This is a genomic window from Kitasatospora sp. NPDC127035 (genome assembly GCF_042726075.1).
In the GTDB taxonomy this organism is placed as follows: domain Bacteria; phylum Actinomycetota; class Actinomycetes; order Streptomycetales; family Streptomycetaceae; genus Kitasatospora.
On the sequence record NZ_JBHXDN010000079.1, the window covers coordinates 1 to 43471 of the forward strand.

Annotated in this window: 36 protein-coding genes and 1 pseudogene; 11 read left to right on the plus strand and 26 right to left on the minus strand. The window is 73.8% G+C overall.

Going from position 1 to position 43471, the window contains the following annotated elements; genetic code table 11:
* Positions 1-597: pseudogene (locus ACFWIC_RS35015) on the minus strand (electron transfer flavoprotein subunit alpha/FixB family protein); the annotation flags it as partial.
* A gap of 65 nt (positions 598-662) precedes the next feature.
* Positions 663-1448, minus strand: coding sequence for an electron transfer flavoprotein subunit beta/FixA family protein (locus ACFWIC_RS35020; RefSeq protein WP_380364369.1), 786 nt, complete (start codon positions 1446-1448; stop codon positions 663-665).
* A gap of 439 nt (positions 1449-1887) precedes the next feature.
* Here ACFWIC_RS35020 and ACFWIC_RS35025 point away from each other — a divergent pair, with 439 nt between their 5' ends.
* Positions 1888-3345 carry a hypothetical protein gene (locus ACFWIC_RS35025; RefSeq protein WP_380520975.1) on the plus strand — a complete coding sequence of 486 codons (1458 nt, stop codon included), beginning with the start codon at positions 1888-1890 and terminating at the stop codon, positions 3343-3345.
* Between the two features lie 2 nt (positions 3346-3347).
* Positions 3348-3980: a hypothetical protein gene (locus tag ACFWIC_RS35030; RefSeq protein WP_355405124.1), complete on the plus strand. Its 633-nt coding sequence runs from the start codon at positions 3348-3350 to the stop codon at positions 3978-3980.
* 29 nt (positions 3981-4009) lie between these two features.
* On the opposite strand, the gene ACFWIC_RS35035 is transcribed toward ACFWIC_RS35030, so the two are convergent.
* Positions 4010-6175 (minus strand): ATP-binding protein, encoded by a 2166-nt coding sequence (locus ACFWIC_RS35035; protein ID WP_380520976.1) that lies wholly within the window; start codon positions 6173-6175, stop codon positions 4010-4012.
* 294 nt (positions 6176-6469) lie between these two features.
* Between ACFWIC_RS35035 and ACFWIC_RS35040 the strand changes: the two genes are divergently transcribed.
* Complete coding sequence (locus tag ACFWIC_RS35040; RefSeq protein ID WP_380362531.1) at positions 6470-9631, plus strand: tetratricopeptide repeat protein; 3162 nt, start codon at positions 6470-6472, stop codon at positions 9629-9631.
* 401 nt (positions 9632-10032) lie between these two features.
* On the opposite strand, the gene ACFWIC_RS35045 is transcribed toward ACFWIC_RS35040, so the two are convergent.
* The 3 genes from ACFWIC_RS35045 to ACFWIC_RS35055 all read right to left on the minus strand — a co-directional run bounded on the left by ACFWIC_RS35045 (position 10033) and on the right by ACFWIC_RS35055 (position 13509).
* Positions 10033-10830, minus strand: a complete 798-nt coding sequence (locus tag ACFWIC_RS35045) for a family 1 encapsulin nanocompartment shell protein (protein WP_329947801.1) — start codon at positions 10828-10830, stop codon at positions 10033-10035.
* Positions 10827-11939: a Dyp-type peroxidase gene (locus ACFWIC_RS35050; RefSeq protein WP_329947802.1), complete on the minus strand. Its 1113-nt coding sequence runs from the start codon at positions 11937-11939 to the stop codon at positions 10827-10829. Before ACFWIC_RS35050 ends, ACFWIC_RS35045 begins: the two co-directional genes overlap by 4 nt.
* Before the next feature lie 211 nt (positions 11940-12150).
* Positions 12151-13509: an MFS transporter gene (locus ACFWIC_RS35055; protein WP_380362527.1), complete on the minus strand. Its 1359-nt coding sequence runs from the start codon at positions 13507-13509 to the stop codon at positions 12151-12153.
* A gap of 255 nt (positions 13510-13764) precedes the next feature.
* Here ACFWIC_RS35055 and ACFWIC_RS35060 point away from each other — a divergent pair, with 255 nt between their 5' ends.
* On the plus strand, positions 13765-14169 hold the full coding sequence (locus ACFWIC_RS35060; protein ID WP_329947804.1) for a helix-turn-helix domain-containing protein: 405 nt from the start codon (positions 13765-13767) through the stop codon (positions 14167-14169).
* 109 nt (positions 14170-14278) lie between these two features.
* Here the strand turns inward: ACFWIC_RS35060 and ACFWIC_RS35065 are convergent, their stop codons facing one another.
* From ACFWIC_RS35065 to ACFWIC_RS35080, 4 genes are all read right to left on the minus strand, one after another.
* Positions 14279-14932 carry an FMN reductase gene (locus ACFWIC_RS35065; RefSeq protein ID WP_380520979.1) on the minus strand — a complete coding sequence of 218 codons (654 nt, stop codon included), beginning with the start codon at positions 14930-14932 and terminating at the stop codon, positions 14279-14281.
* Entirely contained in the window at positions 14929-16056 is a 1128-nt protein-coding gene (locus ACFWIC_RS35070) for an LLM class flavin-dependent oxidoreductase (RefSeq protein ID WP_329879654.1), read from the minus strand. The genes ACFWIC_RS35065 and ACFWIC_RS35070 overlap by 4 nt, the downstream gene beginning before the upstream one ends.
* A gap of 185 nt (positions 16057-16241) precedes the next feature.
* Positions 16242-17450 (minus strand): MFS transporter, encoded by a 1209-nt coding sequence (locus ACFWIC_RS35075; protein ID WP_380520980.1) that lies wholly within the window; start codon positions 17448-17450, stop codon positions 16242-16244.
* Positions 17451-17557: 107 nt separating this feature from the next.
* Entirely contained in the window at positions 17558-18154 is a 597-nt protein-coding gene (locus tag ACFWIC_RS35080; protein ID WP_329947807.1) for a helix-turn-helix domain-containing protein, read from the minus strand.
* A gap of 140 nt (positions 18155-18294) precedes the next feature.
* On the opposite strand from ACFWIC_RS35080, the gene ACFWIC_RS35085 reads away from it, so the two are divergent.
* Positions 18295-19056 (plus strand): PP2C family protein-serine/threonine phosphatase, encoded by a 762-nt coding sequence (locus ACFWIC_RS35085; protein ID WP_380520982.1) that lies wholly within the window; start codon positions 18295-18297, stop codon positions 19054-19056.
* A gap of 196 nt (positions 19057-19252) precedes the next feature.
* On the opposite strand, the gene ACFWIC_RS35090 is transcribed toward ACFWIC_RS35085, so the two are convergent.
* The 4 genes from ACFWIC_RS35090 to ACFWIC_RS35105 all read right to left on the minus strand — a co-directional run bounded on the left by ACFWIC_RS35090 (position 19253) and on the right by ACFWIC_RS35105 (position 23908).
* On the minus strand, positions 19253-21838 hold the full coding sequence (locus ACFWIC_RS35090; RefSeq protein ID WP_380520984.1) for a collagenase: 2586 nt from the start codon (positions 21836-21838) through the stop codon (positions 19253-19255).
* A gap of 364 nt (positions 21839-22202) precedes the next feature.
* On the minus strand, positions 22203-22718 hold the full coding sequence (locus tag ACFWIC_RS35095) for an RNHCP domain-containing protein (RefSeq protein WP_380520986.1): 516 nt from the start codon (positions 22716-22718) through the stop codon (positions 22203-22205).
* Between the two features lie 343 nt (positions 22719-23061).
* Positions 23062-23634, minus strand: a complete 573-nt coding sequence (locus tag ACFWIC_RS35100) for a DoxX family protein (protein WP_329947810.1) — start codon at positions 23632-23634, stop codon at positions 23062-23064.
* 136 nt (positions 23635-23770) lie between these two features.
* Positions 23771-23908 (minus strand): hypothetical protein, encoded by a 138-nt coding sequence (locus ACFWIC_RS35105; protein ID WP_329947811.1) that lies wholly within the window; start codon positions 23906-23908, stop codon positions 23771-23773.
* 47 nt (positions 23909-23955) lie between these two features.
* Between ACFWIC_RS35105 and ACFWIC_RS35110 the strand changes: the two genes are divergently transcribed.
* Together ACFWIC_RS35110 and ACFWIC_RS35115 are read left to right on the plus strand one after the other, a co-directional pair.
* The gene (locus ACFWIC_RS35110; RefSeq protein WP_329947812.1) at positions 23956-24552 is read left to right on the plus strand and encodes a TIGR03086 family metal-binding protein; all 597 of its coding nucleotides are present in this window, start codon (positions 23956-23958) and stop codon (positions 24550-24552) included.
* Between the two features lie 186 nt (positions 24553-24738).
* On the plus strand, positions 24739-25380 hold the full coding sequence (locus tag ACFWIC_RS35115; protein ID WP_380520988.1) for a hemerythrin domain-containing protein: 642 nt from the start codon (positions 24739-24741) through the stop codon (positions 25378-25380).
* Here the strand turns inward: ACFWIC_RS35115 and ACFWIC_RS35120 are convergent.
* The 12 genes from ACFWIC_RS35120 to ACFWIC_RS35175 all read right to left on the minus strand — a co-directional run bounded on the left by ACFWIC_RS35120 (position 25364) and on the right by ACFWIC_RS35175 (position 38791).
* Positions 25364-26089 (minus strand): VOC family protein, encoded by a 726-nt coding sequence (locus tag ACFWIC_RS35120; protein ID WP_329947814.1) that lies wholly within the window; start codon positions 26087-26089, stop codon positions 25364-25366. The two genes, ACFWIC_RS35115 and ACFWIC_RS35120, sit on opposite strands and share 17 nt — an antisense overlap.
* Positions 26090-26432: 343 nt before the next feature.
* Positions 26433-27200, minus strand: a complete 768-nt coding sequence (locus ACFWIC_RS35125; protein WP_380520990.1) for a hypothetical protein — start codon at positions 27198-27200, stop codon at positions 26433-26435.
* On the minus strand, positions 27197-28678 hold the full coding sequence (locus tag ACFWIC_RS35130; protein ID WP_380520992.1) for an ABC transporter ATP-binding protein: 1482 nt from the start codon (positions 28676-28678) through the stop codon (positions 27197-27199). Before ACFWIC_RS35130 ends, ACFWIC_RS35125 begins: the two co-directional genes overlap by 4 nt.
* On the minus strand, positions 28675-29469 hold the full coding sequence (locus ACFWIC_RS35135) for an ABC transporter permease subunit (protein WP_329879643.1): 795 nt from the start codon (positions 29467-29469) through the stop codon (positions 28675-28677). The genes ACFWIC_RS35130 and ACFWIC_RS35135 overlap by 4 nt, the downstream gene beginning before the upstream one ends.
* A gap of 106 nt (positions 29470-29575) precedes the next feature.
* A complete protein-coding gene (locus ACFWIC_RS35140) occupies positions 29576-30523 on the minus strand; it encodes an ABC transporter permease (protein WP_355405153.1) in 948 nt (315 codons plus the stop codon).
* Entirely contained in the window at positions 30520-32073 is a 1554-nt protein-coding gene (locus ACFWIC_RS35145; RefSeq protein WP_380358287.1) for an ABC transporter substrate-binding protein, read from the minus strand. Before ACFWIC_RS35145 ends, ACFWIC_RS35140 begins: the two co-directional genes overlap by 4 nt.
* A 75-nt stretch (positions 32074-32148) precedes the next feature.
* The gene (locus tag ACFWIC_RS35150) at positions 32149-32997 is read right to left on the minus strand and encodes a class I SAM-dependent methyltransferase (RefSeq protein ID WP_355405157.1); all 849 of its coding nucleotides are present in this window, start codon (positions 32995-32997) and stop codon (positions 32149-32151) included.
* Complete coding sequence (locus ACFWIC_RS35155) at positions 32994-34220, minus strand: MFS transporter (RefSeq protein ID WP_380358263.1); 1227 nt, start codon at positions 34218-34220, stop codon at positions 32994-32996. Before ACFWIC_RS35155 ends, ACFWIC_RS35150 begins: the two co-directional genes overlap by 4 nt.
* On the minus strand, positions 34217-35371 hold the full coding sequence (locus ACFWIC_RS35160; protein WP_380520995.1) for a dipeptide epimerase: 1155 nt from the start codon (positions 35369-35371) through the stop codon (positions 34217-34219). Before ACFWIC_RS35160 ends, ACFWIC_RS35155 begins: the two co-directional genes overlap by 4 nt.
* A complete protein-coding gene (locus ACFWIC_RS35165; RefSeq protein WP_380521002.1) occupies positions 35368-36570 on the minus strand; it encodes a PLP-dependent cysteine synthase family protein in 1203 nt (400 codons plus the stop codon). The genes ACFWIC_RS35160 and ACFWIC_RS35165 overlap by 4 nt, the downstream gene beginning before the upstream one ends.
* A gap of 5 nt (positions 36571-36575) precedes the next feature.
* Entirely contained in the window at positions 36576-37367 is a 792-nt protein-coding gene (locus ACFWIC_RS35170) for a Rossmann-like domain-containing protein (protein WP_380521003.1), read from the minus strand.
* A gap of 104 nt (positions 37368-37471) precedes the next feature.
* Complete coding sequence (locus tag ACFWIC_RS35175; RefSeq protein WP_380520997.1) at positions 37472-38791, minus strand: ATP-grasp domain-containing protein; 1320 nt, start codon at positions 38789-38791, stop codon at positions 37472-37474.
* Between the two features lie 188 nt (positions 38792-38979).
* Between ACFWIC_RS35175 and ACFWIC_RS35180 the strand changes: the two genes are divergently transcribed.
* The 4 genes from ACFWIC_RS35180 (at position 38980) to ACFWIC_RS35195 (ending at position 43308) form a co-directional block, all read left to right on the plus strand.
* A complete protein-coding gene (locus ACFWIC_RS35180) occupies positions 38980-39567 on the plus strand; it encodes a GNAT family N-acetyltransferase (RefSeq protein ID WP_355405163.1) in 588 nt (195 codons plus the stop codon).
* A gap of 79 nt (positions 39568-39646) precedes the next feature.
* Positions 39647-40888 carry a hypothetical protein gene (locus ACFWIC_RS35185; protein WP_380520999.1) on the plus strand — a complete coding sequence of 414 codons (1242 nt, stop codon included), beginning with the start codon at positions 39647-39649 and terminating at the stop codon, positions 40886-40888.
* A gap of 82 nt (positions 40889-40970) precedes the next feature.
* Positions 40971-41639 (plus strand): TetR/AcrR family transcriptional regulator, encoded by a 669-nt coding sequence (locus ACFWIC_RS35190; RefSeq protein WP_329879652.1) that lies wholly within the window; start codon positions 40971-40973, stop codon positions 41637-41639.
* 148 nt (positions 41640-41787) lie between these two features.
* Positions 41788-43308 carry an MFS transporter gene (locus ACFWIC_RS35195; RefSeq protein WP_329879653.1) on the plus strand — a complete coding sequence of 507 codons (1521 nt, stop codon included), beginning with the start codon at positions 41788-41790 and terminating at the stop codon, positions 43306-43308.
* Positions 43309-43471: the final 163 nt, after the last annotated feature.

The window sequence follows — 43471 nt, forward strand, 5'->3', positions numbered from 1 at the left end:
CTCGGTCAGCTCGGGGCGGCCGGTGGAGACGCGCGGGGTGCGCGAGACGACCTTGGCGGCGTTGCCGGTGAACGCGACGGTGACGTCCTCGACGGCGCCTTCGGCCGCGGCGGCCTCCGGCGCGACGGCGTTCGGCTTGACCGCGATCACCGGCACCCCGGTCGAGACGCGCGAGTCGACGGTGAACGAGGCGGCGAACACCGACTGGGTCACGATCGGGCCGTCCTCGCCCGCGCGGAGGTCCACCGCGTCGGTGATGATGCCGGAGCCGAGGCGCAGGGCGACGCGGGCGGCGACCTCCTTGCCCTCGCCGGAGGAGGTGACCAGCACCGCGGCGGCCTCGCTCGCCTTCGCGATCTGGGTCAGCGCGTCCACCTTCGGGACGACCAGCTGGTCGGTGAACTCGGCGCCGTCGGCCACGTAGACCTTCGCCGCGCCGTACTCGGCCGCCTTCCCGGCGATCGCGGCGGCGGCCGGACCGGCCCCGAGGACGACGGCCGACGGCTCGCCGATCCGGCGGGCCAGGGTCAGCAGTTCGAGGGCCGGCTTGCGGACCACACCGTCGGCGTGGTCCACCAGGACGAGAATCTCAGCCATTGCTCAATGTCTCCGTACGTGGAAGTGGTGGGGTGAGGTGGGACGGGAGTGGGGCCTGGCGCCGATCAGATGAACTTCTGGTCGGCGAGGAAGCCCGCGAGCGCCTTGCCGCCCTCGCCCTCGTCCTTGACGACCGTGCCCGCGGTACGCGCCGGACGCGCCGCCACCGACTCCACCGCCGTCCACGAACCCGCCAGACCGACCTCGTCCGCCCCGATCCCCAGATCGTCCAGGTCCAGCGACTGCACCGGCTTCTTCTTCGCCGCCATGATCCCCTTGAACGAGGGGTAGCGCGCCTCACCCGACTGGTCCGTCACCGACACCACCGCCGGCAGCGAAGCCTCCACCAGCTCCGTCGCCGCGTCACCGTCCCGACGGCCCTTCACCACACCACCCTCGACCGACACCTCCGACAGCAGCGTCACCTGCGGCACACCCAGACGCTCAGCCAACAGCGCCGGCAGCACACCCATCGACCCGTCCGTCGACGCCATACCACCGATCACCAGGTCGAACCCGGTCTTCTCCAACGCCTTCGCCAGCACCGCCGACGTCCCGATCACGTCCGAACCGTGGATGCCGTCGTCGTTCACGTGCACGGCCTTGTCCGCACCCATCGACAACGCCTTGCGCAGCGCGTCCTTCGCATCGTCCGGACCCACCGTCAACACCGTCACCTCGGCGTCACCGCTCGCCTCCGCGATCCGCAACGCCTGCTCCACGCCGTACTCGTCCAGCTCCGACAGAAGGCCGTCCACGCCCTCCCGGTCGGTGGTGTGATCGTCCGAGAAACGACGGTCACCCGTCGCGTCCGGCACGTGCTTCACACAGACAACGATCCTCAAGCTCATGAGCGGTTCTCCTGGTACGGGTGCACTTGGTACGGGTGCACTGGTCCACGGCCTCAGGTCATGCCGAGGGTACTGAGTGCCAAGTCCGGCGCACCGCGCCCTGCGTGCGGCGCGCGCCACCTGGACCGGCATGCCCTGTCGGCTCTCTTCGACTGGCGTCAGAGGCTCTCCCGAGAGAATACGGCACTCAGTACCCCTCGTAAAGGAACTCAGTACCCTTCGGCCCTCCGGCGGGTCCGGCAGAGGGGCCGCGAACGGCGCCCGCGAGCCGGCGAGCCGCGGGAACGGGCCGGGCGGTGGACCGGGGAAAGGCTGCGCGCAAGGTTTGCGCAAGCACCTGCCAGGACCCGTCATGGAATCCGCCAGACCGCCCGGGCAGACCCTCGTCGGGGCCGCCGAGACCCGGGGCCCCGGACCGGGATCAAGGAGGGGGACCGACATGACCTTGGTGCACGGGGAAGTCCGCCACGGGGAACGGCGGAACGGACAGCAGGGCGGGGAGCGGCCGGGCAACCGGCGGTCGTGGGCCACGCTGACCGACTGCAAGGAGGTGCTGGTGGTCGTGCACTCCATGGTGTACGGCCAGCGGCTGCACGACATCTACCCGCTGCTCGGCGCGGACCTGCGGGTCCACGTCCAGTTCACGGTGGCGCCGCACGCCTTCAACGGGGGTGCGGCGGCACACGTCCGGCGGCTCGGTGGCACGGTGCTGCCGTGGGCGGAGGCCGTCCGGCGGGAGTTCGACCTGGTGCTGGCGGCCGGCTCGCAGGGGCTGGAGCAGTTGCGCGGCCCGCTCGTCCGGCTGCCGCACGGGGCCGGGCACATCAAGCTGTCACCCGGGCAGGCAGGGGTGGCAGGGGTGGCAGGCGCGACCGGCCCGGCGGAGGCGACGGGCGCGGGCTCGGCCGGCGAGCGCGCGGTAGGAGGAGACCCGACGGGCGGGGGCTCGGCGGGGGCGGAACCGGTGGGCGCCGAGTCCGGGCGGTCCGCTCGAACGGTCGCCGGGCTCGGGCCCGAGTACGTCACCTGGAACGGGCAGCTGGTGCCCACCGCGTACGCGCTCGCCCACCAGGACGACCTCACCGAACTCGGCCGCGGCTGCCCGGAGGCGCTGCCGATCGCCGAGGTGGTCGGCGACGGCTGCTACGACCGGATCGCCGCCGCGCTCCCCGCCCGCGAACGGTACCGGGCGGCGCTCGGGCTGCGGCCCGACGAGCGGCTGGTGGTGGTCTGCTCCACCTGGGGCAGCGGCTCGCTGTTCACCAGGCTGGACGCGGTCCTGCCTCGGCTGGCCGCCGAACTGCCCCGGCACGGCTACCGGACCGCGCTGCTGGTCCACCCCAACGTCGCCGCCCAACACAGCCCCTGGGCCGTGCGCTCCTGGGCGACGGCGACCTCGCGCGGGGCGGTCACCGTGCTCTCGCCCGAGGAGGACTGGCGGCCGCTGCTCGTCTCGGCCGACTTCATCATCGGCGACCACGGCTCCGTCACCCTGTACGGCACGATGACCCGGGCGCCGATCCTGCTCGCCGAGTACCCGCACCGGGACGTCAATCCGCGGTCGCCCGGCGCGCTGCTCGCCCGCACGGCGCCGTCACTCACCCCCGCCCACCCGCTGACCGCCCAGCTCGCGTACGCGGCGGAGCAGTACCGGCCCGAGGAGTACGCCGCCATCGCCGCGCGGATCAGCTCCGAGCCGGGCCGGTTCGACCGGCGGATGCGGCGGCTGCTCTACCGCGTCCTCGGTCTGGGCGAACCCGCCCACGCGCCGGAACCACCGGCGCTGCCCCTTCCCCTGCCCCTGTCGCTCGTGTCGTCCTCGGGGGGCGCGGGGTTCGCCGGGCCCGGCGAACCCGGCGGATCTGCCGGACACGGCGGACACGGCGGGTGGGGGTGACCGTGGCCGCACTGCACACGGTGCGGCTCGCCCCGGCCGACGGCCTCGCGCCGTCGGCCGGGGCGCCCGCCTCGCTCTTCGAGGCCCGCGTCCACTCCCCCGCCGGCTTCTGCCACGGTCTGCTCACCAGCTGCCTGCGGAACGATCCGGACGGCGACCCGCTCGCCCGCACCTTCGTCGACGAGCACCTGGCGCTCGACCTCACCGACCCCGACGCCGGCCGGTGGCGCCACCATGCCGACGTCCTCCACCTCCGCGCGCCCGATCCCCGACAGGCACTCGCCCGGCTCGCCGCCGTCCTGCGGGCGCACCCCGGTTGCGCGGTCGCCTCGGCCGAGTGCGGCGGCGGCTCGTTCCTCGTCCTCGCCCGGACGGGAGGGCGGCTGGCCCTCCGGCTCCGGCCCGGCACCGGCGGTCCGCCGTCCTCCTGGCCGCGGTCGGCCGTCGGTTCGCTCGCCCACGCCTGGTTGGCCGCCGGGCGGGCACTGGCCGAGATCACCACGTTGGCCGCCTCGGCGTCCTCCCCGCACGGGTCGCTCGGCGGCAGGTTCGGCCGCGGACGGCGACCCGGCACACCCTCCCCGCCGACCGCCCCGCCGACCGGGCGCCCACCCGGACGGCCCGACGGCCGGTGAGCCGAACCGACCTGCGCCCGGCGGCACCACTACTCCGGGCCCGCCTCCCCGTCGTCCGGCGGGGAGGCGGCGGCCCCCAGGGCGTCGAGGCCGGCGGCCAGGCGGGCGGCGTCGGGGGCGGCCAGCGCCCGGTAGTGGGACAGCGACTCCCGGTACCGGGCCGCCGCCTCGGTGAGGCGCCCGCGGTCACGGGCCAGGTCGCCGGTGAGTTCGAGGACACGGGCCTCCCAGTGCCGGGCCTGACCGGTACGGAACTCGGCCAGCGCCTCCGCGTAGCAGCGCTCCGCCTCCCCGTCCGCACCGAGCGCCGCGTGCGCCTGACCGAGGAAGGCGAGCGCCCGGGCGGCCTCGTACGCGGCGGGCACGGCGGCCAGCTCACGGTGGGCGCCGGTGATCACCGGGACGGCCTCGGCGGCCCGCCCGGCGGCGAGCAGGACGTCACCCAGCGCCAGACGGGCGAGGGCGGTGCCACGGGCGTAGCCCCGGGCCTCACGCAGGGTGACCGCCCCGCGGAGGCACTCGGCCGCCTCGGTGAGCCGGCCCGCCGTCCGGTGGGTCTGGCTCAGGCCGTAGAGCGCGTCGGCCTCGACGAGCGGGTCGCCGACCGTCCGGGCCAGCGCGAACGCCTCCTCGAACCAGGCGGCCGCCTCCTCCCCCTCCCCGGCGTTGCGCAGGCCGGTGCCGCCGGAGGTGAGCATCCGCAGCTCCCCCGCCCGGTCGCCGGCCGCGCGGGCGGCGGCCCGGCCGATCCGGTGCGCCTCGATCCAGAGCCGGGCCGGACGCCGCCGGAGGAACAACGGCCACATGGCGTCGACGAGTTGCCAGGCGACGGCGGTCCGGTCGGTGGCGGCGGCCCAGCGCAGTGCGTCCGCAAGCCGGTCGGCCTCGGCGTCCAGCCAGCCGAGGGCCTCCGCCTCTTCGGTGAACTCTCTTGCGCGGGGCACCGGTTGCCGCGTGTAGTCACGGCCCAGGGTGCGGTGGCTCGGGCTGAGCAGCGCCTCGGCGGCGGTCGCGGAGGCCAGGTACCAGTCGAGGACACGGTCGACGGCGGCCCGGCCCTCCGGCGCGTCACGGACCTCGACGGCGAGCGCCCGGGCGTGCAACTTCACCAGATCGTGAAAACGGAATCCGCCCTCCATCTCCTCCAGGAGGTGGACGTCGATCAGGCCGTCGAGCAGCCGGTCCGCCACGCCGGGTGCCAAGTCGCCCACGGCGCAGGCGACATCGAGCGTGAAGACGGGGAAGGGCAACAGACCGAGAAGCCGGTAGAAGCGCGCCGCGTCCGCGTCCAGCACCTCGAAGGACGCGTCCAGCACATGGTGCACGGCCTCTCCCTCCACGTCGAACGCGGCGAGCCGGTCGGATTCGTGGCCGAGCGCCTCGGCGGTGGCGGCGAGCGACTGGACCGGGCGGGCCGCGATCCGGGCGGCGGCCAGACAGACCGCGAGCGGCAGGCCCGCGCAGCGCTCCACCACCTCGGCGGCGGCGGCGCGTTCGCGGGCCACCCGGTCCTCGCCGACCCGCTGGGTGAGCAGCTGCGCCGCCGCGTCGTCCGAGAGCAGGTCGACCTTGCGGAACACGGCCCCGTCTATGCCGAGGCCGGTGAGGCGGCGCCGGCTGGTGACCACGACGACGGCGTGCTCCGAACCGGGCAGCAGCGGGCGGACCTGCGCCGCCGTGGAGGCGTTGTCGAGCAGCACGGCGATCCGGCGCTCGGCGGCCAGCGAGCGCCACAGCGCGGCCCCCTCCGCCAGGCTGCCGGGCACCGGCGTGATCCCGAAGGCCCGCAGGAAGGCGCCCAGCGCCTCGGCCGGGTCGGCCGGCCCGCCCGGGGCATGACCGCGCAGGTCGGCGTAGAGCTGGCCGTCGGGGAACCTGCCGGACAGGCCGCGCAGCCACTGGGTGGCGAGCACCGTCTTGCCCACCCCGGCCGGACCGGTCACCACCACCGTGACGTCGGCGGCGTCGGTCGCGTCGCCCAACGACCGGTCCAGCGCCGCGAGATCGTCCTCACGTCCGACCAAGCGTCTCGGCACCGGGGGGAGTTGGCGTGGCACGGGAAGCGCCGGGGCCGGGGCGGGCCCGCCGTGGATGTGCACGCTCCGGATCGACCCGGCCTGGACCACCGAACCGCCCACCCGGGTGCCGGAGACCGAGTAACTCCCGCCCGTCGACTGCTGATCCGCCTCACTCACCGGCCGCTCCCGCCGGCCGGCCGTGCACCCGGCTGCGCATCCGGCTCCGTGAACGTCACAGGCTCCACTGGTCCCCCTACCCGCAGAACGACGTATCCGAGTGGCAGGACCCCGACGGTGATCAGAGGTGATCAAATACCGTGCAGCCGATACCACATGACGCATGGTCATATGGAGAATATGCCAATAACCTCGATCCCTGAAGAAGGCAGACGGTATAGCAACGGCGCCCGAAAGCGTGGGATGCTCACCTCCGACACGGCAAGCTGGTAGCCAACCGGCGGGGGGCGTCGAATGGAGTTCCATCTTCTGGGCTCGGTTGAACTTTCGGTGAACGGCGAGTTGTTGGCGATTCGCTCGGACAAGCGTCGCCGCCTGCTCGCCGCCCTGGCCCTGGAGGTGGGGCGACCGCTCTCGCACGAGTGGCTGGCCAACAGGATCTGGGACGAGGAACCGCCGCCCAGCGCGCTGGCCAGCATCTACAGTCACGTCTCCCGCATTCGGAGCGAGTTGCGAAAGGCCGCCGACGCGGAAGGCCTCAGCGCGCCCCGGGACGTCCCCACCATCGACACCCGATCGCACACGTATGCGCTTCGCACCGACCCCCAATTGATCGACTGGCATCGCTATGTCGACCTTTCGCGGCGAGCCCGCCAACTCGCCGACAACGGGGACGACGTCCAGGCGCGGACCGTCCTGAGCCGGGCCGAGGAACTGTGGCGCGGCGAACCGCTCGCCGGACTCCCCGGCGGCTGGGCCCAGTCCACCCGCGCCACCATGGCCGACCAGCGCCTCGCCACCACCCTCCTGCGGGTCGAGATCGACCTCCGGCTCGGCCGCCACAGCGAACTCATCCCCGAACTCACCGCGCTCCGCGAGGAGCGCCCCACCGACGAACGCGTCGCCGCCCACCTGCTGGTCGCCCTCCACGGCGCCGGCCGCCAGGCCGAGGCGCTCGCCGTCTACCCCGCCGTCGTCCGCCGCCTCCGCGCCGACCTCGGCACCGCCCCCGGCGCCGCCCTCACCCGCCTCCACGAGCGGATGCTGCGGGGCGCCCCGCTCTCGGGACCGGACGGGCGGGCGGAGCCGCCGCCCGAGGACCGGACGGATGGACGCACCGACCGGCGGACGACGGCTCGGCCGCACCCTGCGCGCACGGCGCCCGCCCAGCGGCCAGTCCCGGTCGGCCCACCGGCTCGACACATGATCGGCCGCCACGACGATCTCCGACGACTGCTCGGCGAGCCCGAGGACGGGAACGAGCAGGGCGGCGTGGTGACCGTGTCCGCGATCCTCGGCATGGCCGGCGTCGGCAAGACCACGCTCGCCCTGCATGCGGCACACCTGATGCGGTCGCGCTTCCCCGGTGGCTACGTTCACCTCAACCTAGGTGCCCACGCGGGCAACCAGCACCCGCTCACCACCGAGGCCACAGCCACCGCACTGCTCCGGCGACTCGGTGTTCCGGCCGCGACCATCCCGCTCGACACCGAGGAGCTCTTCGGGCTCTGCGCCGAGGTCCTGGCCTCGCGCCGGGCCGTCGTGGTGCTCGACGACGCCTCCAGCGCAGCCCAGATCCGTCCCCTGCTACCGACCGCCCCTGCCTCCCTGGTCTTCGTCACCAGCCGCCACCGGCTCGCCGAGCTACCCGGCTCCAGACCGATCTTCCTGGACATCCTGCCCGTCGATGACGCGGTCGCCCTGTTCACCTCGGTGGTCGGTCGCGAACGGGCGGGCGACCGCAGCCGGATCGTCGAAATCGTCGACCGCTGCGGCCTTCTGCCGCTGGCCATCGAACTAGCCGCGAGCCGGTTCAAGGCGCGCCCCTCGTGGACCCTGGATCATCTGGCCCAGCGGCTGTCCCGCAAGACCGGCCGGCTCGCGGAGATCCGGCACGGCTCCGAGAGCATCGCCCGCGCCTTCGAGGTCTCCTACCGCTCCCTGCCCCGCGAGCAGCGGGAGGCGTTCCGGCTACTGGGCCTCTACCCGGGGCCGGACATCGGCCTGCACGCGGCGGCGGCGCTGCTGGGGCGGTCGGTCGACGAGACGGACCAGATTCTGGAGGCCCTGCACCACTGCCACCTACTTGGCGAGGACGTGCCGGAGCGCTTCCAACTCCATGACCTCCTCCGCGAGTACGCGATTCTGCTGGCTCGCGAGGAGGGGGGCCCGGAAGAGGTCGATGGAGCCATCCGCCGGCTGCTCGGTTTCATGCTCGGGGCGGCCGACCAAGCCGACCGGCTGTTGTATCCGCGGCGGTCACGTCTCGCATTGCCACCGCTCCGTCAATTACCCGGACTGGAAACACTCCTGTACGACATTGACCTCAACTCAACCGAATCCGCGCGGGACTGGCTTGACACCGAGCAAGCGGGACTGATCGCGCTCGCAGCCCATGCACAGAACACCGAGCACCCCGAGGCCGCCGCCTGGCTGGCTCACGTACTGGCCGGCCACCTTGACGCCCAGGCCTACTGGAGTGAGGCCCACGACCTGCATCAAGCCTCGGTCACGTACTGGCGTTCGGCAGCGAACGACCGCTGCGAGGCACGGGCGCTGATCAACCTCGGCGCGACCCTCGCGAACGCCTCGCGCTACCCGGCGGCGTTCGAGGCCCTGGAGCGCGGGCTCGCCCTGGCTCGGGCCGAGGAGGACACAGATGCCATCGCAGAGGCACTGAGCCTGCTCGGCGAGCTGCTCTGGCACCAGAGCTCCCTGCCCCAGGCTCTTGCCATGCAAGAGGAGGCGCTGCGAATCCGAAGAGAGAGCGGCGACCGCTGGAACACCGCCCGGTGCCTCGCCAGCGTCGGAATCGTGCAGAGCTCACTAGGAAATCAGGAAATGGCCCTCACGGCCTATCGGAGCGCCCTTCCGCTGGCTCGGCAATTCAATGACAGAACTTTCGAACTGATAATTCTCAACAATATCGGCGACCTTCACCTGAGCGCCGGCGACCTTCCGGCGGCCCGCATCGCATTCGAACGCATACTCGAACGCGGGGTGGACTTCATGTCCCATTTCGACCTGGCAGTCGTGAAGATCAACCTGGCATCCTCGCTCAGGATCCCGGAGGAACTCGATCGAGCCCTGACTCTCTACCGGTCAGCCCTGTCCGTGTTCCGCTCAGTCGGCGGCATCCGACACGAGGCGGACACGCTCAACAGCCTCGGTGACACACTTCGATCGGCCGACCGTCCGGCGGAAGCTCACGATCAGTACACCATCGCCCTCGCGCTGGCCCGATCCATCGGAACGACCCGCGAAGAAGTGGCCGCCCTACGGGGGCTCGGCTGCTCCGAGGTCATGCTCGGACAGAGCGTCGCCGCGATCGGCCACCTCACTGCGGCGATCTCGATCGCCCGGCAGATCGGCGCCGCCGACCAGGCCGACCTGGCCGAAGAGGCGCTTACCAAGATCCATCCACGAAGCGCAGATGGAGTGCCGCGTTCCGATTGACTGCTCGTCGACTCTATGCACTTCTGATCGAATTTGATCGTAGAGATACTAAGCAGTCGCTACATGGATCCAACGATTGCACGGTACCGAACACATGCCAATGTGTCAGACACCGCTTTGTGTTGCCCCTGACGACTCTGCTACACATGGCTCGGAGCGCAGCAGATCTTCGCGCCCCGAACCATCGCTACACGCAGAGAGACACAGGAAATGAGCGACCTTCACGCCCCGATAGTCGAATGCCCTCGGATCCGAGCCACCGAGCCGGCCAATAATTCCGCGGAACCGGCGGCACCGGGGTTCTTCTGGCGGATGCCCATCTGGTACTGAGGCGCCGCGCCATCTCCGAGGGCGTGATCGGGGCTCCGATCACGCCCTCGGAGATGACCCCGCCCGACTTCTCAGCCGCCCAGGGCTACGGCGGCCTCCGCGGTGAGGAGGCGGAAGGTCAGGGACTCCTGGAGGTAGAGGTCCACGGTGTCAGGGGTGTGGGAGAGGTACCCGACGGAGACGTCCTGGCCGAGGACCAGTTCGAAGTCTCCGCCACGGGCGGAGAGCAGGAAGGCGCCCTCGACGGCCGGGGCCCAGATGATCTCGCCGTCGAGCAGGCGGGCGATGTGTGCGGCCACCGGGTAGCCGTGGTCCGAGGTCTCGCTCACGGCGGTGTAGGCCCCGGCGCCGAGGAGCAGGGCGTACGGGCCGCCGACGCCGGCGAGGCGGAGGACGGTGAGGGCCTGGCTGACGGCGGTGGGATAGTCCCGGACGTCGGCCGGGAGCGGCACCGCCGGGTTGGACGCGCCGGCGCGGATGCCCTCGATCCCCGCGGCCCGGTAGCCCTCGAAGACGGTGCGGTCCTCGGCCAGGGCGAGCGCCCGGGCGGCGTCCTTGACGGGCTGCCAGTCGGAGTCGCGGGAGCCGCGCTCGACGTCGTCGACGGCCTCGCGCGAGACGGTGAACGGGACGCGCAGTTCGACGACCGGCCGGGCCTCCCTGGCGTGGGCCACGACACCGTCCGCGGGCGGGTCGATGGAGGTCAGGTGGCCGGTTCCGACGGCGGCGAGCGCGAGGCCCTCGGGGCCGCTCAGGTCGACCACCCGGCGGCCGGCGACGTGCAGCTTGAAGGTCTGCCGGGCCTCCTCCTCGATCTCCTCCCAGGCGGCGGCCGAGACGGGGGCGAGGTCGCGGTGCAGGTTGTTCATCGTGACGGGGTCTCTTTCAGGCTGCCGATGGCGAGCGAGCCATCGAAGGAGGCGAGGGACGGGGCGCGGGGCGGCGCTGCGGGGACGGGCGGGGCGTCGGCGGTGTCCGCGGCGGGTGCGGGCGGCGGGTCGTCGAGGAAGTCCGCGGTCGGCACGTGGAAGAGGGTCCCGGTGACGGCGGTGGAGACGTCCAGCAGCCGGTCGTACGCGCCCGGCGGGCGGCCGACGAACATGTTCCGCAGCATCTCCTCCGTCACCTCCGGGTCGCGCGCGTAGCCGATGAAGTAGGTGCCGAACTCGCCACCGTCCTCGAACGATCCGAAGGCCATGTTGAACCGCATGATCTGCCGTTCCTCGCCGTCCGGGCCGGTGATCGTGGTCAGGGAGACATGCGAGTCGGCGGGTTGGGAGTCGTCGTCGAGTTCGATGTCGGTGAGCTTGGTACGGCCGACCGCCCGCTCCTGTGCCTCGACCGGCAGCCTGTTCCAGGCGTCCAGGTCGTGCAGGTACTTCTGCACGACGACGTAGCTACCGCCCGCGAACTCCGGGTCCTCGGGGCCGACCCGGACGGCGGCGTCCGCGGCCCGGCCCTCGGGGTTCTCGGTGCCGTCGACGAAGCCGAGCAGGTCACGGTCGTCGAAGTAGCGGAAGCCGTGGACGGCGTCCACGACGGTGGCCGCCCCGGCGAGCCGCCGGGTGAGCTGGCCGGCCAGTTCGAAGCAGAGGTCCATGCGGGCGGCCCGCAGGTGGAACAGCAGGTCGCCCGGGGTGGCCGGGGCGCGGTGACGGGCTCCGGCCACCTCCCGGAAGGGGTGCAGCGCCGCCGGACGGGGGCCGGCGAAGAGGCGGTCCCAGGCGTCGGAACCGATGCCGGTGACGCAGGTCAGGCCCGCGTCGGGGGCGCGGAAGCCGACGGAGCGGCGCAGTCCGGCGAGGTCGGGGAGCAGCGCGCGGACGGTCTGCTCGCCACCGGGGTCGACGGTGAGCACCAGGAAGATCGCGGCGCTGGTGAGCGGGGCGAGGACGGGTTGCGCGTCGGGCGGGTCGGCGGGCGGCGCCGGGTCGGCGGCCGGGAGTCGGGCGGCGGACGGGGGCGGCACGGAGGGCATGGCGGACTCCGGTCTCCGGGGTCTGATCGTCCGTACGATTACACCCCAGAGCGGACATTACGGCGCGGTCGCCGCCCCGAACGCGCGAAGGCCCGTACCGGACGGAGGATCCGTCCGGTACGGGCCGGCAGGTGACACGGTCCCCGGGGCAGGTCCTGGGGCGGGGCCGGCGCGGGGCCGGGCGCGACGGTGCGGCGCAGTGGCGCGGGGGTCAGCCGCGGGTGCGGCGGCGCAGGCCGGTCGCGGTGACCAGGGCGCCGAGCACGACCGCCGCCACCGGCACCACCAGCGCGGCACGGAAGCCGTCCAGCCCGGCCTGCGCGGTGCCGTCCGTGCCGGTCGCCGCCAGGTTGACGGTGGTCACCACCGAGAGGCCGAGTGCCGCGCCGAACTGGAAGGAGGTGTTGAGCAGCCCGCCGGCCAGCCCCTGCTCCTCCTCGGCCACGCCGTCGGTGGCGGCGATGGTCAGCGGCCCGTAGGCGAGCGCGAACGCCAGTCCGGTGAGGATCATGGTCGGGAACATCATCGGGTACGTCCAGTCCAGCCCGACCGGCAGGAACAGTGCGTACGAGACGGCCGCCAGGCAGAAGCCGCCGAGGATCACCCGGGCGTTGCCGAACCGCTCGACCAGCCGGGGCGTGAGCGTCGGGGCCAGTACCGCGTCCACGCCGACGGCGAGCAGCGCGAGCCCGGTCTGGAGGGAGCTCCAGCCGCGCAGGTCCTGGAGGTACAGGGTGACGACGAACTGGAAGCCGAAGAACGAGCCGGCGAAGAGCAGCGCGCCCAGGTTGGCCCGCAGGAGCGGCCCGGAGCGCAGCAGGCCGAGACGGACCAGCGGTGCGGCGGAGCGCCGTTCGATCGCCGCGAAGGCGGCCAGCAGGGCCAGTCCGCCGGCCAGCGAGGCCACCGTCCAGAGTGCCTCGGCGCCGGGCTCGCCGAGCCTGACCACCGCGTAGACCAGCAGCAGCATCGCGCCGGTGGCGGTCGCGGCGCCGGCCAGGTCGAAGCGTTCGCCGGCGCGACGGGTGGGCGCCTCGTCGCGCGGGATCAGCGGCAGCGCGGCGATCAGCAGGGCGCCGGCCAGCAGGACGGGAGCGAAGAAGACCCAGCGCCAGCTGACGGCGGTGAGCAGCCCGCCGGCCACCAGACCGAGCGAGAAGCCGGCCGCCGCCGTGCCCGCGTAGACGAGCAGGGCGCGGTTGCGGCGGGGCCCCTCGGCGAAGGCGGTGGTGATGACGGCCAGTCCTGCGGGGGTCATGAAGGCCGCGGAGAGGCCGGTGACGAAGCGGGCCAGGATGAGCATCCAGCCCTCGGTGGCGAGACCGCCGAGGCCGGAGAAGAGGACGAAGACGGTGAGCCAGAGCAGGAACATCCGGCGCCGGCCCAGCAGGTCGGCGGTCCGGCCGCCGAGCAGCATGAACCCGCCGTAACCGAGCACGTAGGCGCTCAGCACCCAGCTGAGTGAACCGGTGCTCATCCCCAGGTCGGCGCGGATCGACGGGAGCGCCACGTTGAGCATCGCGACGTCGATGCCCTCCAGGAAGATCGCGCCGCAGAGCACGAGGAGCACGGCTGCCTCCCGCCCGCCGAAGCGGGACGGGGGCCCGGAGGCGGCGTCGACCCGGCCGCCGGACGGGCCCGGGCTTCCGACAGGGCCCGGGCTTCCGGTTTCGGGCACGGCTGATGACACGGACACGGAGGTCTCCTGGGAGTGCGCGGGGAGGCGAGGGCGACAGAACGAGCCGGTTCCTCTTCGGCCGGTCGGTTCCCTCTTGTAACCACTGGCCATCCTGAGGCAGCATCAGGAGCTGTGGAAGAAGGCACTTTGAAGTTACCGACGCACTGCGCGGGTACCGAGGACGGCTACGACGTGCTCCAGTGGGACACCCGGGAGGACTGCGAGGTCCGGCAGATTCTCGACCGGATCGCCGACAAGTGGTCGCTGCTGGTCATCGCCCTGCTCGACCGCCGCTCGCTGCGCTTCACCGAGCTGCGGCGCGAGATCGACGGGGTCAGCCAGCGGATGCTCACCGTCACGCTGCGGCAGTTGGAGCGTGACGGCCTGGTCGAACGGACGGTCCACCCGGTGGTGCCGCCCCGGGTGGACTACGCGCTGACGCCGCTGGGGCGGACGCTGCACGCCACCATCCAGTCGCTGGTGACGTGGACGGAGTCGCATCAGCGGGAGATCGCGACGGCCCGCGCCTCGTACGACGCGCGCGCGGTCTGAGCACCCGCCGCACAGCACGGCGAAGGGGCGGGCCCGGGTCGGGTCCGCCCCTTCTTGCCGCGGGTTCGCCGCGCGGCGCCGGCGCCCTGCCGCTCCCGCCGCCTCGCCGTCAGACCCGCAGGGCGGCGAGCTGCTCGGCGAACGGGACCACGGCCTGGGCGGCCGGGGCTTGCGCGCCCGGGGCGGTCTGCTCCGGCCGGGCCGAGGGGACGCGGCCGGCCAGCAGCGCGGCGAGCTCGCCGGCCGCCCGGTCGATCCGCCCGGGGAGGCCGTCGGTGAGCCGGTCCCCCGCGGCGCCCCAGTCGTCGGTGGCCGCGTACACCGCGGTCGGGACGACGACCGCCCGCAGGTAGCTGAAGAGCGGCCGGACGGCGTGCTCCAGCGCCAGCGAGTGCCGGGGCGTGCCTCCGGTGGCCGCGATCAGCACCGGCTTGCCGGTGAGCGCGTCCGGGTCGATCACGTCGAAGAACGACTTGAACAGCCCGCTGTACGAGGCCGCGAAGATCGGCGTCACCGTGATCAGGCCGTCGGCGCGGGTGACCTCCTCGATCGCCTCGCGCAGTGCGGCGCCGGGGAAGCCCGTGACGAAGTTGTTCGCGATGTCGGTGGCGAGGTCGCGCAGTTCGACCACCGTCACCTCCACCGGCCGCCCGGCGGAGCCGAGCCGGCGGCTCGTCGACTCGGCCAGCCGGTCGGCGAGCAGCCGCGTCGAGGACGGCTTGCTCAGGCCGGCGCTGATCACCACCAGTCGGTACGCGGTCACTTGGTCACCTCCGTGGTCTCCTGCTGCTCCTGCTGCTGCTCGCCCTGCCGGGCGAGCTCGGCCGCGACCCGGGCCTCGTGGGTCGGCCCGTCCGGGACCTCGGCCGGGCGGCCCTTCGCGAACTCGGCGCGCAGGACCGGCACGACCTCCTCGCCGAGCAGGTCCAGCTGCTCCAGCACCGTCTTCAGCGGCAGGCCCGCGTGGTCCATCAGGAACAGCTGGCGCTGGTAGTCGCCGAAGGACTCGCGGAAGGTCAGCGTCTTCTCGATGACCTCCTGCGGGCTGCCCACGGTGAGCGGGGTCTGGTCGGTGAACTCCTCCAGCGAGGGGCCGTGCCCGTACACCGGCGCGTTGTCGAAGTACGGGCGGAACTCGCGCACCGCGTCCTGCGAGTTCTTCCGCATGAACACCTGGCCGCCGAGCCCGACGTACGCCTGTTCGGCGGTGCCGTGCCCGTAGTGGGCGTAGCGCTCCCGGTAGAGGTTGACCAGCTTCTGGAAGTGCTCCTTGGGCCAGAAGATGTTGTTCGCGAAGAAGCCGTCACCGTAGTAGGCGGCCTGCTCGGCGATCTCCGGGCTGCGGATCGAGCCGTGCCAGACGAACGGCGCGACGCCGTCCAGCGGGCGCGGGGTGGAGGTGAAGGACTGCAGCGGGGTGCGGAAGCGGCCCTGCCAGTCCACCACGTCCTCGCGCCACAGCTGGTGCAGCAGCGCGTAGTTCTCGATCGCGAGCGGGATACCCTGGCGGATGTCCTTGCCGAACCACGGGTAGACCGGGCCGGTGTTGCCGCGACCCATCATGAGGTCCACCCGGCCGTCCGCGAGGTGCTGGAGCATCGCGAAGTCCTCGGCGATCTTCACCGGGTCGTTGGTGGTGATCAGGGTGGTCGAGGTGGAGAGGATGATGCGGTCGGTCTGCGCGGCTATGTACCCGAGCATGGTCGTCGGCGAGGACGGCACGAACGGCGTGTTGTGGTGCTCGCCGGTCGCGAAGACGTCCAGCCCGACCTCCTCGGCCTTGCGTGCGATGGCGACCATCGCCTTGATCCGCTCGTGTTCGCTCGGGGTGCGGCCCGTGGTCGGGTCGGGGGTGACGTCGCCGACGGTGAAGATTCCGAACTGCATGCTGCTCACCACACTCCTGGTGAATCCCGGTCGGGATCCGATCGTCAAAGTTTCAACCACCTTAGCATCGACCGTCCCGCCGATATTCCCCCGAGCGCCCCTCTCCTCGCCCCCGGCTGCCCACCGACCCCCTCCCCTGGCTGTCGAGGGCTGCCGGGGGCGGGAGCGGGGGCCGGGCGGGGAGGTCAGTCGGTGTAGGCGGGCTCGGGGGTGCGGTCGGCGGGGGTGCGGTCGGCGGGGGCGGGGGTGGGGTGGGCGCGGCGGGTACCGAGCGCCTCGGGGAGGAGGGTGACCAGGCCCGCGACGGCGAGGCCGGCGCCCAGCCAGAGGGGCGCGCGCAGGCCCCACGCGTCGATCGCGAGGCCGCCGAACGAGGTGCTGATGATGATCCCCAGGGTGATGAAGGAGGAGTGGACGGTGTTCACCAGCGGGCGGGCGTTGCCGGTGCGCTGGACCCGGGACACCATCGCGGGGTTCATCGTGACGCCGACCAGACCGATGCCCAGCAGGAACGCGACGGCCGGCACCGGCAGGTCCGCGAAGAGCGCGAAGCCCGCCAGGAAGACGGCGTTCAGCGCCAGGCCCAGGGTGAGCACGGGCACCGCGAAGCGGTCGGCGAAGCGCCCGACCACGGTGTTGCCGACGACGGTGGCCGCGCCGTACGCGACCAGCAGCAGCGGGACGGAACCGGCCGAGAAGCCGGTGACCTCGGTGAGGATCGGGTTGGCGTAGCTGAACGCGGCGAAGGTCGCGCCGATGATCAGGGTGCTGGTGGAGAACGTCAGCCAGAGCCTGGGGTTGCGGAAGACGCCCAGTTCGGAGCGGACGGAACCGCCGCCCTCGGCATGGTCGACGTCGGGCACGCCGGCGAGGGTGCAGAGCGCGGCGACCACGGTGAGCACGGCGACCGTCCAGAAGGCGGCCCGCCAGCCCAGGTGCTCCCCGATCACGGTGGCCAGCGGCAGTCCCAGCAGGGTGCCGAGCATCAGGCCGTTCATCGCGACGGCGATGGCCCGCCCACGGATCTCCGGGCGGGCGAGCTGCGCGCAGAGCGAGATCGAGACGCCGAAGAACGCCTGAGCCGCGACGCCGGTGACCACCCGGGCCACCAGCATCACCGGGTAGCCGGAGGCGGTCGCGGCGATCAGGTTCCCTGCCAGGAATATCGCGAAGAGAAGGATCAGGGCGTTCTTCTGGCGCATCCTCAGGACCGCGACGGTGAGGAACGGGCCGCCGAACGACATCGCGACCGCGAAGGCCGTGATCAGGTAGCCGACCTGCGGGACGGTGACGTCGAGGCCCTCCGCCAGTTGCGGCATGAGCCCGGCGACCGCGAACTCGCTGGTCACCATCGCGAAGATGCCGAGGGCGAGGACGTACACGGCACGTGGCACGGTGTTGCTCCCAGGTGGTTTTGGATTGACCGGTTCAAAATTAGGGCAGGCGAAGGCACGGGAAGGCGGAAGGGAAGGCGGAAGGGAGGTCCGGTCGGGCGGTGACCTCAGGGGGCCAGGGCGTCGAGCGCGGTCGCGGCGACGGCTTCGAGGGCGGCCCGGTCGGCCCCGCCCTGGGCGGCGACCCGCATGCCGCCGATCACCGCGTTCAGGAACCGGGCCAGGTCGCCCGGATCCCGGCGGGAGGCGATCTCGCCCGACCGCTGCCCCGCCGCCAGCACCCCCCGGAGCGCGACCAGCCGGATCTCCTGGTCCCGGCCCACCATCGCGGCCGCCTCGGGGTCGCGCCCGGCCAGTTCGACGATGGTGTTCACCGTCAGGCAGCCGATGCTGCGCCCCTCCGGGCGCAGGGCGAACTCGGCGTCGACGATCCGCTCGAACAGGGCCCGGATCCGCGCCGCCGGGGGCAGCTCCGGGTCCTCCAGAAGGGCGATCTGCGGGATGGTCATCAGGTCGATGTAGCGGGCCAGCGCCCGCTTGAACAGGTCGTGCTTGCTGCTGAACGTGTTGTAGATGCTGCTCCGCCCGAGACCGGTCGCCGCACAGAGGTCCTGCGTGGAGGTGGCCTCGTAACCGTTCGCCCAGAACGCGCGCATCGCCGCGTCCAGCGCCCGGTCCTCGTCGAAGGTGCGCGGTCTCGCCATGGCAGCACCGTAGCTTTTTGGATCGGTCGGTGCAATACCCGGGAGCGGGCCCCGCCCGGCGCGGACGGCGCGGACGGCGCGCGCGACAATGGGAGGAGTCGGGCGCGGCCGGCCCGGAGCTCCGGAAGGACGGCGAACCGATGACGGCCTACATCGAGGTGAGCGCGCTGAGCCACGAGGGCCTGGTGCGGGAGCAGAACGAGGACAGCCTGACCGTCGGGCCGTGGACGCTCTGTGCGACGGTGACCACCAATCCGCAGACCATGCTCTTCCCCGTCGGCCCGCCGTGCGTGGTGGCGGTCGCCGACGGCCTCGGCGGCCACCCCGGCGGCGAGGTGGCCAGCTCCCTGGTCGCGCGGCGGCTGGCGGCGGCCGGCCCGGACCTGGTCAGCGAGGAGACCGTCCGCGAGGCGCTCCAGGACTGCAACCGGGCGGTGTACGCGGCGGCGGCCGACGATCCGGAGCTGGCCGCGATGGGGACGACGGTCGCGGGCCTGGTGCTGCTGCCCGACGAGGCCGTGGTGTTCAACGTCGGCGACAGCCGGGTCTACCGGGTCGAGGGGACGGGGCTGCGCCGGGTCAGCGTGGACGACAGTCCGCCGCTGCAACCCGGTCGGCGCACCACCTCGCTGGTCACCCAGTCGCTCGGTGGCTCGCTCGGCCTCACCTTCGTCGAACCGCACGTGCGCCGCGCCCCGCTGGCGGTCGGCGACCGGTACCTGGTGTGCAGCGACGGGCTGACCGACCCGCTCCCGGAGGACGAGCTCTTCGCCCTGCTCGACCTCCCGCCCGACGATCCCGGACGGGCCGACGGACGGGCCGCGTTCGCACTCTGGAAGGCGGCGATCGAGGCCGGCGGCCCGGACAACATCACGCTGGCGCTGGTACGGATCGGGGCGTGAGCGGGGTGGGACGACCACGGAGGTGCCCCCGGCGGTGCGCGTCGCGCGCCGCCGGGGGCACCCGGTGGACCCGCCGGCCGGAGCCGGTCGGTCGGTGGTTCGACCCCAGTGGTTCGACCTCGGCAGTTCGACGTCAGTGCGTCGGCGTCAGTGCGTCGAGGTCAGCGGTCGGACGTGGGGCGGACGTCGGGCCGGGTCAGTACTCGGCCTTGATGTTCGCGCCGGAGAAGCCCTGCTGGCCGTAGAGGCTGACGAACACGTAGCCGGCCGGCGGGTTGGTGATGGTGAGGGTCTCGGTGTTGTTGGAGGCGTTGACGGACCGGGCGGTGTAGGCGTTGGTGTACGCCCAGCTGCCGGTGTTGAAGTACATGTCGGCGTTTCCGGTACCGCCGGTGCTGGTGAGCTTCAGCTGCTTCACGCCGGCCGGGAGGTACAGGTAGAAGTGGGTGTAGTTGCCGGTGGTCGCCGCGAGGTTGCTGCGCCGGCAGTTCTTGTCGAGCTGCCGGACGTCGGCACCGGAGCACTCGGGCAGGCCCGCGACGGTGACGTTCTGCCGGCTGCTCGCGGTGGCGCCCTTGTTGTCGGTCACCGTGAGCGTGACGGTGTAGGTGCCCGCCTTGGCGTACCACTTGGTCGGGTTGGTGGTGGTCGCCGTGGTGCCGTCGCCGAAGTCCCAGGCGCGGGCGGTGATGCTCCCGTCCGGGTCGGTCGAGCGGTCGGTGAAGGTGACGGCCAGCTCGCCGATCGCGGTGCCGAACGCGGCGGTGGGCGGCTGGTTGCCCGGCGGGTTGGTGGTGCCGCAGGAGCCGGCGGCGCAGGCGGTCAGCCAGCGGTCGAAGTCGGCGTCGAACCGGGTGCCGATGGTGCCGGTCAGGTAGCTACGGGCGCCGGCCCAGTCGCCGGAACGGTACTTGGCGAGCACGGCGTCCATGTCGGAGCGGTGCTGCTCCAGCATGTAGCGGACGGCCAGGTAGCCCCAGCGGTAGACCCGCTCGCTGTCGGAGTTGTTGTAGGTGGTGTCGAAGAGGGTGGAGAGCTTGTACGTGTGGAGGCCGGCGGCGGAGATCGCCGCGTCGTACGAGAGCTTGCGGTAGGAGTAGGAGACGTACTCGGCGAAGCCCTCGACCCACCAGACGGTCGGGGTGGTCATGCCGGCGTTGAAGTCGCCGTACATGTCGAACCGGCCGTCGAGGTAGTGGGTGTACTCGTGGTTGAGGTTCCAGATCTGGAATTCCGGGCGGGCCCAGTCGGCCTCGTAGGCGAGGAAGCGCGGCTGGTTGCCGGCCTCGGCGGGCTTGCCCTCCAGGTACATGCCGCCGTTGTTGGTGTCGATGCCGTAGACGCTGGCAGCGAACACCCCGTAGTCGAACCGGGAGTGGAAGACCACGACCTCGATCGTGGTGTTCCTGTCGTCGGCCACCGGGCCGTTGTCCTTCGCCACCGCGTGGAAGTACGCGTCCTGGGCGGTCAGGCTGGAGCAGGCGGTGCCGAGCTGACCGGAGTCCAGGGCCTGGGCGATGATGCGGATGCTCGGGCTGCAGGTGTAGTTGACCGTCAGGACGGCCGACTTGAGCCGATTCGCCGAGTCACAGGTGCCGTAGTAGGAGCAGTTGCCCGGGTCGAAGGCCTCGGCCATCTCCGCGGCTGCCGCCCACTGGTAGGCGGTGCGGCCGGACGGCGAGGACTGGTCGGCCAGGCCCTTCTCCAGCGGCCGGACCTTGGCCTTGAGCGGCGCGTACTGCAGGAAGCGGCCGAGCTCGCGGGTCGCGTTGTACACCAGGAAGCTGTAGTCGCCGCCGAGTTGCGCGTTGTTGGCGGTGACGAAGGAGTACATCGTGTCGAGCACGCTCGGGTCCGCCTGGACAGCGGCGGCGAAGCCGGCCGTCTGGTGGCCGCGCCAGAGCACGGTGAAGACGCTGTTGAGCGCGTTGCCCATGCCCGCGGGGTTGTGGGTGGTGGCGTCGTAGGCGCCCAACAGGCGCTTGACGACCGGGAGGTAGCGGACGTTCTCCTGCGCGCTGTCGATCAGGGTGATCGCCTCGCCGAGCGTCGCGGCGTTGGCGGCGGTGACGTCACGCGAGTGGGCGCTGCCGAAGAAGGCGTCCAGCGCGGGCCGGATCGCGTTCTGCAGGGCGGTGCCGTAGGTGCCGACGTCGGACGCGTGGTACCACTGCACGAAGTAGCCGGCGCGCAGGTAGAGCACCAGCTGGGCGGTGGAGGTGGAGTTGTCGCCCGGGTAGGCGGCGGCGGTGTCGCGCAGGGCGTTCGCCACGGTGACCATCTGGGACTCGCGGAAGGCCCCGCTCGCGTCCCCTCCCGTGAGGACGAACAGGTCGTTGATGCAGCCGAGTTCGGCGCTCTTGATCGTCTGGACCAGGGCGCTGCCGGTGCGGCCGGTGAAGTCGGACACGTTGCAGGGCTGCTCGGCGGCCGCGGCCGCGCTCTCGCCGAAGCTCTTGGCGAGAGCGCTGTTCTTGGCGGCCTTCGACCCGCTGTCGGCCGCCTTGTCGGGCGCGGTCGTCGAGAACGGGGCGCGCTCGCGCGCGGGCACCGGCCGGTTCTTGCCGTGGTCGTCGGGCGTCTCACCGATGGCCGGCTGGGGGGCCGGGTCGGTGGGGGCGGCCGAGGCTGCGGGCGAGCCGCCGCCGGGCTGCGGCGAGGCCGGGGCGGGGGCGGCCTGGCTGCGCGGCGCGAACAGCCCGACCGACAGGAGCAGTGCCAGGGCCAGCGTCAACAGCCTGGCGAGACGGGGTATTTGGTGCAGAGGGCGTGCGGCTCTCACGTGGGGGCCTCCGGGCCTGGTCGGCCGCGTTGGGGGCGCGGCCGGTGGGGGGGTGAGGACCGTTGCGACGGCGCCGTGGGGCGGCCCCGTCGAGCACCGGTGGGGAGTGTGACATGTACAATGGCACACATCACATGACGAGGGGAAGGCCTCGGAACGGACGAAAAGCGAACGGCCGCGTCCGCGTGGAGTTCCGTGCGCGGAGGCGGCCTTGGCCCGGCCGGGGCGTGGCCCCGCGCGACGGTGGGCCGGGTCGCACCGGGTCGCCGAGGGCACCCTGACCGGGGCCGGGGTAGCTGATTGACGGGGCGCCGGATTGACGGGGCGCCGGTTCCGGCGGGTGACCCGGCGCCCGGCATCCGCCCTAGAGTCCGGCCGGTCCCGCCAGGCGTTCCAGCGGGAACGGCGGGTGGGCCAGCGGCCGGGCGGCCATCCTGAGCAGGAGCAGCGGACTGCCGTCCCCGGCGGTCCGGTTGGCGCTCAACTCGGCGCAGGCCGTGCAGCGGTGGATGATGACCCACTCCCCCGCACCGCGCACCGAGATCGAGATCGGTTCCATCCGGGCCCGGCACTCGGACGCCCGGTCGCCGGGGACGCGGTCGTCGAGGTGCAGGCTGAACAGGCAGTTCGGGCAGTGGTTCCGGTGTGCGGTGCCCGGCGCGCGCAGCGGTACGTCCAGCCGGCAGTTCCGGCAGCGGAACGACTCGGCGGCGCGGCCGGTCGGCTCGCCGGAGCGCCGGCCGGCGCGGCGGTCGGACGGGTCCGGACGGGCGTCGGCACGGGAACGGGCATGGCCGTGGGTTTGGAACTCCGCGTACTCGGCGGAGAGTTCGAGGTGGTCGGTGCGGTGTTCGAGGCGGTCACGGTGTCGTCGGGACACGTCGGGTGGCTCCCTGCGGGATGCGGTCGGAACGGTCGGCCCAGGATGAGGTGAGCGCCGTCCGTCCGCCCCGGAGGCGGAACCGCGGTCGGGTCAGACCGGCCGGGTGGCGGCCGGTCCGGGCGATGCGGGCTCCGTCCGGGACGGACGAAGAGCGCTCGCTGTCGACCTGGGCACGAACCCACCACTTTCATCACGTCACAGGGGACCGTCGCCGGTCGCGACACGCGCGGACACGGCAGGGGCCGCCGGTCGACCGGCGGCCCCTGCTGAAGCCCGGCGGCTCAGGCCCTCGCAACCGGTTTTCCGGTGCACGGCCGCGAACCGCGGTGGTGCGGGTCCGTCACTTGCGCACGAGCAGAACGATGCCGGCCGTCACCAGGCCGACCACGACGGCGGCGGCACCGTACAGCAGTCGGTGCGAGCGCACCACGGGCAGGTAGCGGTCCACGGCGTAGCGGCCCGGGCCGGTCAGTGCGAGCGCGGCAGCGACAGCGATCAGCAGCAGCTCGTACTCGCTGCCGCCCTTCGCCGCGAAGAAGTTGCCGCTCCAGGTGACGGCGAGGGCGTTGAGCATGGTGCCGAGGATCGCTGCGGCGGCCAGCGGGGTCAGCAGGCCGACGACGAGAGCGAGTCCGCCGCCGACCTCGGTGAGGCCGGCCACGACGGCCATGGCCCTGGGCGCGGGGTAGCCGCTCACCTCGAAGAACCGACCGGTGCCGTCGAGACCCCCGCCGCCGAACCAGCCGAACAGCTTCTGGACGCCGTGGGCGGCCATGGTCAGGCCGAGCGCCACGCGCAGCAGCAGCAGGCCGACGTCGTAGGCGTGCGGAGAGGTCGCTCCGAACTCGGGGATCGCCCGGGCAGAAGCGGAGGTGGTGGTGGGGGCGGTCGTGCTCGGGCTGCTGCTCGGCATGCGCGTCTCCATCGATGGGGGGTCGGTCGGTCGGTCGAGGAAGCTGGTTGTTCAAATTCGAACCAGCGCTGTTCGACCGTACCTGGAAGTTTGAATTTGAACAACCGACGGGACGGGGAAATTTGGCGGGGGCGGGTCAAGGAGTGGTGTAGACCGGCGCGCAGTGGCGCGCGACGGGGCGGACCCGGAGCAGCCCGGCGGGGCGGACCCGGCTGCCGACCCGGAGCAGCTCGGCGGGGCGGGGCCCGGCGGGCCCCGCCGAGGGTCCTGCCACCGGACCACCGGCGCGCGTCCCCGGGCGCGACAGGGCAGGGTGGAGGTATGGCTCATCGCAGGGAAGACCGGGCGGCGGCACGGCAGGACACCCCTTACGCCGAGGCGCTGGCCGCGTTCGGCGACCGGCTGCGGCTGGTCACCCCCGACCAGTGGGACGCGCCCACACCGTGCGCCGACTGGTCCGTCCGGGACCTGGTCAACCACCTCACGGCCGAGCAGCTCTGGGTGCCCGAGATGCTGATGGGCTCGACGACCTCGGAGGTCGGCGGCCGCTTCGACGGCGACGTGCTCGGAACCGATCCCGTCGCCACGTGGACGGCCGCCGCCGAAGCCTCCCGGGACGCGTTCGCCCTTCCCGGGGCCACGGAGCTCACCGTCCACCTGTCCTTCGGCGACGTCTCCGGTCAGTACTACCTGGATCAGCTCACCGCCGACGCCGTCGTGCACACCTGGGACCTCGCCGAGGGCATCCGCCACCGCACCCGGCTGCCCGCCGGCCTGGTGGAGTTCGCGCTCGGCGAGTACACCGGCTACGGCGACCTGTCCGGCAGCGGCCTCTTCGACCCCCCGCTCCCGGTCCCGGACGACGCCGACCCGCAGGCCCGCATGCTCGCCCTCACCGGGCGCCGGGACCACCCCTGACCCGAGGGGTCGCCACGGGAACGCCGCCCTGCGCGTCCGCGTCGGGGCCCCCGGCCCGCACCCCTGACCTGCACTTCCGCCGAGGGGCGTCCGGACACCTGCCGCGACGCCGGATACTGGAGATGTCGGACACATCGGACGAGAACGTACTGGACCGGACAAGACCGGACAGGAGGCGGGCGCACCATGAGCCGCAGGCCGGACATCCTGGACGAGTTCACCGCGGAGCACCGAGCGGTGGAGGAACTGCTCGCCCGGATCGAGGCCGCCGGGCCCGGACAGCCGTCCGAACCGTCCCCGACCCCGACGACGACCCCGGCGACGACGGGGACCGCGGGTGCCACGGACGAGACGGGAGCGGCCCGGGCGCCGGCGGAGGCGCCCGAGGCGGCCCCCGGATCGGGGTCCGCCGGATCGGCGGCGCCCCCGGGCCTGCCCGACGAGCCGGTCGGTCTCCTCACCGACCTGCTGTTCAGCCACTGCGCCGCGGAGGAGGAGCACCTGTTCCCGGTGGTCCAGCACGACGTGCCGGACGGTGGCGCACTGGTCTTCCAGTGCATCCACGACCACCTCGCGATCGGCCAGTACCTCGCCGACCTCCAGGCCCTTCCCCCCGGCGATCCGACCTCCGGCACCCTGCTGAACGGACTCACCGAGCTGCTCCGCCGGCACCTCGCGACGGAGGAGAGGCAGCTCTACCCGGCCGCCCGCAAGGCCCTGCCGCCCGGGGCCCGGGCCGCACTCGCCGAACGGCTGCGGGCCACCCGGGAGGAGGTCGCCCGGAACCTCGGCGGGGCCTCGCCCGACGGCGTCAGCGCTTCGGGCTGATCACCGCGAACCGGCCGCCCTCCGGGTCCTGGAGCCGCGCGACCCGCCCGTAGGGCGAGTCGAAGGCCGGACCGATCGCCGTCCCGCCCAGCGCCTCCGCCCCGAGCAGCGCGGCATCGGTGTCCGGCACCGAGAACGACACCTCCCAGTGCGGGCGCATTCCGGTCGGACCGCCCGCCTGTTCACTGGCGAGCGCGGCGACGCTGTGCCCCTCCGCCCGCAGCACCACCCGGTCGTGCTCCCAGCGCACCTCGAACCGCTCCGGGTCCCGGCCGTCCCAGCGGAACACCTCGCCGTAGAAGAGCGCGGCCGCGAACGGGTCGGGCGTGCGCAGCTCGATCCAGACCGGGGCGCCCGGCAGGTCCAGCTGCCGGGCCCGGCCCGGCGGGCCCTCCCAGATCCCGAACAGCGCGCCCGCCGGGTCCGCCGCGAACGCCACCCGGCCGACGTCGAAGGCGAGCGGGCCGACGGCGAGCGTCGCCCCGCGCTCGCGGACCGCGTCGGCCGCGGCATCGGCACTCTCGGTGCCGAAGAAGCTGGTCCACGCGACGGACATGTCCCAGTCGCCGCCCGCCACACCGAGTCCGGCGACCGCCTCCCCGCCGGCCACCGCGTGCACGTACGGGCCGAAACGATCCGGCGCCGGCTCGAACTCCCACCCCAACAGCGGTCCGTAGAACGCCTTGGCCGCGTCGAGATCGCGCGCCACCAGGCTCACCCAGCACGGAACGGCCGCTACACAGCGCACCGCGGCCGTTGCCTCACCGCTGCCCATCGCGTACCTCCTGGTCCCGGCCGCCGGGCCCCTCCCGACTCGCACGGCCGACCGGCCGCCCGGGCGAGTTCAGCCTAGGCCGACGAGGCGACCCCGGCGCGGCACGGCACGCAGGGCGGCGCGGGTGCGGGCCGCCGCGCGCGCCGCACACGGGCGCCGCCACGGCGGAGCGCGGAGGTTGACGGCCGGGCGGGTGGCCGCTGCGGCGGTCGGCGGTTCCGGCGGGCGCGGGGGGCGGGCGCGGGGGCGGGGGCGGGGGGCGGGCGCGGGGGGCGGGTCAGAGCTCGGGCGCCCCCTCGAAGCCGTCGTGGCCCGCTCCCGGTGCGGTCAGGGCGAGCCAGCCGTGGCCACGGACGGGGGTCTCGGCGGTGATGGCGGCAGGGTCGACGGACAGGCCCGCCGCAGCCGCGCTGATCGACGTGACCCGCGAGGCGTTGGGCTCGGCGTCGTCGTCATCGTCGTCCGTCTCCCCCTCGGAACCGGCCGCGCCGGGCAGCGACTCCCACGGGAACGGCTCCCCCGTCCACTCCGGATCGTCGGCGCGCCAGTAGCCCCGGACCAGCGCGCCGTGCTCGGCGGCCGCCCAGATGACGGAGTCGGCGAACGGGTCCTGGTAGAAGACCTGGGCCTTGCCGCAGGCGGCGCTCAGGCGTTCGACGACGTCGTGCGGCCACCAGGTCGTCTCCCGCAGCGGAGACTCCGCGTAGATCAGACGCCACCCCGCGTACTCGGGCGTGACGAACACCCGGTGCACCGGCTCCGGGGTGTCCTTCTCGTCGTCCTCCTGCGCGGCCAGGCCGTACCGGACGGTGACGGGTATCCGGTCGTGCAGACCGAGGACCGTGAACGCCTCCTCGTACGTCTCGCCGGGGACGGCGAGCCACCAGTGGTCCGGCAACGGGCCCGGCCGCTCGGCGGCGAACGCCCGGCGGGCCGTCTCCGCGAGGCCGGTGGCGTCCGCGCCGGACGCGGCCCGGGCGGCCAGGACGTCGACCAGTGCGGCGAGTGCCTCGGGGGCGGGGACGGCTGCGATCACGGTGCTCATGCCGGCGACGTTAGCCCAGGGGTCTGACACTCCGTCGCCCGGGCGGGCGGGCCGGTGACCAGCCGGCCCTCCGCCATCGTGACGACCGCGTCCGCCAGCGCGCCGACGGCGGCCAGGTCGTGGGAGATGAAGAGCAGCGCGAGGCCGGTGCGGTCCCGCCGCTCGGCGAGACGGGCGAGGATCGCCGTCCGGGTGTCGGCGTCCAGCCCCGAGGTGATCTCGTCGCAGACCAGCACAACCGGGTCGACGACCAGCGCCCTGGCCAGGGCGGCCCGTTGCAACTCGCCGCCGGAGAGTCCGGCGGGCGGTCGGGACGCCTTCGCCGGGTCCAGGCCCAGCGCGGCCAGCAGGGTCCTGGCCTCGTCGGCGGCCTCGGAGGACGAGCGGCCGCGGAGGCGGACGGCCGCCCGGGCCACCTGGTCGAGAACCGGGCGGTGGTCCGCGAACGTGCTCCTGGCGTCCTGGAACACGTACTGGACGGCCGACAGCCCCCGCCGTCCCCGGCGCCGGACGCTGCGCGGCAACGGCTCGCCGTCGAGCCGGACGGAGCCGTCGTGACGCGGGTGCAGCCCGGCCAGGCAGCGCCCCAGGGTGGTCTTGCCGCTGCCGGAGCGGCCGACCAGGGCGAGGCACTCCCCCGCCCGCAGCGTCAGGCCGACCTCGTGCAGGACCGCCGCGCCCCCGGGGTGCCGGGCGGTGAGTCCGGTGACGGAGAGGCGGACCGGCCCCGGCTCCGGTCGGCCGGACCGCGACGGCGCCGACGGGGCCGGCTCCTCGGCGGCCGGGAGGACGTCCGCGGGCGGACCGGTCCGCACCGTCCGGCCCGCCTCCAGGACCACCACCTCGTCCGCCAGTTCCCGCACGGTGCGCAGGTCGTGGCTGAGGAGCAGCAGTCCGGTGCCGCGCGCGACGAGTCGGCCGAACAACGCGGCGACCCGGGCCGCCGTCCCCGGGTCCTGGCCGGTGGTGGGCTCGTCGGCGACGATCACCCGGGCGCCGGTCAGCAGCGCCTGGGCGAGTACCACGCGCTGTTGCTGGCCGCCGGACAGTTGGTGCGGGTACCGGCTCAACACCCCTTCCACGTCGGTCAGTTCAGCGTCCATCAGGGCACGTCGGACGGCCTCCGGGCCGCCGCCGTGCACCCGGGCGAGGTCGCGCAGCAGCACGCCGACCCGGCGGGCCGGGTTGAGCACCGTGGCGGGGTGCTGCGGCACGTGGCCGACGCGCACGGCGCCGGGGCCCGGGGCGCCGGGCCGCCCGGTGCCCGGCATCCCGCCGGTGACCGTGCCGGTCACCCGCGCGCCGTCCGGGTACACGCCGAGCAGGGCGAGCGCCGTGGTCGTCTTGCCGCTGCCGGACGGGCCGACCAGCGCGGTCACCCGGCCGGGCCGGACCCGCAGGCTGACGCCGTCCACCAGCGTCCGCCCGCCGACCGCGACACCCAGGCGGTCCACCCTCACCAGCTCCGGTTCGGTCACCGTCGGACCTCCTTCCCGCCCGCCCGGTGCAGGGCGGCGTCGAACAGCAGATTGGTGCCGGTGGAGAGCCCGGCCACGAGCAGCGCCGGAACGACGACCGCCCAGGGCTGGAGGAAGAGTCCCGGCCGGTTGCGGTCGACCATCACCGCCCAGTCGGCGGCGTCCGGTTGCACGCCCACGCCGAGGAAGGCCGCCGTGGCGACCAGGTAGAGCGCGCCGACCAGCCGGGTCCCGGCGTCGGCGGCGACCGTACGACGGATCGTCCGGGTGACCTGGTCGAACGCGATCCGCCACCACGACTCGCCGTGCAACCGCAACGCCTCCACGACCGGCCGGGCTGCCGCCTCCACCGCCGCCGCGTGCACCACCCGGGCGACGTCGGGCACCGCCGCCACCCCGACCAGCAGGGCGAGCCCGCCCGGACCGGGTTCCAGCGCGGTGGCGACCAGCAGCACCAGCAGCAGCGAGGGCACGGCGATCAGCACGTCCAGCGGCCGCAGCAACACCTCCTCCCACCAGGCCCGCCCGGTCAGCGCGGCGGCCAGCGCGAGCGGCAGCGCCAGCGCGTACGCGAGCACCGTCGCCGCGATCGCCACCAGCACCACCGACCGGCCGCCCAGCAGGACTTGACGCCAGACGTCACGGCCGGTGAAGTCGGTGCCCAGCCAGTGCCCGCCGCCCGCCGTGAACGACACCGCGCGCGGCCCCGGCTCCCCGGCGACCAGCGGTCCGGCCAGGGCGATCAGCAGCGGCACGGCGATCAGCGCCGTACCGAAGGCGTACTTCCTCACTCCGTCGCCTCCCTCGGCGTGGCGGCCCGACCCCGGGGGGCGGCCGTGGGCGAAGGCCCGTCGGGCGCGCGCCCGGCAGGCGAGGGCCCGGGCGGGCGGGGGCCGGTCACACCACCACCTCCGTGCGCGGCGCGAGCCGGCGCGCGACCAGGTCGGCGGCCAGGTTGAGGACGACCGTCACCACGCCGAACAGCACGGCGAGGCCCTGCACCACGGGAACGTCGCGGGCGGCGACGGCGTCCAGCAGGACGGTGCCCAGGCCGGGGATGACGAAGAGGGCCTCGGCCACGATGACGCCGCAGAGCAGCCAGTCGGCCGTACGCGCGAGCTGCTGCGCGGCCGGGGCGAGCGCGTTGGGGAGGGCGTGCGTCCAGCGGACGCGGGCGGGCGGGACGCCGCAGCGCAGCGCGTGGACGGCGTACGGCGCGGCCATCGCCTCGATCAGCCCGGCCCGGACGAGGCGGGCGACGGAGCAGACCGGGCGGGCCAGCAGCACCACGACCGGCAGGACCAGGACGGCCGGCTGCTCCCGGACCCCGCCGACGGCGGTCGGCGGCAGCCAGCCGAGGCGGATCGCGAAGACCGCGGTGAGCAGCACTCCCAGCGCGAACTCCGGTACCGCGTACACCCCGAGGGTCGCGGTACTGATCGCGCGGTCCAACGGGCCGCCCTCCCGGCGGGCGGCGAGCATGCCGAGGCCGACCGCCACGGGCACGAGCAGGACGAGGGTGACCGAGGCCAGCAGGACGGTCGGAGCGAGGCCGTCCGCGAGGTAGTCGGCGACCGGGCGACCGCTGACCAGCGAGCGGCCGAGCTCGCCGTGGACCAGCTCCCCCGCCCAGTCGGCGAACCGCTCCACCGCCGGCCGGTCCAGCCGCAGCGCGGCCCGGATCGCCGCGATCCTCGCCGGGTCGGGGTCGTCCCCGGCGATGGTGACGGCGGCGTCGCCGGGCAGCGCCTCGGTCAGGACGAAGACCAGGACCGGGACGGCCGCGATCTGCCCGGCGCCGAGCAGCAGCCGGCGCCGGGCCCAGCCGCGCAGCGGCGTCGTCATGCCAGCCAGACCTTGTCGAACCTGGCCCAGTCCAGGGTGTTGGCCGGAGCCTCGGCGGAGACGCCGCGCAGACGCTGCGCCGTGCCCACGATCCAGTCGGCGAAGCCCCAGATCAGGAAGCCGCCCTCGTCGTACAGCCGGCGCTGCATCCGCTCGTAGAGGGCGGCGCGCGCGGCCGGGTCGGCCGTGGACTGGGCCTGGGTGTACAGGTCGTCGAAGTCGGGGCGGCGCCAGTGGGTGGCATTGGTGGTGGAGCCGGACAGCAGCCGCTGGGAGATGTGCGACTCGACGGGCAGCGCGCCGGACCGGTAGGAGGCGAACACGCCGCCGTCCAGGATGTCCTTCCAGTAGGTGTCCTTGCTGCCGACCTTGACCTCCACGGTGACGCCGGCCTTGGCGGCCTGGTCCTTGAGGATCCCGGCCGCCTCCACGAAGCCGGCGGCGACCGGGGAGGTGTCGAGGGTGACCTTCAGGCCCTCGGCGCCCGCCTCGCGCAGCAGCGCGCGGGCCCGGTCGAGGTCCTGGGCGCGCTGCGGGAGACCGGCCGGGTAGTACTGGGCGCCCTTGCCGAACAGGTCGTTGCCGATCTCGCCCGCGCCGGAGAGCGCGCCGTCGACCAGCTCCTGCCGGTCGGCGATGAGGAAGAACGCCTGCCGGACCCGGACGTCGTCGAAGGGCGGCCGGTCGGTCTTCATCACGAAGCCCTGCATGGCGCTGTTGCGCAGCCGGACGATGCCGATCCGTCCGCCGCGCTCGTGCGCGCGGGCGGTGGCGGGGGTCAACTCGTGGGCGTACTCGGCCTGTCCGGCGAGCAGGGCGTTGGCCCGGGCGGACTCCTCGGCGGCGGCGAGGATCTCCAGTTCGTCGAGGTGCGGTGCGCCGTCCCAGTAGCCGTCGAACCGCCGCACCAGCAGCGAGGTTCCGGGCCTGAAGGAGACGAAGGAGAACGGGCCGGAGCCGACCGGGTGCTGGAAGTCCTCGGTGCCCTCGGGGACGATGTAGGCGCCGAACGCGGCCAGGACGTTGGGGAATTCGGCGTAGGGGCGCTTGAGCCGGAACTCCACGGTGCGGGCGTCGATCGCGCGGCTGGCGGCGAGGTCGACCGGTTCGAGGGACGCCCGGGCCCGGAACGCCCGCTTGGGGTCGGCTATTCGGCGGTAGCTGTGCAGGACGTCGGCGGCGGTGACCGGGCGGCCGTCGTGGAACACGGCCTCGCGCAGGCGGACGGTCCAGGTGTCGAGTCCGGCGTTGGGCTCCCATCCGGCGGCGAGACGGGGGACGGCGGCGAGGTCGGAGCCGGAGTCCGCGAGCTTCTCGTAGAGCGCCTTGGCCCGGGCCGCGTCGGCGAACAGGTTGACCAGGTGCGGGTCGAGGGTCTCGTTGGCCCCGCCGCCGGCGAAGAGGGCGCGCAGCCGGCCGCCGCGCCGGGGGGTGCCGGACGCGCCGGCGGCGGCGTCTCCGGGGGTGCCGGCCGGGCCCGGGGAGCAGGCGGCCAGCCCGAGGGCTCCGGCGGCTCCGGCGGAGGCGACGAGCAGGGTGCGGCGGGCCATCGGGCGCGCCGCGGGGCGGGCGGCGGGGTTCGGGGAGCCGGGGGCGGGCCGGGAGGCGTGCGGACGGTCCATGGGTCAACTTCTCTTTCGTGTGCGGTGGTCCAGCCTGGCGACCAGGTGGAGGCGGTCTTCGTCGGCGGTGTCGGCGGGGAGGTCGCCGTCCGTCCAGGGCGGTTCGGTGCGCGGGCCGGGGCGGTCGTAGAGGGCGAGCACCGTGAAGCCGTGGGCGGCGAGCAGGTGACGCAGTTCCTGCGGGAAGAGGAGCCGCCAGGCGGAGTGCTGCGCCACCGGCGCGGCCCCGTCGTCACTGGTCCAGGTGCGGGTGCGGCGCAGGAGTTGGGCGGCCCGGTCGATCCACAGCGTGGTGTGCGAGGTGTGGGTCACGCCGTCCCGGGTGACGGTGTCGGTCCTCGGGGCGTCCAGGAGTTCGGTGCGGCCGAGGAAGAACGCGCCGTTGCGCATCTCGGCGACCAGCAGGCCGCCGGGGCGCAGGTGGCGGCCGAGCCGCCCGAGCAGGGCGTCGAGGTCCTCGTTGGTGTGGCAGTAGAGCAGCGCGCTGTCCAGGCAGAGCGCCGCGTCGAACCGCCCGGCGGCGAAGGGGAAGGTCCGCATGTCGCCGACGTGGTAGACGGGCCCGGGGTGGTGGGCGCGGGCGTACTCGATCATCGTCGCGGAGCTGTCCAGGCCGGTGACGGTCCGCCCGGCGGCGCGGTGCAGCCATTCGGCGTCCCGGCCGGTGCCGCAGCCGAGGTCGAGCACGTCGGGCCCGGCGCCGTAGCCGCGGAGCACCGACTCGGCCCACCGCGCGGCGGTGAATCCCGGGTCGGGGAAGCGGAGTTCGTAGAGCTCCGGATCGTCGGTGAGGAGGTTGCGGTGACCGGCCGCGGGGGCGGCCGGCTCGGTCGGGAGGGGCCGGGGCGTCATCGGGCCTCGCTGGGGAGAGGGCGGGCGGGGGTGGGAAGGGGGCGGGCGGGCGCGGGGAGCCGTCCGGCGCGGTGCAGCCGGGTGAGTGCGGCGGCGGAGCCGAGACCGAGCGCGGCGCAGAGCAGCCAGGGGGCGGTGGCGGCACTGTCCATGGCCCGGCCGACCGCCGTGTTGCCGAGGGCGGCGGCGAAGCCGGAGACGACGTAGTAGAGGCCGTAGTAGGTGCCGGTGAGGCCGGGGCGCCCGAACGCCGGGATGAGCGCCAGGACGAACGGCTGGGCGGTCATCAGGCCGGTCTGGAGCAGCAGCACGCCGCCGAGGACGCCGGGCAGGCCGGGGACGACGAGCGGCAGCAGGAAGCCGGTGGCGGCGACGGCGAGGCCGAGCGGGATCCACCGGGTGGCCGGCCCGTCCCGCTGGAGCCTCGTGGTGATGCGGAGTTGGAGGGTGAGGTTGGCCAGGGTGCTGGTCAGGAAGACCAGGCTGACCGCCCCCTCCCACCCGGTGGCGCGGCGGGCGGCGTCGGGCAGCAGCAGGTAGAGCTGGCTCTCCATCCCGAACAGGCCGACCATGGCCAGCGAGAAGGCCAGGAACCGCCGGTCGGAGGCGACTTCGCGCCAGTCGGCGAGCACGCCGCGCGGCGGCGGCGGGACGGCCCGCTCGGGCAGGGTGAGGGCCTGGGCGACGGTGAGGACGGCGAAGATGCCGGCGGCGGTGAGCGCGGCGGCCCGGAAGTCGACCAGCAGCAGGACGGTGCCGAGCAGCGGACCGGCCAGCGCGCCGGTGGTGGCGAACATGTTGAACAGCGCGAACGCCTCGGCCTTGCGGTCGGCGGCCTCGTTCGCCACGTAGGTGCGCACGGCCGGGTTGAAGAGCGCGCCGGCCAGCCCGCTGAGCGCCGACGCGGCGAGCAGGATGCCGAGCGAGTCACCGAGCGCGAAGAGTCCGAAGCCGACGCTGCGCAGCGCGCACCCGGCGATGATGACGCGGCGCGCGCCGAGCCGGTCCGCGGCCGAGCCGCCGAGGATGAACAGGCCCTGCTGGCTGAGGTTGCGCAGTCCGAGCACGGCGCCGACGGCGAGCGCGGAGAGGCCGAGGTCGTGGCCCAGGTGGCCGGCCAGGTACGGGATGAGGAGGTAGAAGCCGGTGTTGACGCCGAGCTGGTTGACCAGGAGGAGCCGTACGGGCACGGGGAAGGACCGTACGGCGCGCAGTATTCTCACCGGCCGGCCACCGGGCGGGTGCCGGCGCGGGGGTGGGCTTCGCCGGCGGGGCCCCGGACAGCCCCTCGGGCGGCCTCCGGCACCGACCCCGCCACCGGCCCCGGGGCGGCGTCCGGGGCGGGCAGCACGCCGAGGCCCGCCCGGTCCGGTGTGCGGACGGTGCCGTCGGTTCCGCCGATGCCCTGCCAGGGGTCGTGGGCGAGCAGCAGGTGCCCGTCCAGGTCGATCCAGCGGGCCCGGTCGGCGAGGTGGACGGCGGGCGCGATGCCGAGCGAACTGGCGGCCAGGCAGCCGAACATCAGCTCGGTCCCGCTGCCGCGCAGCTCCTCCTCGATCCGCAGCGCCTGGTGGACGCCGCCGCACTTGGCGAGCTTGAGGTTGACCCCGTGGACCCGCCCGGCGATCCGGCGGACGTCCTCGAAGGTGACGGCGTCCTCGTCGGCGATCACCGGGATCGGCGACCGCGCGGCGACGGCGGCGAGCACGTCCGGGCTGCCGGGGGCGATCGGCTGCTCCACGGCCTCGACACCCGTGGCGGCGAAGGCGGGCAGCAGCTGGAGGGCCTGCTCAGGCGTCCAGGCGCCGTTGGGGTCCAGCAGCAACCGGGCGTCCGGGGCGGCCTCGTGGACGGCCTGGACCCGGACGAGGTCGAGGCCCGGATCGGCGGAGCCTGCCTTGACCTTCAGCACGGTGAACCCCGCGTCGGCGAGCCGGGCGGCCTGCACGGCGGCGCGCGCGGGCGGTTCGATGCCGATGGTGCGGGCGGTCGCGACGACCACCGGTTCGACCCGGCCGAGCAGCCGGTGGACGGGTTCGCCGGCCCGCTTGCCGACCAGGTCGAGCAGGGCCGCCTCGACGGCGGCCAGCACGCCGGCCGCGAGGCAGACGAACGGGACTGCGGCGAGGCGGAGTTCGGCGAGCGCCTGCTCGGGGTCCGGGTACCGCTCCAACGCGGGTCGCAGTCCGTCGAGTTCGCGCCGGATCCGGTCGGTGGGCAGGTGCAGGTAGACGCTGCTGACGGCTTCGCCGTGTCCGGTCAGTCCGCCGTGGCCGAGCGCGAGCTGGACGGCGTCGCGTTCGGTGGTGACCGAGCGGGAGATCCGCAGCGGCTCGGCGAGCCGGAGCCGTACGGTACGGACGTCGAGCCTCATCGGTCCTCCTCGCGTCGGACGGTGTCGCCGCCGGTCGCGGCCCCGACGCCCGCCCGGTCCGGCGGGCCGGCCGGGGCCGGGACCACCAGGCCCGGCGGTACGGCCGGGGCCGTCGGAGCGGCGGGGACGGCCGCCACCGCGGTGGCGGGTGCCGCACCCCCCGTGCGGCAGCGCGCCCAGCCGCTGACCTCGACGGCAGCCGGGTGCGGGATCTCGATCGGGCGGAGCGCCGCCCGCTCCGCGTCCAGGCCGTGCCGCCGGCAGAAGGCGTCGTCGTAGACCGTGCCGAGGTAGCGGTGCGGGCCGTCGGGGAAGACGGTGGCCACGGCGGCGCCGGGGTGGACCCGGGCCGCCCAGGCCGCGACCAGGGCCACCGCCCCGGTGGACCAGCCGCCGCTGACGAAGGCGCCCCGGGCCAGCCGCCGGCAGGCGTCGACCGCCTCGGCCGGGCCGACCCAGTGGACCTCGTCGAAGGCCTGGTGGGCGACGTTGCGCGGGTGGATGGAGCTGCCCAGGCCGCGCATCAGACGGGGCCGGGCGGGCTGTCCGAAGATGGTCGAGCCCACCGAGTCGACGCCGATGATCCGCAACCGGGGCCAGCGGCGGCGCAGCGCCTCGGCGAGGCCGGCGCTGTGTCCGCCCGTCCCGACGCTGCAGACCAGGACGTCGAGGTGGTCGAGGTCGGCGGTGATCTCCTGGGCCATGGCCAGGTAACCGGCGGCGTTGTCCGGGTTGTTGTACTGGTCGGGCCAGTAGGCGCCGGGCAGCCGGTCGAGCACCTCGCGCAGCCGGGCCAGCCGGGCGGCCTGCCAGCCGCCGTGCCGGGCCGGCCGTTCGACGAGCTCCAGGCGGGCGCCGTACGTGCGCAGCAACTGCCGCATGGACGGTTCGAGTTCGGTGTCGCCGACCAGCACGACCGGGTGGCCGAGCGCCTGCCCGGCGAAGGCCAGGCCGACGCCCATGGTGCCCGAGGTGGATTCCACCACCGTGGCGCCGGGGCGGAGTTCGCCGCGGGCGTGGGCGCCGCGGAGCATGGCGACCGCGGAGCGGGCCTTCATGCCGCCCGCGCTGAGGCCCTCCAGTTTGGCCCAGAAGCCCGGGTGCGGGTGCGGCAGCGGGGTGGTGATCCGGGCCAGCGGGGTGTGGCCGAGCAGTGACAGCAGACCGGGGTTGCCCAGTACGGCGCCGGAGTCGAGCAGTGCGGTCACCGGGCCCCGCCCCCGTACAGGTGGAGGTCGGTGGGGCCGCCGTCGAGCCAGAAAAAGGGGTAGGGCTCGGCGCTGACGGCGCTGACCCCGTCGCCGAGCAGCCGGGGCAGCACGGCGCTGCCGGTCTGGGCGAACAGCACCAGGGGCTTGCCGGTGGTGCGTGCGTGGGCGAGCAGCGGGTCGAGGGTGCCGTTGCCGAGGGTCATGCCGGAGGCGAGGATCGCGTCGCAGTCGTCGAGTCGGGCGAGGGCGTCGGCGTGCACGGGCTCGCCCCATTCGGTGACACCGCCCTTGAGGTCACAGGGGAGGTACTCGGCACCGCTCGAACGGAGCTGTTCCAGCAGGGAGTTGACCACGCCGACGACCAGCACGCGGCGGACCTCGGCGAGCGGCAGCAGACGGACCACCGCGGCGGCCCGGGCGCGGGACTTCTCCAGCGAGGATCCGGCCGGCAGGGTGAGCGTCCGGGCGCCGCGGGCGGAGGTGTGCGGGCGGCAGTGGCCCAGGTAGGCGTCGAGTGCGGCGACCCGGACGGCGGCGAGCGGGTGGTCGAGCAGCTCGTCGACGCGGGCGCCGACGCAGTCGTCGAGCGCTCCGGCGGGCAGTTCGCCCGGTTCGACGGCGCAGGAGCCGACGGCGGCGTCGAGCCGGAGGCTGAGCACCTCGTTGCGGTACCCCTGGGCGCGGCCGGCGTGCCGGACGGCCTGCGCGGTGGTGAAGGCGAGCGCGATCCGCAGGCCGGCCGGGTCCGGCCCGTACGAGCCGGCGCGGGCCCGGTCGGCGACCAGGTCGAACGCGGACGGGGCGGCGACCGTCGTGGCGGTGGCAGGAGCGACGGTGGCAGGAGCGACGGTGGCGGCCGTCGCCGCGGCGGCAGGAGCGGCGGCCGGGCTCACGCGGGCACCGCCGCGGGCTCGGCCGGACAGTCCGCCACCGCGTACCGGGGGGTGAGCCCGGTGAGCAGGCGCTCGGCCGTGCCGCGGGCGCCGGGGCCGCCGGTGTCGGCGGTCATGACGTGCCCGAGGTACTCGTTGTTGCTGGTGGCCGGCCGCACCTCGCGGCCGGGACCGGCGAGGCTGAGCTCGACCACCGCGGGGTCCCGGCGGACCTCGGCCTCGCCGTCGAACCCGTCCAGCAGCCCCGCACCCGCCCGCCCCTCCCCCGCGACCGGGAACTCGCCCGGGACCAGGAAGGCGATGGCCGCGCTGACGACGCCGGTCGGATGGACTGCCAGGTCGGGCCGGCGTCCGAGGGCGACGTCGACGGCCGCTGCGGCGAGGTCCACGCCGGTGACCCGCCGGACCAGCTCGGTGATCCGGTTCCCGGCGGGGCGCGGATTGACCTCGACCACGCGGGGCCCCGCGGGGGTCAGCTTGATCTCGGTGTGCGCCACGACCTGGTCGAGGCCGAGCGCGGACAGCGCGGCGACGGCGGTGTCGGCGGCGGCGGCCGCGTCGGCGGGATCGAGCGCGGCCGGGAACATGTGGCCGGTCTCGACGAACGCGGGCGCGCCGCCGATGCTCTTGTCCGTGATCCCGACGACGTGGGCGACACCGCCGGAGGAGACCGTCTCGACGCTGACCTCGGGACCGGTGAGCAGTTCCTCGATCAGCACCACCGGGTCCCGCCGCTGGCCGCGCGCGTTGACCGGGAAGGATTCCACGGCCCGGACGGCCGCGAGGAGCCCGGCCTCGTCGGCGACCTCGCGGACGAACATCCCGGCGCACAGGTCGACCGGCTTGACGACCAGCGGGTAGCCGATCGCCCGGGCGGCGGCGCGGGCCTGGTCGCGGTCGGAGCAGAGCGCGTACGCGGGCCCGGGGACGCCGGCCCCGGCGAGCGTGCCGCGGGTGAGGTCCTTGCGGCAGGCGGCGATGACCGCCTCCGGGTCGGGCCCGGGCAGGCCGAGCCGGCGGGCCACCCGGGCGACCTGCGGCAGGTAGTAGTCACAGGAGGAGAGCACCCCGTCGAAGCCGAGCAGCCCGTGCAGCCGTTCGGCGTACGGGAGCAGCACGGCCGGGTCGTTGGTGTCGACGGTGAGGATGTTCTCGGCGGCGAGCAGCGGGTGCGGGCCGTCGGCGGGGGCCGCCCGCAGGTAGTGGTGGAGGTCGCGGGTGAGGAAGGTGAAGCGGTGGCCGCTCTCCCCCAGCGCCCTTGGCAGCAACCTGCTCATGGAGCCGACCCAGCTCTCGATCACCAGCAGATGCGCCACGACTCTCCCTCTCGACGGACACGCAGACACGGCGGCAGGCCGGTTTCGGCAGGCCGCGAGAGGAACGTAACGGGATTCGTTTTCATTTTCAACACGCCGGCACGCACTTCCGTTGCCGTGTTAGATGAAAGTGGTTTTCATGTACGCTAACAGTCACCCACCCCGGTCCGTCCCGTCGGAGTTTCCTGATGAATCGTCAATACCCTTATCTGGTACGGCATGCACTGCCCGCGGATGTCCCGGGTGCGCGCCGGCTGATCCTCGACACGTTCTACCGCGAGTTCGGCTACGGCTACGTGCCCGACTGGCACGCCGACGTGGTCGACCTCCAGGGGCACTACCTCGACCACCCCCGGCACGCGCTGCTGGTCGCCGTGCGCGACGGCGAGGTGGTCGCCACCACCGCACTGCACTCCACCGGCCCGGCCCACCCGCCGCACCCGCGCGAGGTCGCCGAGCGCTACCCTTCGGGCACCACCGCACAGCTGGTCCGGGTGTACGTCCGGGCGGAGCACCGACGGCACGGCCTGGCCCGTGAACTGGTGCGCCGGGCCTGCGAGTTCGCCTCCGAGGAGGGCGGCTACCGGCGGCTCTACCTGCACACCAACACCGCCGTCCCGGGCGCCGAGGCGTTCTGGCGCAGCCTCGCCGAGGAGGTCTACGACGCCCGGCCGACCGGCGAGCACGGCCCCGGCGTGGCCACCGTCCACTTCGAGATCCCGCTCCGCCGGCCCGTGGCACTGGCCCGCGGCGGGGGCGGTCACCCGATCGGGTGAACCTCCGATCGTTCCCGCATCCGCTGGACCGGCCCTGCACGAGACTGGCGACCGACCCGCGCCGGAAGGGGCCGCCACCGTGTCCGCACACCGCAACCGCGCCGCACCGGGCGTGTTCACCGGCCTGCCCTCCGGCCTGGGCGACTCCGCCGAGCGCACGGTCGCCGCCCTGGCCCGCCGGGCCCACGCGTTCCCGGAGCTCCCGTCGCGACCACCGGTCTTCGCCATGCCGTACCCCGCCCGGCTCAACCCCCGGCAGGCCGCCGCCCGCGCCCGGGCGGCGCAGTGGGCGGAGCTGACCGGCCTCACCGGTCCGGCGGGCGTGTGGAGCCGGGAGCGCTTCGACCGGCTGGAGCTCGCGCTGTTCACGGCGCTCACCCAGCCGGACCTACCGGTCGAGGAACTGCTGCTGGTCGGCGACTGGAACGTCTGGGCGTTCGCCGTCGACGACCACTTCGTCACCGTCAAGGCGACCGGCGACGCGGCGGGGGCGCGACGCTTCGTCGCCCGCCTGGCCGCCTGCATGCCGTCGGCCGCCGCGGCCGCGCCGGGCCCGCGGCGCCGGGCCGGATCGCCGGGCCCGCACCACCGGACGGCCGGAGCGCCGGATCCGCGGGACCGGACCGGGCCGGCGGAGCCGCAGCACCCCGTCGAGGTCGCGCTGGCCGACGTCTGGGCCCGCTCCGCGGCCGTGCTCCCGCCGGACCTGCGGCGCCGGCTCCGGGACGCCGCGCTGGACTTCGCCGCCGCCAACCTCTGGGAGCTGGACAACACCCTCGCCGGGCGCGTCCCCGATCCGGTCGAGTACCTCCAGATGCGCCGCCGCACGGCCGGGACGCCACTGTCCACCGTGCTGCCGCTGCACGTCCGGGGACGGGACCTGCCGCCGGAGCTGCTCTCCCACCCGACCGTCACCGCGCTGATCGAGGCGTTCGCCGACAACGTGGACCTGCGCAACGACCTCTACTCCTGCCGCAAGGAGACGGAGCTGGAGGGCGAGCTCAACAACGCCGTCCCGGTCTTCCGGCACTTCCTGCGCTGCTCCCGGCAGACCGCGGTGGACACGGTCACCGACCTGATGAACGCCCGGCTGGACTGCTTCGACCGCATCGCCCGGGAGGACGTCCCGCACCTGGCGGAGGAGTTCGGTCCGGAGGCCGGGCGGACGGTGGCGGCTTTCACCGGCGGACTGAAGGACTGGCTGGCCGGCGACCACGCCTGGTACCCGCGGACCGGCCGCTACACGGTCGCCACCGGCGGACCGGCTGACCGGCGGACGAGGGAGTCCCCGCGATGTGACGCAGGTCACATTCGAAAGTGAAATTTCCGGGGAGGGATTCCCCGTTTGGCTCTTCGTAGGACTAAGCGGGGAGAGATTCCCCGGAATCCGGGAGGAGCACCGAGTGAGCACCGCCGCCGTCGAGCCGACCCGCACCGCGGAGCCGCCGGTCCGCACGCCGAAGCTGCGTGCGGACGCGAGCCGGAACCGTGAGCGGATCGTGCTGGCAGCCCGCGACGCCTTCGTCGAGCACGGCGCGGATGCGCCGCTGGACGAAATCGCCAAGCGGGCCGGCGTCGGAAACGCTACGCTCTACCGGAACTTCCCGACCAGGGCCGCGCTGATCCGCGAGGTGGCACTGCTCGTCAAGAACCGCATCGTGGCGAACGCGGAGTCGGCGGCCGCCGAGGGAGCCGGCCCGTTCGACGCCCTCCAGCGGTTCGCGCACCGGACCGTCGACGAGAAGATCGGCGCGCTCTGCCCGATGCTGACCAACCGGGTCGACATGTTCGATCCGGACCTGGTCGAGGCACGGGAGCGCCTGATGAGCGTCGTCGGCGGTCTGCTGGAGCGTGCGAAGGCGGCCGGCGAACTGCGCGCGGACGTCGACCACGGCGATCTGTTCATCGCGATGAGCCAGCTCACCCGCCCCCTGCCGGGCACCTCCTGCGTGGTGCTGGACGAGTTCGTCCACCGGCACCTGCAACTGTTCCTGGACGGCATGCGGGCGCCCGCGCGCTCCGTCCTGCCCGGCCGGGCCGCGACCTTCGAGGACTTCCACACCGACCACTGACCCACCGAGTCACCGACCCGTCACCGCGGGACCACCGCGCGGCCACCTCCGCGCGCCCGTTCGCGCGGTTCGTCCTGATGTACTTCCGACCCGCACCGTTTCCGTCCGCACCGTTCCGCACGCCTCGCACCGTGAAGTGAGTACCGCCATGCCAAAAACCGATTCCCTGCCCGCCGTCCAGCCCGATCCGAGGCGATGGAAGGCCCTGATATTCATCGGGCTCGCGCAGCTGATGGTCGTCCTCGACGCCACCATCGTGAACATCGCGCTGCCCTCCGCCCAGGAGGACCTGGGCATCACCGACGGCAACCGCCAGTGGGTGATCACCGCGTACGCGCTGGCCTTCGGCGGACTCCTGCTCTTCGGCGGCCGGGTGGCGGACCTCTGGGGCCGCAAGCGGACCTTCGTGGTCGGCCTGGCCGGCTTCGCGTTCGCCTCCGCGCTCGGCGGCGCCGCCGCCAACACCGCCATGCTGCTCGGCGCCCGCGCCCTCCAGGGCGTCTTCGGCGCACTGCTCGCGCCCGCCGCGCTCTCGCTGCTGGCCGTGATGTTCACCGAGGCCAAGGAGCGCGCCAAGGCGTTCGGCATCTACGGCGCCATCGCCGGTGGTGGCGGTGCGATCGGCCTGATCCTCGGCGGCCTGCTGACCGAGTACCTGAACTGGCGCTGGACCTTCTTCGTCAACATCCCGTTCGCCGTGGCCGCCGCGATCGGCGCCGTCATGGTGATCCGCGAGCCGGCCGAGGGCCGCAACCGCAACCGCCTCGACGTCCCCGGCGTCATCCTCGTCACCACCGGCCTGGTCGCCCTGGTCTACGGCTTCACCCGGGCCGAGTCGGACGGCTGGTCCTCCGGCATCACGATCGGCCTGTTCGTCGCCGCCGTCCTGCTGCTGGGCGCGTTCGTGGCGGTCGAGGCGCGGGTGAAGGCTCCGCTGCTGCCGCTGCGCGTCATCCTGGACCGCAACCGCGGCGGGGTCTACCTGTCGCTGGGTCTGGCCGTGATCGGCATGTTCGGTCTCTTCCTCTTCCTGACCTACTACCTGCAGATCGTGCTCGACTACAGCCCGGTCCTGACCGGCGTGGCCTTCCTGCCGATGGTGGCCGGCATGATCGCCGGTTCGACCCAGATCGGCGCCCGCCTGATGACCCGCGTCCCGGCGCGGTACCTGATGGCGCCCGGCTTCCTGGTCGCCTCGATCGGCATGCTGATCCTCACCCAGATCGACCTGGACACCTCCTACCCGGCGCTGATCCTGCCCGGTCTGGTCCTGATGGGCCTCGGCATGGGCACCGCGTTCATGCCGGCGATGAGCCTCGCCACGCACGGCGTCGAGCCGCGCGACGCCGGTGTGGCCTCCGCCATGGTCAACACCTCGCAGCAGGTCGGCGGCGCCATCGGCACCGCCCTGCTGAACACCATCGCGGCCAGCGCGACGACCACCTGGCTGGCGGCCCACCTGGGCGGCGCGACCACCCCGGACGCCGCCAAGGCGGTGCAGTTCCAGGGCATGGTGCACGGCTTCTCGACCGCGATCTGGTGGTCCTTCGGGATCCTGGTGCTGGCCGCCGCGATCGCCTTCGTGCTGATCAACGCCGGGCGCCCCGACGGCGCGACGGCCGGCGAGGGTGCGGCGAACACCAACGAGGTGCCGGTGCTCGTGCACTGACCCTCGTGGTGTGACGCGACGGTGCGCTGCGGCCCGTCCGGTGTTCGAAAGGACACCGGGCGGGCCGTTCGCCGTCTCCGGCCGGGGCGGCGGCGGCCGGGGCGGCGGCGGGCGGGTCGACGGCGGCCGGGGCGAACCCGACGGCGACGGCCAGTCCCTTGCC

Coding starts and splice junctions, on each gene's coding strand:
- ACFWIC_RS35115 (WP_380520988.1), top strand. CDS start 24,739: ATGAGCCGCAGGCCGGACATCCTGGACGAGTTCACCGCGGAGCACCGA.
- ACFWIC_RS35160 (WP_380520995.1), bottom strand. CDS start 35,371: ATGAGGCTCGACGTCCGTACCGTACGGCTCCGGCTCGCCGAGCCGCTG.
- ACFWIC_RS35040 (WP_380362531.1), top strand. CDS start 6,470: ATGGAGTTCCATCTTCTGGGCTCGGTTGAACTTTCGGTGAACGGCGAG.
- ACFWIC_RS35085 (WP_380520982.1), top strand. CDS start 18,295: ATGACGGCCTACATCGAGGTGAGCGCGCTGAGCCACGAGGGCCTGGTG.
- ACFWIC_RS35080 (WP_329947807.1), bottom strand. CDS start 18,154: ATGGCGAGACCGCGCACCTTCGACGAGGACCGGGCGCTGGACGCGGCG.
- ACFWIC_RS35045 (WP_329947801.1), bottom strand. CDS start 10,830: ATGAACAACCTGCACCGCGACCTCGCCCCCGTCTCGGCCGCCGCCTGG.
- ACFWIC_RS35195 (WP_329879653.1), top strand. CDS start 41,788: ATGCCAAAAACCGATTCCCTGCCCGCCGTCCAGCCCGATCCGAGGCGA.
- ACFWIC_RS35125 (WP_380520990.1), bottom strand. CDS start 27,200: ATGAGCACCGTGATCGCAGCCGTCCCCGCCCCCGAGGCACTCGCCGCA.
- ACFWIC_RS35050 (WP_329947802.1), bottom strand. CDS start 11,939: ATGCCCTCCGTGCCGCCCCCGTCCGCCGCCCGACTCCCGGCCGCCGAC.
- ACFWIC_RS35070 (WP_329879654.1), bottom strand. CDS start 16,056: ATGCAGTTCGGAATCTTCACCGTCGGCGACGTCACCCCCGACCCGACC.
- ACFWIC_RS35145 (WP_380358287.1), bottom strand. CDS start 32,073: ATGGCCCGCCGCACCCTGCTCGTCGCCTCCGCCGGAGCCGCCGGAGCC.
- ACFWIC_RS35020 (WP_380364369.1), bottom strand. CDS start 1,448: ATGAGCTTGAGGATCGTTGTCTGTGTGAAGCACGTGCCGGACGCGACG.
- ACFWIC_RS35140 (WP_355405153.1), bottom strand. CDS start 30,523: ATGACGACGCCGCTGCGCGGCTGGGCCCGGCGCCGGCTGCTGCTCGGC.
- ACFWIC_RS35180 (WP_355405163.1), top strand. CDS start 38,980: ATGAATCGTCAATACCCTTATCTGGTACGGCATGCACTGCCCGCGGAT.
- ACFWIC_RS35150 (WP_355405157.1), bottom strand. CDS start 32,997: ATGACGCCCCGGCCCCTCCCGACCGAGCCGGCCGCCCCCGCGGCCGGT.
- ACFWIC_RS35110 (WP_329947812.1), top strand. CDS start 23,956: ATGGCTCATCGCAGGGAAGACCGGGCGGCGGCACGGCAGGACACCCCT.
- ACFWIC_RS35100 (WP_329947810.1), bottom strand. CDS start 23,634: ATGCCGAGCAGCAGCCCGAGCACGACCGCCCCCACCACCACCTCCGCT.
- ACFWIC_RS35025 (WP_380520975.1), top strand. CDS start 1,888: ATGACCTTGGTGCACGGGGAAGTCCGCCACGGGGAACGGCGGAACGGA.